The sequence below is a fragment of the Streptomyces sp. WAC 01529 genome (assembly GCF_003945545.1).
GTDB lineage: Bacteria > Actinomycetota > Actinomycetes > Streptomycetales > Streptomycetaceae > Streptomyces > Streptomyces anatolicus.
On record NZ_CP029617.1, the window covers coordinates 2,252,354 to 2,308,703 of the forward strand.

48 protein-coding genes and 1 pseudogene (2 of these 49 cut by a window edge) are annotated in these 56,350 nt (G+C 72.5%); 26 read left to right on the forward strand and 23 right to left on the reverse strand.

Going from position 1 to position 56,350, the window contains the following annotated elements:
* The 3 genes in view from DMA15_RS10160 to DMA15_RS10170 are tightly spaced (at most 41 nt apart) and all read right to left on the reverse strand, a layout consistent with a single transcriptional unit that may run on beyond the window.
* On the reverse strand, positions 1-562 hold the 5' portion of the coding sequence (locus tag DMA15_RS10160) for a geranyl diphosphate 2-C-methyltransferase (RefSeq protein WP_125512452.1). The gene continues 329 nt to the left of window position 1, outside the view; the window shows 562 of its 891 coding nt (coding positions 1-562); it begins with the start codon at positions 560-562; its stop codon lies off the left edge, out of view.
* Between the two features lie 31 nt (positions 563-593).
* The gene (locus tag DMA15_RS10165) at positions 594-1,922 is read right to left on the reverse strand and encodes a family 2 encapsulin nanocompartment cargo protein terpene cyclase (protein WP_125512453.1); all 1,329 of its coding nucleotides are present in this window, start codon (positions 1,920-1,922) and stop codon (positions 594-596) included.
* Positions 1,923-1,963: 41 nt separating this feature from the next.
* Positions 1,964-3,376, reverse strand: a complete 1,413-nt coding sequence (locus tag DMA15_RS10170; protein WP_125512454.1) for a family 2B encapsulin nanocompartment shell protein — start codon at positions 3,374-3,376, stop codon at positions 1,964-1,966.
* Positions 3,377-3,817: 441 nt separating this feature from the next.
* Here DMA15_RS10170 and DMA15_RS10175 point away from each other — a divergent pair, with 441 nt between their 5' ends.
* A complete protein-coding gene (locus DMA15_RS10175) occupies positions 3,818-5,191 on the forward strand; it encodes an FAD-dependent monooxygenase (protein ID WP_164551718.1) in 1,374 nt (457 codons plus the stop codon).
* Between the two features lie 54 nt (positions 5,192-5,245).
* On the opposite strand, the gene DMA15_RS10180 is transcribed toward DMA15_RS10175, so the two are convergent.
* Positions 5,246-5,560: a hypothetical protein gene (locus DMA15_RS10180; protein ID WP_125512456.1), complete on the reverse strand. Its 315-nt coding sequence runs from the start codon at positions 5,558-5,560 to the stop codon at positions 5,246-5,248.
* A gap of 108 nt (positions 5,561-5,668) precedes the next feature.
* Here DMA15_RS10180 and DMA15_RS10185 point away from each other — a divergent pair, with 108 nt between their 5' ends.
* The gene (locus DMA15_RS10185) at positions 5,669-6,472 is read left to right on the forward strand and encodes a site-2 protease family protein (protein ID WP_125512457.1); all 804 of its coding nucleotides are present in this window, start codon (positions 5,669-5,671) and stop codon (positions 6,470-6,472) included.
* Here DMA15_RS10185 and DMA15_RS10190 read toward each other — a convergent pair.
* The 3 genes from DMA15_RS10190 to DMA15_RS10200 form a co-directional block, all read right to left on the reverse strand.
* A complete protein-coding gene (locus DMA15_RS10190) occupies positions 6,462-6,659 on the reverse strand; it encodes a hypothetical protein (RefSeq protein ID WP_125512458.1) in 198 nt (65 codons plus the stop codon). The genes DMA15_RS10185 and DMA15_RS10190 overlap by 11 nt on opposite strands.
* Positions 6,660-6,756: 97 nt before the next feature.
* Positions 6,757-7,485 (reverse strand): NADPH-dependent F420 reductase, encoded by a 729-nt coding sequence (gene npdG, locus DMA15_RS10195; protein ID WP_125512459.1) that lies wholly within the window; start codon positions 7,483-7,485, stop codon positions 6,757-6,759.
* Between the two features lie 29 nt (positions 7,486-7,514).
* Positions 7,515-8,624 (reverse strand): sialidase family protein, encoded by a 1,110-nt coding sequence (locus DMA15_RS10200; RefSeq protein WP_125512460.1) that lies wholly within the window; start codon positions 8,622-8,624, stop codon positions 7,515-7,517.
* Positions 8,625-8,703: 79 nt separating this feature from the next.
* On the opposite strand from DMA15_RS10200, the gene DMA15_RS10205 reads away from it, so the two are divergent.
* Entirely contained in the window at positions 8,704-9,396 is a 693-nt protein-coding gene (locus DMA15_RS10205) for a hypothetical protein (RefSeq protein ID WP_125512461.1), read from the forward strand.
* Between the two features lie 92 nt (positions 9,397-9,488).
* The gene (locus DMA15_RS10210; RefSeq protein WP_125512462.1) at positions 9,489-10,766 is read left to right on the forward strand and encodes an MFS transporter; all 1,278 of its coding nucleotides are present in this window, start codon (positions 9,489-9,491) and stop codon (positions 10,764-10,766) included.
* 90 nt (positions 10,767-10,856) lie between these two features.
* Here DMA15_RS10210 and DMA15_RS10215 read toward each other — a convergent pair whose 3' ends face one another.
* Together DMA15_RS10215 and DMA15_RS10220 are read right to left on the reverse strand one after the other, a co-directional pair.
* A complete protein-coding gene (locus DMA15_RS10215) occupies positions 10,857-11,906 on the reverse strand; it encodes an RICIN domain-containing protein (RefSeq protein WP_125512463.1) in 1,050 nt (349 codons plus the stop codon).
* Positions 11,907-12,092: 186 nt separating this feature from the next.
* Entirely contained in the window at positions 12,093-12,320 is a 228-nt protein-coding gene (locus tag DMA15_RS10220) for a hypothetical protein (protein ID WP_125512464.1), read from the reverse strand.
* A gap of 61 nt (positions 12,321-12,381) precedes the next feature.
* Between DMA15_RS10220 and map the strand changes: the two genes are divergently transcribed.
* Both map and DMA15_RS10230 read left to right on the forward strand, forming a co-directional pair.
* Positions 12,382-13,239 carry a type I methionyl aminopeptidase gene (gene map / locus DMA15_RS10225; RefSeq protein ID WP_125512465.1) on the forward strand — a complete coding sequence of 286 codons (858 nt, stop codon included), beginning with the start codon at positions 12,382-12,384 and terminating at the stop codon, positions 13,237-13,239.
* A gap of 144 nt (positions 13,240-13,383) precedes the next feature.
* Positions 13,384-14,052 carry a biliverdin-producing heme oxygenase gene (locus DMA15_RS10230; RefSeq protein ID WP_125512466.1) on the forward strand — a complete coding sequence of 223 codons (669 nt, stop codon included), beginning with the start codon at positions 13,384-13,386 and terminating at the stop codon, positions 14,050-14,052.
* Between the two features lie 67 nt (positions 14,053-14,119).
* Here the strand turns inward: DMA15_RS10230 and DMA15_RS10235 are convergent, their stop codons facing one another.
* The 3 genes from DMA15_RS10235 to DMA15_RS10245 are packed head-to-tail and all read right to left on the reverse strand — an operon-like array spanning position 14,120 to position 17,816.
* The gene (locus DMA15_RS10235) at positions 14,120-14,776 is read right to left on the reverse strand and encodes a PhzF family phenazine biosynthesis protein (RefSeq protein ID WP_125512467.1); all 657 of its coding nucleotides are present in this window, start codon (positions 14,774-14,776) and stop codon (positions 14,120-14,122) included.
* 15 nt (positions 14,777-14,791) lie between these two features.
* Entirely contained in the window at positions 14,792-16,270 is a 1,479-nt protein-coding gene (locus DMA15_RS10240; protein ID WP_125512468.1) for an HtaA domain-containing protein, read from the reverse strand.
* Positions 16,271-16,322: 52 nt separating this feature from the next.
* Complete coding sequence (locus tag DMA15_RS10245; RefSeq protein WP_125512469.1) at positions 16,323-17,816, reverse strand: HtaA domain-containing protein; 1,494 nt, start codon at positions 17,814-17,816, stop codon at positions 16,323-16,325.
* Positions 17,817-17,907: 91 nt separating this feature from the next.
* Between DMA15_RS10245 and DMA15_RS10250 the strand changes: the two genes are divergently transcribed.
* From DMA15_RS10250 to DMA15_RS10280, 7 genes are all read left to right on the forward strand, one after another.
* Entirely contained in the window at positions 17,908-18,921 is a 1,014-nt protein-coding gene (locus tag DMA15_RS10250; protein ID WP_125512470.1) for an ABC transporter substrate-binding protein, read from the forward strand.
* A 5-nt stretch (positions 18,922-18,926) separates the two neighbouring features.
* Positions 18,927-20,012, forward strand: a complete 1,086-nt coding sequence (locus tag DMA15_RS10255; RefSeq protein WP_240660190.1) for an iron ABC transporter permease — start codon at positions 18,927-18,929, stop codon at positions 20,010-20,012.
* A 44-nt stretch (positions 20,013-20,056) separates the two neighbouring features.
* Positions 20,057-20,866: a heme ABC transporter ATP-binding protein gene (locus DMA15_RS10260; RefSeq protein WP_240660191.1), complete on the forward strand. Its 810-nt coding sequence runs from the start codon at positions 20,057-20,059 to the stop codon at positions 20,864-20,866.
* 209 nt (positions 20,867-21,075) lie between these two features.
* Complete coding sequence (gene efeO / locus DMA15_RS10265) at positions 21,076-22,239, forward strand: iron uptake system protein EfeO (protein WP_125517558.1); 1,164 nt, start codon at positions 21,076-21,078, stop codon at positions 22,237-22,239.
* A 16-nt stretch (positions 22,240-22,255) separates the two neighbouring features.
* Positions 22,256-23,503 carry an iron uptake transporter deferrochelatase/peroxidase subunit gene (gene efeB, locus DMA15_RS10270; protein WP_125512472.1) on the forward strand — a complete coding sequence of 416 codons (1,248 nt, stop codon included), beginning with the start codon at positions 22,256-22,258 and terminating at the stop codon, positions 23,501-23,503.
* 4 nt (positions 23,504-23,507) lie between these two features.
* Positions 23,508-24,362, forward strand: coding sequence for an iron uptake transporter permease EfeU (efeU, locus tag DMA15_RS10275; RefSeq protein WP_125512473.1), 855 nt, complete (start codon positions 23,508-23,510; stop codon positions 24,360-24,362).
* 109 nt (positions 24,363-24,471) lie between these two features.
* Positions 24,472-25,461 carry a hypothetical protein gene (locus DMA15_RS10280; protein WP_125512474.1) on the forward strand — a complete coding sequence of 330 codons (990 nt, stop codon included), beginning with the start codon at positions 24,472-24,474 and terminating at the stop codon, positions 25,459-25,461.
* A gap of 30 nt (positions 25,462-25,491) precedes the next feature.
* Here DMA15_RS10280 and DMA15_RS10285 read toward each other — a convergent pair whose 3' ends face one another.
* On the reverse strand, positions 25,492-26,217 hold the full coding sequence (locus DMA15_RS10285) for a bifunctional DNA primase/polymerase (protein ID WP_125512475.1): 726 nt from the start codon (positions 26,215-26,217) through the stop codon (positions 25,492-25,494).
* 176 nt (positions 26,218-26,393) lie between these two features.
* Here DMA15_RS10285 and DMA15_RS10290 point away from each other — a divergent pair, with 176 nt between their 5' ends.
* Positions 26,394-27,242: a glycerophosphodiester phosphodiesterase gene (locus tag DMA15_RS10290; protein ID WP_125512476.1), complete on the forward strand. Its 849-nt coding sequence runs from the start codon at positions 26,394-26,396 to the stop codon at positions 27,240-27,242.
* A gap of 19 nt (positions 27,243-27,261) precedes the next feature.
* On the opposite strand, the gene DMA15_RS10295 is transcribed toward DMA15_RS10290, so the two are convergent.
* Positions 27,262-27,906: a TetR/AcrR family transcriptional regulator gene (locus DMA15_RS10295; RefSeq protein ID WP_125512477.1), complete on the reverse strand. Its 645-nt coding sequence runs from the start codon at positions 27,904-27,906 to the stop codon at positions 27,262-27,264.
* Positions 27,907-28,036: 130 nt separating this feature from the next.
* Between DMA15_RS10295 and DMA15_RS10300 the strand changes: the two genes are divergently transcribed.
* Both DMA15_RS10300 and ddaH read left to right on the forward strand, forming a co-directional pair.
* On the forward strand, positions 28,037-28,222 hold the full coding sequence (locus DMA15_RS10300) for a DUF6243 family protein (RefSeq protein ID WP_125512478.1): 186 nt from the start codon (positions 28,037-28,039) through the stop codon (positions 28,220-28,222).
* Between the two features lie 220 nt (positions 28,223-28,442).
* Entirely contained in the window at positions 28,443-29,276 is an 834-nt protein-coding gene (gene ddaH, locus DMA15_RS10305; protein WP_346428907.1) for a dimethylargininase, read from the forward strand.
* Here ddaH and DMA15_RS10310 read toward each other — a convergent pair.
* Positions 29,273-31,303: a glycoside hydrolase gene (locus DMA15_RS10310; RefSeq protein WP_125512479.1), complete on the reverse strand. Its 2,031-nt coding sequence runs from the start codon at positions 31,301-31,303 to the stop codon at positions 29,273-29,275. The genes ddaH and DMA15_RS10310 overlap by 4 nt on opposite strands.
* Positions 31,304-31,493: 190 nt before the next feature.
* Here DMA15_RS10310 and DMA15_RS10315 point away from each other — a divergent pair, with 190 nt between their 5' ends.
* Entirely contained in the window at positions 31,494-32,000 is a 507-nt protein-coding gene (locus tag DMA15_RS10315) for a hypothetical protein (RefSeq protein ID WP_240659735.1), read from the forward strand.
* A 1-nt stretch (position 32,001) separates the two neighbouring features.
* Here the strand turns inward: DMA15_RS10315 and DMA15_RS10320 are convergent, their stop codons facing one another.
* The 3 genes from DMA15_RS10320 to DMA15_RS10330 form a co-directional block, all read right to left on the reverse strand.
* Positions 32,002-33,000: a small ribosomal subunit Rsm22 family protein gene (locus DMA15_RS10320; protein WP_125512481.1), complete on the reverse strand. Its 999-nt coding sequence runs from the start codon at positions 32,998-33,000 to the stop codon at positions 32,002-32,004.
* A gap of 286 nt (positions 33,001-33,286) precedes the next feature.
* Positions 33,287-34,462, reverse strand: coding sequence for a serine hydrolase domain-containing protein (locus tag DMA15_RS10325; protein WP_125512482.1), 1,176 nt, complete (start codon positions 34,460-34,462; stop codon positions 33,287-33,289).
* The gene (locus DMA15_RS10330; RefSeq protein ID WP_125512483.1) at positions 34,417-35,706 is read right to left on the reverse strand and encodes a multidrug effflux MFS transporter; all 1,290 of its coding nucleotides are present in this window, start codon (positions 35,704-35,706) and stop codon (positions 34,417-34,419) included. The genes DMA15_RS10325 and DMA15_RS10330 overlap by 46 nt, the downstream gene beginning before the upstream one ends.
* Before the next feature lie 124 nt (positions 35,707-35,830).
* Here DMA15_RS10330 and DMA15_RS10335 point away from each other — a divergent pair, with 124 nt between their 5' ends.
* Both DMA15_RS10335 and DMA15_RS37405 read left to right on the forward strand, forming a co-directional pair.
* Positions 35,831-37,207, forward strand: a complete 1,377-nt coding sequence (locus DMA15_RS10335) for a ricin-type beta-trefoil lectin domain protein (RefSeq protein ID WP_164551719.1) — start codon at positions 35,831-35,833, stop codon at positions 37,205-37,207.
* A gap of 141 nt (positions 37,208-37,348) precedes the next feature.
* Positions 37,349-38,449, forward strand: a pseudogene (locus DMA15_RS37405) (glycosyltransferase family 4 protein); the annotation flags it as partial.
* Between the two features lie 1,037 nt (positions 38,450-39,486).
* On the opposite strand, the gene DMA15_RS10345 reads toward DMA15_RS37405, so the two are convergent.
* A complete protein-coding gene (locus DMA15_RS10345) occupies positions 39,487-41,121 on the reverse strand; it encodes an alkaline phosphatase D family protein (RefSeq protein WP_125512485.1) in 1,635 nt (544 codons plus the stop codon).
* A gap of 298 nt (positions 41,122-41,419) precedes the next feature.
* On the opposite strand from DMA15_RS10345, the gene DMA15_RS10350 reads away from it, so the two are divergent.
* Complete coding sequence (locus DMA15_RS10350; RefSeq protein ID WP_125517564.1) at positions 41,420-42,217, forward strand: SDR family oxidoreductase; 798 nt, start codon at positions 41,420-41,422, stop codon at positions 42,215-42,217.
* 138 nt (positions 42,218-42,355) lie between these two features.
* Positions 42,356-42,826 carry a lamin tail domain-containing protein gene (locus DMA15_RS10355; protein ID WP_125512486.1) on the forward strand — a complete coding sequence of 157 codons (471 nt, stop codon included), beginning with the start codon at positions 42,356-42,358 and terminating at the stop codon, positions 42,824-42,826.
* Between the two features lie 43 nt (positions 42,827-42,869).
* On the opposite strand, the gene DMA15_RS10360 is transcribed toward DMA15_RS10355, so the two are convergent.
* Positions 42,870-43,196 (reverse strand): nuclear transport factor 2 family protein, encoded by a 327-nt coding sequence (locus tag DMA15_RS10360; RefSeq protein ID WP_125512487.1) that lies wholly within the window; start codon positions 43,194-43,196, stop codon positions 42,870-42,872.
* 155 nt (positions 43,197-43,351) lie between these two features.
* Here DMA15_RS10360 and DMA15_RS10365 point away from each other — a divergent pair, with 155 nt between their 5' ends.
* The 3 genes from DMA15_RS10365 to DMA15_RS10375 all read left to right on the forward strand — a co-directional run bounded on the left by DMA15_RS10365 (position 43,352) and on the right by DMA15_RS10375 (position 45,386).
* Complete coding sequence (locus tag DMA15_RS10365; protein ID WP_125512488.1) at positions 43,352-43,876, forward strand: DoxX family membrane protein; 525 nt, start codon at positions 43,352-43,354, stop codon at positions 43,874-43,876.
* A 180-nt stretch (positions 43,877-44,056) separates the two neighbouring features.
* Positions 44,057-44,824, forward strand: a complete 768-nt coding sequence (locus tag DMA15_RS10370) for a class I SAM-dependent methyltransferase (RefSeq protein WP_125512489.1) — start codon at positions 44,057-44,059, stop codon at positions 44,822-44,824.
* Positions 44,825-44,843: 19 nt separating this feature from the next.
* Entirely contained in the window at positions 44,844-45,386 is a 543-nt protein-coding gene (locus DMA15_RS10375) for an MOSC domain-containing protein (protein WP_125512490.1), read from the forward strand.
* Between the two features lie 32 nt (positions 45,387-45,418).
* Here DMA15_RS10375 and DMA15_RS10380 read toward each other — a convergent pair whose 3' ends face one another.
* Positions 45,419-45,925, reverse strand: coding sequence for a MarR family transcriptional regulator (locus tag DMA15_RS10380; protein ID WP_125512491.1), 507 nt, complete (start codon positions 45,923-45,925; stop codon positions 45,419-45,421).
* 156 nt (positions 45,926-46,081) lie between these two features.
* Between DMA15_RS10380 and DMA15_RS10385 the strand changes: the two genes are divergently transcribed.
* A complete protein-coding gene (locus DMA15_RS10385; RefSeq protein WP_125512492.1) occupies positions 46,082-46,675 on the forward strand; it encodes a malonic semialdehyde reductase in 594 nt (197 codons plus the stop codon).
* Positions 46,676-46,717: 42 nt separating this feature from the next.
* Positions 46,718-47,971, forward strand: coding sequence for an MFS transporter (locus DMA15_RS10390; protein WP_125512493.1), 1,254 nt, complete (start codon positions 46,718-46,720; stop codon positions 47,969-47,971).
* 37 nt (positions 47,972-48,008) lie between these two features.
* Here DMA15_RS10390 and DMA15_RS10395 read toward each other — a convergent pair whose 3' ends face one another.
* Both DMA15_RS10395 and DMA15_RS10400 read right to left on the reverse strand, forming a co-directional pair.
* On the reverse strand, positions 48,009-55,367 hold the full coding sequence (locus DMA15_RS10395) for a non-ribosomal peptide synthetase (RefSeq protein ID WP_125512494.1): 7,359 nt from the start codon (positions 55,365-55,367) through the stop codon (positions 48,009-48,011).
* On the reverse strand, positions 55,364-56,350 hold the final stretch of the coding sequence (locus tag DMA15_RS10400; RefSeq protein WP_206302704.1) for a type I polyketide synthase. Its footprint extends 2,751 nt past the window's final position; only the last 987 of its 3,738 coding nucleotides appear in the window; the start codon falls outside the window, past its right edge — the gene reads right to left on this strand; the stop codon is at positions 55,364-55,366. Before DMA15_RS10400 ends, DMA15_RS10395 begins: the two co-directional genes overlap by 4 nt.

Below are 56,350 nucleotides of genomic sequence, written 5' to 3' on the forward strand. Positions count from 1 at the left end.
AGAGGTCGTGCAGGTCGACGTACATGCTCGATTCGTTGTTCCACGAGCCCGCCACCTGCCCTGTCCCGAAGGGCATGTCGAGCATGTTGCACACCCGGGCGCGGACGTGGTCGGGAATGCGCAGTTCCTGGGCGCGCCGGTTGGCGAAGTCGGCCTGCTTGGCCGAGAGGGTGACGCCCTCGACCTTGCATCCGAAGCGCTGGTGGGCCATGACCATGGAACCGCCCCGGCCGCAGCCGGCGTCCACGAGCGTGTCGTCGCGCCCGATGTCGCCGAGGTGATCCAGGAGCACCTCGGTCTGCGCCGACTCCAGGCGGTGGAGTTCGGCGATCAGCTTCTTCTCGTGCTCGGAGTCGTCGGCTTCGCCCAGGGCGGCGTGGTCGACGTCGCCGATGCCGTAGTGGTGGTGGTAGAGGCCGTCGACGTCGCCGAGGCGCAGGTTGACGGGCCTGGCCTCCCCGTCCCAGTAGCGGGCGATGTCGCCCTGGTAGGGCGTCGCCGGGCCGGGGATGCGCGGGCGGGTGTCGGCGGAGGTGGCGCTGAGCCGGGTGCTGCTGGTCACAGATGAGTCCGTTCTCTTGCCGCGAGTTCTCTTACCAGAAGTCGGGCAGGCTGTATCGGTAGGTGTTGGTCCGGTGCCAGTAGTGGTTGCCGTCGACCCATGCGGCCACGCCCTTCAGGAAGCGCGGCACGCTCGGGACGGGGCACGCGGCGGCCAGGGCCGCGGCCTCGGCCTCGAATTCGTTCATGAGGTCGTTGTGGACCTCGACGGCCTTCAGGTAGGCGTCCCGCTCGGAGAGGCCCTCGCGGTCGGCGAGCACGGTGGGCAGGTTCAAGTGCCTTCCGGGGGCGTCGAGTTCCTTGGTGTACGAGTACAGGTCGTTCACGATGGTCGTCGCGTTGCCGGCGAGCGCGATGACCTTCTGCATGTCGGGCCGGGCGTGCAGGTCCGCCGGCAGTTCGTAGCCGCCGACGGTGTCGGTGATGGTCGGGCAGGGGCGGAAGTTGTTGAACTGGCGCATCGCCAGGTACTCCCACACCTCGGGTACGTACTCCGTCTGGGCCCAGGCGGCCTCGGCGAGGTATCCCATGTGCAGTCGGGCCATGTCGTGCCGGTACCGGTCGGCCTGGGCGGGGCTGGCCGTACCGACGAAGTACTCCATGGCGGAGCGGTAGGCACGCCGAGGGGCGTCCGCGTGCAGCGACTGTGCCCACCGCGGCTGGTACTCCCGCGTCGTGTACAGGGGGTCGAGGGCGGTGTGCGCGAGGAGGAGGCGCCCTCCGAGGCCGATGGGTGAGCCTCCGTGGTCCTCGCAGTAGCAGTCGTCCACCGCGTTCTCGGCGACCATCAGCCGGGTGGCGACCATCAGGTGGTCGATGCTCGGGGCGTCCGGGTGGCAGGCCACCATGTAGCGGCCCACGGAGAAGCCGTCGAACTGCTCCTCCCAGTCATCGGGATACAGGGTTACCTCGTCCAGCGCCCAGGATTTGATCCTGCGGCTGACCTCCTCGACCTTCGCCGGGTCGGGCTCGGGCACCGGGTGGTGGTAGAGACCCGGAACGGCCGGGCCCTGCGCCGGGGCCGCCGACGGTTCCGAAGGCGGCGCCGGCTCCTCGCGCCGGAACAGGCGCAGGCCCGCCGTCCCCAGACCGCTGGGTCCGCGCAGGGCCCGCTCCAGGGCGGCTCCCGGCGCCGGCACGTCGGCCACCGGAGCACTGGGGGGAGCATCGAGCGCAGGCGGGGCCGGGGGGGCCGGCGGGGAGATCGGGGGCGGGCCGGGCGAGGAGGACGCACGAGTCGGGCCGCCGACAGCGGCCTTGATGTCGTGGGCTCGGGCCGCGGCGTCAGCGAGGACGTGCGCCCCGAAGGGCGCGGCCTCCGGCAGGCCGGACCGCGGAGGTGTCAGCTCGGGCGCGGGCATCCATGGCTCCTTGTGGGGTGGGCGGCTGGCCGGGTCCGGCCCTAGCTGGGCCAGTGGGCGATCTGTACGTTCTCCAGTACGCCGACCGCGTCCGGTACGAGGATGGCGGCGGAGTAGTAGGCGCTGACGAGGTATGAGGTGATCGCCTTCTCGTCGAGACCCATGAAGCGGACCGACAGACCCGGTTCGAACTCCTCCGGCAGGCCGGTCTGGTGCAGCCCGATGACTCCCTGGTTCTCCTCTCCGGTACGCATGCAGAGGATCGAGCTGGTCCGCTCCTCGGTGATGGGGATCTTGTTGCAGGGGAGGATCGGGACCCCTCGCCAGGCCGGGACCTGCTGACCGCCGAGGTCGACGTGGTCCGGGTAGAGCCCGCGCGCGTTGAACTCACGTCCGATCGCCGCGATCGTCCTGGGGTGCGCCAGGAAGAACTTCGACCCGCGGCGGCGGCAGAGCAGATCGTCGAGGTCGTCCGGGGTCGGCGGGCCGGAGTGCGGCTGGATCCGCTGCTTGAAGTCGGCGTTGTGGAGCAGCCCGAACTCCCGGTTGTTGATCAGCTCGTGCTCCTGGCGCTCGCGCAACGCCTCGATGGTGAGCCTGAGTTGCTCCTCCGTCTGGTTCATCGGCCCGTTGTAGAGGTCGGCGACCCGCGTGTGGACGCGCAGAATGGTCTGCGCGACGGAGAGTTCGTACTCGCGCGGCTTCAGTTCGTAGTCGACGAAGGCGCCGGGCAACTCGTGCTCGCCGGTGTGCCCGGCCGACATCGCGATCTCCGCCTCACCGCGATGGTTCTGCCGCCGGCGGGAGCGCGACTTGAACTCTTCGAGGTGGTCCCGCAGGCTCGGCGCCGTGGACAGCACGGCCGCGAGGTCGGCGCGTGACAGGGTCAGCAGCGTGCCGGGCGTCTCGGCGGTCGCGGTCTGCTCCCACCTGGCGTCCTCGTCCAGCAGAGCGTGCGCTCCGAAGTGGTCGCCGTCGGCGAGTACGTCGAGGGCGACCTCGCCGCCGTAGTTGCCGACGGTGGTCTGGCCGATGCGGCCGTGGGCGATCAGGTACAGCTCGCCCGCGGGCCTGCCGCGCTCCACCAGCCTCTCACCGCTGCGGAAGTCGCGTTGGACGCACCGGTCGGCGAGGGCGGTCAGCACCTCCACGTCGTCGAAGCCGCGCAGCGGCGCCAGTTCACCCAGTTCGCGGGGGATCACCCGGACGTCGGCGCCGTCCTGGACGAACTCCACGGACCCGTCGCCGACGGTGTAGCTCAGACGCCGGTTGACGCGGTAGGCGCCGCCCTTGGTCTCCACCCAGGGGAGCATCCGCAGCAGCCAGCGGGAGGTGATCTCCTGCATCTGCGGGGCGGACTTGGTCGTGGTGGTGAGGTTGCGGGCAGCGGCCGTGCCCAGGCTGGACTGCCGGGGCAGCTCCAGCCGCGTATCCGGGCTCGAGTCAACAGTCATCGGGCGAGGTCTCCTTGGTCAGGGGTGTGACGCGCGTACGCGGGCAGGGCCGGGCACCAGAGGGAAGGAGGAAAGGGGCAAGGGAAATAGAAGGGGATATATGGGCGGGAGCCCGCCCGGATCCAGAAGAACGCTAAAGGCCGCCTCGCCCGCCGCACCAAGGAAAGTCGGGGAGTTAGCTCGATGCGATGATCCGGCCCGCGCGATGTTTGCCCGGGTACCGGCGGGATTCAGCCGTAGTTGGCGGCGCGCCCCGGCGAGCGACGAGTTGGCTCTCGCGGTGCGGGACCGCGGGTTGAGGGCCCGGCGGAGGCGCCGTACGCGGCGGCCGATCTCATGGCGTGGGGTCGGAAACACGACTGGGCCCGGTCGGGCTCCGTCACGGCTGCGGCGATACTCCGGTGCGGACTCGCGGACTCGGGACTAGGGAACGGGACCTCCATGGCCAAGAATCAGCACAACTCGTCGCCCCGCGCCCGCTGGGAGCGGGCCGTCGTCATCGGTGGCGGCTACGCCGGGCTCGTGACCGCGCGGGTCCTGGCCGATCACTTCGACGAGGTACTCGTCCTGGAGCGCGATCCGCTGCGCTCGGACACGGGTGTGCACCCCCACGTCCCCCAGGGCTACCACGCGCACGCGTTGCTCGCGCGGGGCGGCGACGCGCTGGAGGGTCTCTTTCCCGGACTGCGGGAGGAACTGGCGGACGTGGGAGCGCCCGTGTTCGACTACGGCGAGCGGATCAGCTTCCTGCTGCCGACCGGCTACGCGCCGACCGACCCGGTGGGCGTACCGGTCCAGAGCTTCACGCGCGACGAACTCGAACGCCGCCTGCGGCAAAGGGTGTCGGCCCTCGCGGCGGTGCGGCTGCTCGCGGCGACCCACTGCGAGACGGTGACGGCGAGCGCCCCCGGCCGCCTGGACCGGGTCCGCTACCGCGCCCATGGCGCCGACGAGTCCACCGAAGTCACCGCTGATCTGGTCGTGGACGCCTCGGGCCGCTCCACGTCCGTCGACCGGTGGCTCGCCGACGCGAAGCTGCCGGTCTCCGCCAGGACCGTCGTCCGAGCGAAGATCACCTACACCTCGGCGTGCTACGTACGCCCACCGCAGGACCAGCAGGACTTCGACGTCGCGTACCAGATGACCTTCGCGCCCGGCGTTCCGCGCGGCGGGGTGGTGCTGGCCGTGGAGCACCATCGCTGGATGTACTCACTGTTCGGCTTCGATCAGCAGGTGCCGCCCACCGACGACGAGGGGTACCTCGACTTCGCCCACAGCCTCGGCAATCCCCGTCTCGCCGAACAGATCAAGCGCGGTACCCGGCAGGGAGAGATCCACCGCTACACCAACCCCGGCAACGAGTGGCGCCTCCACCACAAGAACCCCCGCTGGCCCGAACGCCTGATCGCGGTCGGCGACTCGCTCTGCGTCTTCAACCCGGTCTACGGACAAGGGCTCACGGTCGCCGCGCTCGAAGCGGAGCTGCTCGGCCGTCTGCTGCGCCGCCGCACGGCCGGCGCGTCCGGCCTCGACGGCCTCAGCCGCGCCTACCACCGTGCCGCGGCCCGTGTCGTCCATGTCCCATGGACCATGGCCACCAGCTCCGACCTCATGTGGGCCCCCACCGGGCAACCCATACCCGCACGCTTCGCCCACTGGTACAACCAGCAGATCTTCGCGCTCGCCGTGCACGACCCGGGCATATGGGCGCGGTTCGTCCGCGTGCTGAACATGACGGCCGCGCCCTCGCTGCTGTTCCGTCCGGCCGTGCTCGCCAAGGTGCTGCGCCGCGCACTCACGCGCCGCGCGAGCTGAGGCGGCGACGCCCCTCGGATCCTGACATGTGCGGCGCCCCGGGCCACGGGTTGCTCAGTCCGCCTCCAGTCGGCGCAGGCAGTCATCCGCACGCGCGCGCCGTTCGGCGAGGGGCAGCTCCCACCACGCCGTGCCGCGTTCCCCCAGCCCCGTCTTCGCGAGCTGCACGCGGGATCGGGCCGCCTTGCGCGCGGCTTCGTCGTCGCGAGCGGCGGCGACCGCCCGGCGGGCCGCCATCAGATGGTGGACAAGCCGCTCCTTCACGTCCTCGGCGAGGCCGGGGTCCGTGGCCCGCCAGCGCCGCCCCTTGACGATGATGAAGTGACCGTCCTCGGTGTGTTCAACGCTCTCCGCGTTCTCTGCCGCCACGCGGGCATCATGCCCCGTCGGGCCGGGCCACGCGAGCGAGACGTGTTGGGCATACGAGCGCTACGGTCGGGCACGTTTCCCGTACCAGGACCACAGGAGCCCCGCCCCATGACCACCGCCCCACTCCGCAGCAGCGACCGGCGGATCAGTCCCGTCTTTCTCGGGATCGCCGCCGTCACGGCGGTATCCGGCTGGGCCGCCTGGACCGGCTTCGCGAGCAATCCCGGGCTCGCCGTCTTCCTGTTCGTGACGGCCGCCTGGATCGTCTCGCTCTGCCTGCACGAGTACGCGCACGCGCGCACCGCCCTGCACAGCGGCGACATCTCGATCGGCGCGAAGGGCTATCTGACGCTGAACCCGCTCAAGTACACGCACGCCCTGCTCAGCGTCGTGCTGCCCGTGCTCTTCGTGATCATGGGCGGCATCGGCCTGCCCGGCGGCGCGGTCTTCATCGAGCGGGGGCGGATCCGGGGCCGCTGGCGGCACAGCCTGATCTCGGCGGCGGGCCCGCTGACGAACGTACTGTTCGCGCTGGTCTGCACGGCGCCTTTCTGGCTGGACGCCCTGGACGGCGTGCCGGACGCGTTCCGCTACGCGCTCGCCTTCCTCGCCCTGCTCCAGGTGACGGCGGCGATCCTGAACTCCCTGCCCATCCCGGGCCTGGACGGTTACGGCGTGATCGAGCCCTGGCTCTCGCACGGGATCCGCCGCCAGGTGGAGCCGTTCGCGCCGTTCGGGCTGCTCGCCGTCTTCGCCGTGCTGTGGATCCCGGAGGTCAACCACGCGTTCTTCGACGCGATCGACGCGATCCTGCGCGGCCTCGGCGTCAGCGACTGGGACAGCTACTGGGGCCAGGAGCTGTACCGCTTCTGGGAGGGCTCCGGGGAGGTCCCGCCCGCGATCAGTTCGTAGGGCCGGTCGGGACCGCCGCGTCCCGCTGGAGCTTGGCGCGGCGCAGGTAGAACCAGGCCATGTTCGACGAGAGCCCCGCGAGCAGCACCCAGACGACGCCGAGCCAGCTGCCCTGCGCGAAGGAGAGCACGGCGGCGACGACGGCGAGCGCGCAGACCACGAGGGCGTAGAGAGCGAGGCGGGGCATGGGGGTCGGCTCCTGTCGGATGAAGCGGGGGACGCCCGGGGGCGTGCGGTCGTACCCGTCCAGTCTCCCCCATGTGTCCCCCATGCCCGCCCGCGCCCTACACGTCGGTGACCCGCAGCCCCGCGTGCGCCTTGTAGCGGCGGTTGACGGAGATCAGGTTGGCGACCAGGGACTCGACCTGGTGGGCGTTGCGCAGGCGCCCGGCGAAGACGCCGCGCATGCCGGGGATGCGGGCGGCGAGCGCCTGCACCACGTCGGTGTCCGCGCGGCTCTCGCCGAGGACCATGACGTCCGTGTCGATCTCCTCGATGGCGGGGTCCTGGAGCAGCACGGCCGACAGGTGGTGGAAGGCGGCGGTGACGCGGGAGTCCGGCAGCAGGGCGGCGGCCTGCTCGGCGGCGCTGCCCTCCTCGGGCTTGAGGGCGTAGGCGCCCTTCTTGTCGAAGCCGAGCGGGTTGACGCAGTCGACGACGAGCTTGCCGCGCAGCTCCTCGCGCAGGGCTTCAAGGGTCTTGCCGTGGCCGTCCCACGGCACGGCGACGATGACGATGTCGCTGCGCCGCGCGCACTCCGCGTTCTCGGCGCCCTCGACGCCGTGGCCCAGCTCCTCGGCGGCCGTCCGCGCCCGCTCCGCCGCGCGGGAGCCGATGATCACCTTCTGTCCGGCGCGGGCCAGGCGGTAGGCGAGGCCGCGCCCCTGGTCGCCGGTGCCGCCGAGGACTCCGACGACGAGCCCGGACACGTCGGGCAGCTCCCAGGGGTCCTTGGCCGGGGCCTTGGCGGGGGTCTCGGCGGGGGCGTTCTGCGCACTGTCTGTAGAGGTCATGGGGCGACCCTACTCACCGGTCACAGGGCTTACGCGCCTTCCCGGGTGTTCACCAGTTCGGCCACCGGGATCCGCCGGAACGTGATCGTCTCGTACGCGCTGAAGTCCCCCGTCTCGTAGAGCAGCCCGACGGTCTCCTCGTCGAGGCGTACGAGGTCGGAGTAGGCCGCCGGGAGACCGTCGACGGTGTGGGCGGGTTCCCAGGTGGTGCCGCAGTCGAGGGAGCGGCGCACGGTCATCAGGGCGCGGAAGCCGGGGTCGGCGGGGCCGGAGAAGAGGAGCACGTCGGGGTCGCGCAGCTGGAGGACGCTGCCCTCGACGACGGGACCGGTGAGGGACGCCTGGGGGCGGAAGGGTTTGACGAGGCTCCGGCCGCCGTCGCGGGAGTGGGCGTCGGCGCGGTTGCCCGGTGCCGGGGAGTCGTTGCGGGTGTTGAAGTACAGGCGGCCGTCGGGGAGTTCGGCGGCGGTGGTCTCGTTCACGTTGATGTAGCCGTTGGTGTTGTCGTCGATGTAGCCGATGCGCCAGGTGGCGCCGGAGTCGTCGCTGAGCAGGCAGTGGCCGCCGTTGTACTTGCCCTCGGTGCCGTTGTCCGTGCCGGTCGGGGGCAGCGAGTGGTTGGCGGGGACGACGATCCGGCCGCCGGTCAGCTGGATGGCGTGCCCGGGGGTGGTCGCGTACCACCGCCAGTGCGCCTTCTTCACCTGCGCGGTGATCTCGCGCGGCGCGGACCAGGTGAGGCCGGCGTCGTCGCTGTGCTGCACCCAGACGCGCCGCCCGGCGGCCGCGGAGACCTTGCCGCGGCGGATGGCGTCCTCGGTGGCCGCGGCGGCGTTCCTGACGTGGACGAGCAGGATCCGGCCGGTGCCGAGGACGACGGGGGCGGGGTTGCCCGCGAGGTCGGTGCCGTTCTTGGCGACGACCTGGAGCGGGCCCCACGTGCGGCCGCCGTCGGCGGAGCGCTTGAGGACGATGTCGATGTCGCCGAAGTCCTCCTGGGAGCCGACGCGGCCCTCGCAGAACGCGAGGACGCTGCCGGGGGCGGTGGTGCCCGGGGCGGTGGTGACGACGGCCGGTATGCGGAAGCTCGCGTATCCCTCGCGCCCCGCGCGGAAGGGAACAGACGTCTCATATGTCATCCCCCGCCCTTCCCCACCGCGGGGGAATTCCGGGTGAACTTCCGGTCACGACTGGCCCGTTCGGGCAGGATGCGACGCCATGGACGCCGTACGGGTCGCGCTGCTGCGCGAAGTGCTCGCTGGGACCGAGTGGCTCGGGGCCACGCGCCGCTTCGCGGGGACGCTGCGCTCGTCCGTGGTGCCGCACGGCGGCGGGCTGCTCCTGGTGGGCACGCGGGCGTACGAACCGTGGCACCTGGCCGCCCACCTGGTGGACGAGGCGGCCTGGTCGGGCACGCCGGAGCTGACTCCGACACTCGTACGCCACCGGGTCCTCGCCTCCGATCCGGCACATCTGTCGACCGGGCTCGGCCGGATCGAGGCCGCGCGGCGCGGCGAGACGCTGCTGGTCGTGGCGCCGGACGCGCCGGACGCGGAGCTGCTGACGCGCGTGCACGACGCGAGGCGGGCCGGGGCGACCGTCCTCGCGCTCGGCTCCGGGGACCGGGACCTGAGCGCGCTGTCGCACGAGGCGCTCGCGGTGCCGCGGGGGCCGGACGGACCGGACGGACCGGACGCGCCGGACTCGTCGGACTCGTCGGACTCGTCGGACTCGTCGGACTCGTCGGACGGTTCCACGGGTGCCGACCTCGATCTGGACACCGTGCAGCACCTGGTGAGCGCGGCCGCCGGTGAGAACGCGCTCCCCGTGGCGCGGGGCCGCCGACGCTTCCGTGACCGGCTCTCGCGCCTCGCCGACCAGCTGACGTCGCCGCCGACGGCGCGGTGGTGAGCGCGGCCGGTCCCGGCGCCGGTGAGGTCGCGAGAAGGGCGCGCGGTAAATCGTTTGCCCGAGGCACCGGTCGCCGCTGAGCATGGTTTCCCGTGCCTCTCTCCGCGATACTGCCCGACCTCTCCCCCTGGCGCTCCACCCGGGATTTCCGGCTGCTGTGGGTGCAGGGGCTCGTCACGAACTTCGGCGGTTTCATGGCGCTCGTCGCCCTGCCGCTGCAGATCAAGGAGTTGACGGACTCACCGGTCGCGGTCGGCGCGATGGGCGCCGTCGAGCTGGTGCCGCTGATCGTCTTCGGGCTGTACGGCGGCGCGCTCGCCGACGCCGTCGACCGGCGCAAGGTGATCCTCCTGAGCGAGGCGGGCCTCGGCCTGCTGGCCGTGCTCCTCCTGGTGAACGCGCTGCTTCCGTCGCCGCTGCTGTGGCCCTTGTACGTCGTCGCGGCCGGTGTCTCCGCGCTGGCCGGGCTGCAACGGCCCGCGCTCGACTCGCTGATGGCCCGGATCGTGCCGCACGACCAGCTGACGGCCGCCGCCGCGCTGAACTCGTTCCGCTGGAACGTGGGCGCGATCGCGGGGCCGTCGCTCGCGGGCCTGGTCGTCGCCTACGCCGGGCACGCGGCCGCGTACGCGGTGACGATTCTCGGCTTCGCCGCCTCGGTCCTGCTGTGCACCCGGCTCTCGCCCGCGCCCGCCGCGCACGACGCGGAGAAGCCGTCGCTGCGGGGCCTCGCGGAGGGCGCGCGGTACGCGTGGTCGCGGCCGGTGCTCCTGGGTACGTACGCGATCGACATGGCGGCGATGTTCTTCGCCTTCCCGAACACGATCTTCCCGTTCCTCGCGGACGAGCTGGACGCCCAGTGGTCGCTCGGCCTGATGTACGCGGCCGGGGCGGTCGGCTCGCTGCTGCTCAGCCTCACCAGCGGGTGGACGTCCCGGGTGCGGCGGCACGGGCTGCTCGTGGTGTTCGGCGCGGCGGGGTGGGGGCTCGCGATCACGGCGGCGGGCTGGTTCGCGAACGTATGGGTGGTGCTCGGGTGTCTGGCGCTCGCGGGCGCGGGGGACATGCTGAGCGGGCTCGGGCGCTCGACCATCTGGAACCAGACGATCCCCGACGAGCTGCGGGGGCGGCTCGCGGGGATCGAGGTGCTGTCCTACAGCGTCGGGCCGCAGCTGGGGCAGGTCCGCGCGGGTGCGGCGGCGGGCTGGACCGGGACGCGGTCGGCCATCTGGTCCGGCGGCCTGGCCTGCGTGGCCTCGGTCGCCGTCCTCACGGCGGTGCTGCCGCGGCTCGTCTCGTACGACGCCCGGACGGACGCGGACGCGAAGCTTCGCCGTGAGCGGGGCCTCACGGAGCCGTCCACCCCGTGAGCTCGGGCCGGCGCCCGGTGCCCTTGCCTCTGGGCGCCGCTTCGCGGCGGTCTCCCACCCACCCACCCGTTACCCAGCACTCGGTTCCTGTTACTCCGCGTCTATGAAAAAGACCTGGTCCGTGCGGTCTGCCGTGCACGGCTCCTGTCTGGCCGTGGCGCCCTCCGTCGTGGCGCTGTTGGTGATGCCCACGCAGAACTTCCGCTCGGGGGTGTGGAGCGTGTAGATGCGGTAGGTGTTGGGCACCGGCGTGTCGACCGCCTCGATGTAGAAGACGTTGGCGCTCGCGCAGTCGCTCGTGGTCTCCAGCAGATCGGGCACCGTACTGACCGGGAACACCATGAGGCAGCGGACGCCCGCCTGCGCGCTGTGCCACTGGAGCTTGAACAGGCCGTTGCCCTGCGGCGCCAGATAGGTGCGCGGCGACGTGGCCTGCGCGCACGAGCGCTGCACGGCGACCGGGACGCTGAGGATCCCGGCGCGCCCCTCGGTCAGGCACTTGCCGGGCGCGCTGCCCGGGCGAAGCTTGATCCAGCCCTCCTTGAGGCCCCGGAAGTTGCCCTGGGTGAAGTCGGCGCCCGGCTGGTTGTCGCAGGTCCACTGGCGCAGCGCCGTACCGTCCGCGGTGGCGGAGGCGGTGACCTCCAGGCACTTGCGCGGGCTCGCCGTCATCGGCTGGATCAGCGCGGCGTCCCCGTGGCTCTCGAAGAGGAAGCTCATGCCGGGCCGGTCGCCGCACTCCGCCTGCACGAGGGCCGCGCCGTTGTCGGCGCTGGAGTTCTCCACCGCCATGCACTTGCCGCTGAGGGCGCTGACGATCTGCACCGCCCCGCTGTGGACCGCGGACACCTTCAGGTACCAGAGCGCCCCTTCCCGCCCGGCGCAGCGCCGCTGCCTGACGGGTTCGCCGGTCTCCTGCCTGGCTACCTCCAGGCACATGCCGGTGTGGGTCGCGGCGATGTTGATCTGCTGGCCGGAGGCGGTGGCCGCCTGCCGGCCCGACGCGGTGGCCGCGGCCTCGGCCGTCCCGCCGCCGACCGGCAGCAGGGCCGAGGCCAGCGCCAGCACGAGGGCCAGGAGGAAGGTCGGGGCGAGGCCCGGGTCGGCCGCGCGCGGACGGGGTGAACGGAACCTCAGCATGGGGAGCTCTCCATCCCTGGGGGATCGAGCCCGCGCGGTGGGCCGGGCCCCCGGGGGCCCGGCCGCCGCGGACGCGGGCGTGGCGGCCGCCCGATGCTGCCCGGCCCCGCTGATGCCGGGCTGACGCGGCCCGCGCCGCAGCCCGTTCCCGAAGCCCGGAAGGCAGGCCCAAGGGGCCGAGGAGGTCTACTCCTCGTCGCTCCGGGTGACCGAGTCGTGCCAGCGCGGATCGTTCTCCCACTGGAGATTGCGCTCCGCGGCCGTCCGCATCGCCTGCTCCGCGTCCCCACGCGTGGCGTAGGGACCCATCCGGTCCTTGCCGGGGCAGTCGGGGCCCTCCTCCACCTTCCGGTGCTCCAGGCAGTAGTACCACTCCCCCGGCTTGCCGACCGTCCGCTTCTTGAACAGTGCCATGTCCCGCTCCTCTCGTTCCTGACGCCATCGTGCCCCGAGACCCCTGGCTAGACTCGCTGGCATGTCTGGCCAGTCACTGCTCGTCCCAGGGGAGCTCTCCCCCATCCGTTCCGTACCGGGCAACATCAGGCGCCCGGAGTACGTGGGGAAACCCGCCCCCACCCCGTATACGGGGCCGGAGGTGCAGACCCCCGAGACCATCGAGCTGATGCGCACCGCGGGCCGCATCGCCGCCCGCGCCATGGAAGAGGCCGCGAAGCACATCGCCCCCGGCGTCACCACCGATGAGCTGGACCGCGTCGCGCACGAGTACATGTGCGACCACGGCGCCTACCCCTCCACGCTCGGCTACCGCGGCTTCCCGAAGTCGCTGTGCAGCTCGATCAACGAGGTCATCTGCCACGGAATCCCGGACTCCACCGTCCTGAACGACGGCGACATCATCAACCTCGACGTCACGGCGTACATCGGCGGCGTACACGGCGACAACAACGCCACCTACCTCGTCGGCAACGTCGACGAGGAGTCCAAGCTGCTCGTCGAGCGCACCCGCGAGTCCCTCAACCGCGCCATCAAGGCCGTCAAGCCCGGCCGCCAGATCAACATCATCGGCCGCGTCATCGAGTCGTACGCCAAGCGCTTCGGCTACGGCGTCGTACGTGACTTCACCGGGCACGGCATCAACTCGTCCTTCCACTCCGGCCTGGTCGTCCCGCACTACGACAGCCCGCACGCGACGACCACCATCAAGCCCGGCATGACGTTCACGATCGAGCCGATGCTGACGCTCGGCACGCACGAGTACGACATGTGGGAGGACGGCTGGACCGTCGTCACCAAGGACCGCAAGCGGACCGCGCAGTTCGAGCACACGCTGGTGGTGACGGAGACGGGGGCGGAGATCCTCACGCTGCCCTGAGTGGTTCCCCGGGACGGGAGTGGGTAGCTTTTTTACCGACAGGGCGTCGGGAACCAGTTGACTTAGGTAAGCCTAACTTGCCATGATCTCCACACGGTCGCTGGTTCCCGCCACTCCGTCCCCCGGCTCCCCTGGAGGCCCCTCATGGACACGCCGCGCACGCCGTTCTCGACGGTCATCCGCACCGCCTCGCACGAGCAGCACACCGAGGCCGAGACCTCGACCTTCATGAGCGACCTGCTCGGCGGCAAGCTCGGCGTCGACGCCTACGCGCGCTATACGGAACAGCTCTGGTTCGTCTACCGCGCCCTGGAGGACGGGGCCGAGGCCCTGGCCGACGATCCCGTCGCGGGGCCGTTCATACGGCCCGAGCTGGCGCGCGTACGCGAACTGGAGCGCGACCTCGCGCATCTGCGGGGCGCCGACTGGCGCGCGGGCCTCGCCCCGCTGCCCGCCACGGCGGCGTACGCGGCCCGGGTCGCGGAGTGCGCGCGCACCTGGCCCGGCGGCTATGTCGCCCACCACTACACCCGCTACCTCGGCGACCTCTCCGGCGGGCAGATCATCCGCGGCAAGGCCGAGCAGACCTGGGGCTTCGCGCGCAAGGGCGACGGTGTGCGGTTCTATGTGTTCGAGGGGATCCCCAACCCGGCCGCGTTCAAGCGGGGGTACCGGGAGCTGCTCGACGGGATCGACTCGGTCGTCACGGACGAGCTGGAGAGGAAGCGGATCGTCGACGAGTGCCGGCGCGCGTTCGCTTTCAATACGGCGGTTTTCCGGGAGTTGGGGCAGGAGTTTCCGCTGAGCGCGTGAGGGGCTGAGCGACTCGGGGGCTCTGCCCCCGGACCCCCGCTCCTCAAACGCCGGAGGGGCTGGAGTGTCAGTCGGTGGGGCTGGGGTGCCAGCCCCGTACCCTTCCGCCCACCTCGATCTCACCGTCCGGGCCCGGGGCCGTCAGGATCTGGGAGCCGCGGCCCTGGGTGATGTTGAGGGCGCGGCCCAGTTCGTGGGTGAGCAGGAGCGCCGCCGCGCCCGTCGCCTCGTCCTCCGTGATGCCGTCGTCCCTGCCGGGGAACGCCCTGGCGCGGACCCGCCCGGCCGCCTCGTCCTCCCACGCCCAGGCGTAGATCCACTCCCCGGGCGGCGGCACGTCGAGCGCGTCCACCTCCGCCGCCGTCCCGTACCGCCGCAGCGTCCTCGGCGGCGCCCACCGCGCGTATGCCGTGATCCAGCTGAACTCGCCGTCCTGGCGGGCCTGCACCACGCCCGCGGGGGTGACCAGTTCCGGCACGTCGAGCAGCCAGGCCGTGCCGACGCAGGGGTGGCCCGCGAAGGGCAGGCGCAGGGTCGGGGTGTAGATGTCGATGACGCCCCGCTCGGGGTCGTCGACGAACACCGTCTCGCTGAAGCCGAGTTTCGCCGCGAACGCCTGCCGGTCCTCCTGGGCGGGCGTACGGGCCCCGTCGCGCACGACACCGAGTTCGTTGCCGTGCCGACCGTCGGGCCCGCAGAAGACGCGCAGTACGTCAAAGGTCACCCCGGCATTGAAGCATCACAGCGCTTCGGTGCCCCGCGTACGCCGTGCCGCGTACACCGCGCCCGCGCCCGCCGCCACGGCCGCGCCCGCCACGCCGAGCAGCGCGGCCGAGGGGGCGTCGGCGCCGGTGGCCGCCAGCGAGTCGGCGTCGCCGAGCGCACCGCCGACCGAGCCGCCGCCGCCCACGGAACCGGACCCTGCGGCACCGGTGCCGCCCCCGGCCTCACCGCCGAACTGGGCGCCTCCGGAGGGGAGTTCCGCACCCTCGGAGAGGGAGAGGGCGACCGTCACCGGGTCCAGCTTCTGGCCCGGCTTGTAGATGGAGCCGACCGCGCCGTTGGCGAACTGCTTCGCACCGGCCGCCGTGAAGGCCGCGGGGACCTTGTCGAGGCGTACGACATCACCCTTCGCCTTGTACGAGGCCTTGGAGAGGTCGAGGGTCGCGAACTTCACGTTGTTGTTGGTGCCCTTGGGCGTGGTGACGTCGACGAGAAGGGTGCCCTTGGCGCCGTTCGCCCGCACCTTGAAGTCGCTGAACTTCATGTCGATGCCGTGTGCCTTGTACGCGAAGCGGACGCTGCCGCCGAAGGAGGCGTCGATCTTCTTGGCGCCTGAGTCCACGTCCGCCTTGGCGTGGGGGAAGGTGTAGCCGCCGGTGATCTTCTTGGCGCCGCCCTCGACGGTCACCTTGCCGCCGCTGGAGATATAGGCGCGGAAGCTCTTCTTCAGCCCCCAGGAGAGCCTGCCGTCGACGGCTTCCCCCGGACCGGGCGTGCCCGGCGTGCCGGTGGGCGTGGCGGTCGGCTTCGGGGTCCCGGTGGGCTTCTCGGTCGGCTTGTCGGTGGGCTTGTCCGTCGGCTTGTCGGGGAGCGGGGCGCCCGCCTTCACCGTGAGCGTGGCCGGGTCGAGCTTCTCGCCCTCCTTGTACATGTCGTTGAACGCCTTGGCGCCGGCCGCCGTCAGCGTCGCCGGGATGTCCTTGAGGACCATCGCGCCGCCCTCGCCCTGACCGGGCCTGATCCCGGTCATGTCGAGGCGGGCGAGGTCGATGTCGTTCTGGGTGGCGCCGTTGAGCGTGACGTCGGCCTGGATGGCGCCGGCGTTGCCCCCGGTGCGCACCTTCACGTCGGCGATCCTGATGTCGAAGCGGTGGGCGGTGGAGACGAAGCGGACGGCTCCTTTGAAGGCGGTCTCGGTGGCGTGCGTGCCGGTGTCGTAGGCCCCCGTGCCGCCGGTGAAGGTGAACACCCCGTTGTCCGGCGCCTGCTTGGCGCCGTCCGTCGCCTCGATCTTGCCCATGGCGATGCCCGTGACGTACTTGCGGAAGGTCTCCTTCACGCCCCAGTCCAGCGTGCCGTCCTTCAGCTCCAGCCTGGGCGGTGCGGCCGCGCCACTGTCGGCGGCCGTCGCCGGGAGGGCGAGGGCGGTCGCGCCGAGCGTGACGACGGTGGCGACGGCTGCCGCGAGGGTTATGGGGCGAGGGGTAGCGGCCATGATCAGGCTTCTCCTTGGGAGAGGGGGTGTGAGGGGTGAGGGAGGAAAAACGTCAGGAGTCCGAGGCGTCGGAGGCGTCCGCCCCCCGCCTCTTGCGTACGACGCCGAAGGCGACCGCCGCCGCGAGCAGCACCGCCACGCCCGCGCCCACGCCGATCGGCACGGCGTTCGAGGAGTCGGAAGAGGCCGGGGGGGCGTCCGCCGCCTTCTCCGTCTTCCGCTCGGAGCGCGCGGTGTCCTCGGACCGCTCGGCCCTCGCGGAGCGCGGGGCGGGCGATGAGCCGAGGTCCGGCAGCGCGGGCAGCTTCGCGTCGGCGTCGACTGCCACGGCCAGGGAGAGCGGGTCCATGGCGGAGCCCGCCTTGTACATGCCGCCGAAGGCCCTGGCCCCGTCGGCGGTGAGCTTCGAAGGCACCTCGGTGAGCGAGACGAGACCGCCCTTCGGCTTCAACTGCCCCTCGGGCGCGGCGAACGTGACCAGCGGGGCGTTCCGCAGGGTGACGCCCCGGTCGCCCTTGCTGTCGACGTCCGCCGAGAGCGTGCCCTTGCCGTCCTTCACCTCCACGGCCACCTTGCTCAGCGCGAGGTCGAGGCCGTGCTTCCCGGTGAAGCGGACCGCCCCGGCGAAGTCCGCGTCCAGCTTGCGCTTCTTCGCGTCGTACGAGCCCTCGCCCCTGGGGAAGCGGAAGAGCGCGCCCCCGTCCTCGGCGCCGCCGGTCAGCTTCCAGCGGCCCTTGGCGATGGGACCGGTCACGTACTCGCGGAAGGTGCGGCGCACGCCCCAGTCGACGGCGGCGTCCTCGATGCGGCCCGCCTTCGCCCTCCCACCGGACGGCTCCGGCCGCTCCGAGCGCTTCGGCGAAGGCTCGCCCGATCCTCCGGACTTCGTGGCAAGGTCCGTCGACAGGCTCACCGGGTCGAGCGCGGTACCCGCCGCGTAGTACCCGGCGAAGGCCTTCGCGCCCTGCGAAGTGAGCTTGGCGGGGAGGTTGTTGAGGGCGATGGGGCCGGTGCCGCCCGTCATGTCGATGCCGCTGACATCGAGCGAGGCGAGCGGCACCCGCGCGGCCGATGTGACCTTGCCGCTGCCCTTCCGCTTGCTGACCATGTCGGCGTAGAGCGTGCCGGAACCGCCCGCGACCCGCACCGTGGGGTTACTGATCGTCAGGTCCAGTTCGTACACCCCGCCCTTCTTGTGCCCGGTGAACCGCACGCCCCCGGAGAACCCGGCGCTGAACTTCCCGCTTTCCGGGTCGTACGCGCCCTTCGCCGAGTGGAAGCGGAACTGGCTGCCGCCGACCGTGGCCGCCCCGCCCTGGAGGGTCGATCCGCCCCGGGCGATGGGTCCGGTGACGTAGCTCTGGAAGGAGGACTTGATGCCCCAGTCGAGCCGTCCGCCCCGGACCGCGCGGTCCTCGGCGTGCGCGGCGGCCGCCGGGAGCAGCGCCCCGGTGAGCGCGGTGAGTACGGCCACGGCTCCGGCGCGGGTGGCGACACCACGCGCCCGCCCCGACGATGACGACCACCGCGTACACGACGACGGCATGGGAGACCCCCTCCAGCTCTAGCTAATAAGGTAAGGCTAACCTAAACTACGAACCCTCAACAGCTCGACAGGACGGTGGATTTCGGTGCGAATGCCGCGCTCACTCCGCATCACCGGCGCCTGGGCCGCCGCGCTCGCCCTCGGCCTGACCGGATGCGGGACGTCCGACGGCGGCACCGGCGCGCAGCCGCGGAAGGCGCCGACGCACGCCGCCGCGCCCGACCGCGTGGAGCCGCTGAAGGCGCCTCCCGAGGCGAGACTCCCCGCCACCGTCACCTCGGCCGACGGCCACAAGGTGACGGTGAAGGACACCAGCCGCATCGTGCCGCTCACCGGCAGCCTCAACGAGATCGTCTTCACTCTCGGCCTCGGCGAGCACGTCGTCGCCCGAGACATCACCGCCACCTTCGAACAGGCCGAGAAGCTGCCGGTGGTGACACGTGCCCACGACGTCTCGGCGGAGAGCGTGCTCTCGCTCAGGCCGACCGTCGTCCTCGCCGACACCACCACCGGCCCCGCCGAGGCCATCGACCAGATCCGCGACGCGGGCGTCCCCCTCGTCGTGTTCGACCCGGCGAAGGGCCTGGCTGACGTGAGCCCCCGGATCGAGGCGGTGGCCAAGGCGCTGGGGGCCGAGAAGGCGGGCGCCGAGCTGACGGAACGTACGGAGAAGCGGATAGCGGCGGTCCGCAAAACCATCCCCGCCGGGGCTCGCGCGAAGAAGCCGCGCGTCGCCTTCCTCTACCTGCGCGGCTCCGCCTCCGTCTATCTGCTCGGCGGCCGTGACTCCGGGGCCAGTTCGCTCCTGGAGGCGGCGGGCGCGGTCGACGCGGGCAAGGAGTCGGGGCTGACGAAGGACTTCACGGCGATCACCAGCGAGGCGCTCGCCAAGGCCGCGCCCGACGCGATCCTCGTGATGACGAAGGGCCTGGAGTCGGTGGACGGCGTCGACGGACTGCTGAAGGTCCCGGGCGTCGCCGAGACCCCGGCCGGTCTGGACCGCCGCGTCGTCTCCGTCGACGACGGGGTGCTCCTCAACTACGGGCCGCGCACCGACCAGGTGCTCAAGTCCCTGGTGGAGCAGCTCTACGGGGACACCGAGTGAGCCTGCTGACCGAACCCGGGGGCCGGACCGCTCCCACGGCCCGCGAAGAGGCGCCCCGGACCCGCCGTGGCGCGGCCCTCCCCCTGACCGCCGGGCTCGTCGCCGTACTCGTACTGCTCTGCCTGCTCTCGGCGGGCATCGGCGCGTACGGCATTCCCCTCGGGGACGTCATCGCCTCGGTCCAGCACCGCATCGGGCTCGGCGGGGCCCCGCTCGACCGGGTCGGCGAGAGCGTGCTGTGGAACGTGCGGCTGCCGCGCGTGGTGCTCGCGCTGCTCGTCGGCGCCTCGCTGGGGTGCGCGGGCGCTCTGATGCAGGGCGTGTTCGGCAATCCGCTCGCCGAGCCCGGCGTCATCGGGATCTCCTCGGGCGCGGCGGTCGGCGCGGTCGCCTCCATCGCGCTCGGCCTGAGCTTCCTCGGGAACTGGACCGTCACCGTCTGCGCGTTCGTCGCCGGGCTGGCGACCGTCCTGCTCGTGTACGTGATGTCGCGCGAGGGCGGCCGTACGGAGGTCGTCACGCTGATCCTCACCGGCATCGCCGTGAACGCCTTCGCGGGGGCGCTGATCGGCCTGTGCCTCTTCTTCGCCGACAACGCGCAGCTCAGCCAGATCACCTTCTGGCAGCTGGGCTCGCTCGCGCAGGCGACCTGGCCGAAGGTGCTCGCCGTGCTGCCGTGCGCGCTGCTCGGCCTCGCCGTCGCGCCCCTCTCCGCGCGGAAGCTGGACCTGCTCGCGCTCGGCGAGCGGCCCGCCCGGCATCTGGGCGTGGACGTGGAGCGGCTGCGGCTCGTGCTGGTGCTGGTGGTGGCGCTGCTGACGGCGGCCGCCGTTGCCGTCGCCGGGATCGTCACCTTCGTGGGACTCCTCGTGCCGCATCTGCTGCGGATGGCCGCGGGTCCCGGGCACCGCTTCCTGGTCCCCGGCAGCGCGCTCGGCGGGGCGCTCGTGATGGTGGCGGCCGATCTGGCGGCGCGCACGGTGGCCGCGCCCGCCGAGCTGCCGCTGGGCGTGCTCACCGCGCTCTTCGGCAGCCCGTTCTTCTTCTGGCTGTTGCGCAGGACCCGGCGCAGGCAAGGGGGTTGGGCGTGATCGGGCGGCTGGGCAGGAGGCTCTTCGCGGGCCGCGAGCGTGCGCTGCCGGAGCCGGGCGCGGCCGGTGACGTGCTCGCCGAGGCCGAGGGGCTGCGGGTGCGGCTCGGCGGGCGCGAGGTGCTCGCCGGGGTGTCGGTGGCCGCCCGCGCGGGCGAGGTGCTGGCGCTGGTGGGGCCCAACGGAGCGGGGAAGTCGACGCTGCTCGCCGCGCTCGCCGCGGATCTGCCCGCCGACGCGGGAATCGTGCGCGTCTGCGGGCGCCCGGCGGCCGACTGGTCCGCTCCCGAACTGGCCCTGCGCCGGGCGGTGCTGCCGCAGTCCGCCGCGCTGTCCTTCCCCTTCGCGGTGGAGGACGTCGTACGGATGGGCCGGGCGCCGTGGGCCGGGACGCGTGCGGCGGACGACGACGACCGGGCGGTGCGCGAGGCGATGGCGGCCACCGAGGTGGGCGAGTTCGCCCGGCGGCCCTTCTCGGCGCTCAGCGGCGGCGAGCGGGCGCGGGTCGCGCTGGCCCGCGTCCTCGCCCAGCGCGCCCCGCTGCTCCTGCTCGACGAGCCGACCGCCGCGCTCGACCTGCGCCACCAGGAGCTGGTCCTCGGCATCTGCCGGGAGCGGGCCGCCGCCGGTGACGCGGTCGTGGTGGTGCTGCACGACCTGGGGCTCGCGGCGGCGTACGCGGACCGGGTCGCGGTGCTGCGGGGCGGGGTCCTCGCGGCGGAGGGCGCCCCCGGTGACGTATTCGAGGAGGAGCTGCTGTCGCGGGTGTACCGGCAGCCGGTGGAGGTCTTCCCGCATCCGCGCACCGGCGCCCCGGTGGTCACTCCCCGCAGGAGCCCGGCCACCCCGGCTTGACCTGCGCTTTACCCGGCCATGGGCCGTCCATCAGCCGCCCGTGATCGGCCCGTGAGCGGTGGCCCCGCTTGAGAGCTGAATCACGGAACGGGCGGGTATCACCGAGGTAAGGGTCGGTTAAGTTAGGTCCGCCTCACCGGTATGCGGTGGGGTTCGTCCGTCTCTGATCCCGTTGTCCGTGATCCGTCTGGGAGTCCTCTATGCGACCCGTGCGACCCGCCCGCCTGTCCGTCGTCACCGCCGTCGCCACCGCGGCGGCCCTGACCGCCGTCACGGGCTGCACGGAGAAGAGCGACGCCAAGGGCGGCGCGAACAGCGTGAGCGTGACCGCCACCGACGACTCGTGCCAGGTCTCCAAGAAGGAGCTGTCCGCCGGACACGTCGAGCTGGCCATCGAGAACAAGGGCTCCAAGGTCACCGAGGTCTACATCCTCTTCCCCGACGACCGCATCGTCAGCGAGCGCGAGAACATCGGCCCGGGCACGAAGCAGAAGCTCACCGCCGAGGTGAAGGCCGGTGCGTACGAAATCGCCTGCAAGCCCGGCATGAAGGGCGACGGCATCCGCCAGAAGATCACCGTCACCGGCGGCGGCAAGGCCGCCAAGCGCGACCCCCGCCTGGACAAGGCCGTCGCCGCCTACCGCGAGTACGCGCAGGAGCAGGCCGACGCGACGCTGCCGAAGACGAAGGTCTTCACCGACGCCGTGCGCAAGGGCGACCTGGCGGCCGCGAAGAAGGCGTACGCCGACTCCCGCATCGGCTGGGAGCGCACCGAGCCGGTCGCCGAGTCCTTCGGCGACATCGACCCGAAGGTCGACCTCCGCGAGGACGGCCTCGAAGACGGCCAGGACCTGGAGAAGGACTGGACGGGCTGGCACCGTCTGGAGCGAGCCCTGTGGCAGGACAAGAAGATCGGCAAGCGCGAGAAGGAGCTGGCCACCCTCCTCGACAAGGACCTGCTGGACTGGCAGAAGCGGGTCGGCAAGGCAGTGATCACCCCGACCTCCATGGCCAACGGCGCCAAGGAACTCCTCGACGAGGTCGCCACCGGCAAGGTCACGGGCGAGGAGGAGCGTTACTCCCACACCGACCTGGTCGACTTCAAGGCGAACGTGGAGGGCGCCGAGAAGTCGTACGAGCTGCTGAAGCCCGTGGCCGCCGAGAACGACCCGAAGCTCGCCGAGGAGCTGGACAAGCAGTTCGCGGCCCTGGACAAGCTCCTGGAGAAGTACCGCGAGGGCGGCAAGGACTCCTACGACTTCGTCTCGTACGACAAGGTCGGCAAGGCGGACCGCAAGGAGCTGCAGGACGGCGTGAACGCGCTCGCGGAGCCGCTGTCGAAGCTGGCCGCGGCCGTCGTGAAGTCCAAGTAGCGGCTGGGGGGAACCGATGCCTGAGGACAACACCCGCGCCCCGTCGCGGCGTTCGCTGATCGGCTGGGGCGGCGCCGGGCTCGCGCTCGGCGCGGCCGCGGCCGGCGGCGCGGTGGCGATGACCCGCTCCGGCGACGAGGTGGCGCCCGCCGGGGACGCGGGCGCGGCCGTCCCCTTCCACGGCGCGCACCAGGCGGGCATCGCGACCGCCGTCCAGGACCGGCTGCACTTCGCGGCGTTCGACGTGCGGACGGACGACCGCGCGGAGTTCGTGCGGCTCCTCAAGGACTGGACGCGGGCGGCCGCGCGGATGACCGCGGGGCACACGGTCGGCGAGGGCGCCTACGGCGGGCTCGCCGAGGCGCCGCCGGACGACACCGGTGAGGCGCTCGGGCTCAAGCCGTGCCGGCTGACGCTGACGATCGGCTTCGGCCCCTCGCTCTTCGACAGGTTCGGCCTCTCCGGCCGGCGCCCGGAGGCGCTCGTCGACCTCCCCAAGTTCCCCGGCGACAACCTCGACAAGGCCCGCAGCGGCGGCGACCTGTGCGTGCAGGCCTGCGCCGACGACCCGCAGGTGGCGGTGCACGCCATCCGCAACCTCGCCCGCATCGGCTTCGGCAAGGTCGCCGTGCGCTGGTCGCAGCTCGGCTTCGGCAAGACCTCCTCCACGACGCCGGACGCGCAGACGCCCCGCAACCTCTTCGGTTTCAAGGACGGCACGCGCAACGTCTCCGGGCAGGACGGCTCGGCGCTCGCCAAGCACGTGTGGGTGGGCGAGAAGGACGGGCCGGACTGGATGGCGGGCGGCTCCTACCTCGTGGCGCGGCGCATCCGCATGAACATCGAGACGTGGGACCGCACCTCGCTCGGCGAGCAGGAGGACGTGTTCGGGCGCGACAAGGGTGAGGGCGCCCCGGTCGGCAAGGCCAAGGAGCACGACGAGCCGTTCCTGAAGGCGATGAAGCCCGACGCGCACGTGCGGCTCGCACACCCCGACGCCAACGACGGGGCGACGCTCCTGCGCCGCGGCTACTCCTTCACCGACGGCACCGACGGGCTCGGCCGGCTGGACGCCGGTCTGTTCTTCCTCGCCTACCAGCGGGACGTGCGCACCGGTTTCATCCCGGTCCAGCGCAATCTGGCGCGCTCCGACGCGCTCAACGAATACATCCAGCACGTGGGTTCCGCGGTCTTCGCGGTCCCGCCGGGCGTCCGGGACAAGGACGACTGGTGGGGCAGGGGCCTGTTCACCGGGGAGGCGTGAGCCGATGTTCGGCAACTATCTGATCGGCCTGCGCGAGGGGCTCGAGGCCAGCCTCGTCGTCTGCATCCTCATCGCCTACCTGGTGAAGACCGGGCGGCGGGACGCGCTGGCGCCGATCTGGAGCGGCATCGGTGTCGCGGTGGCGCTCGCGCTCGGCTTCGGCTGCGCGCTCACCTTCGGTTCGCAGGAGCTGACGTTCCAGGCGCAGGAGGCGCTCGGCGGCTCACTGTCGATCATCGCCGTGGCCCTGGTGACGTGGATGGTCTTCTGGATGCGGCGCACGGCGCGGCACCTGAAGGCCGAGCTGCACGGGAAGCTGGACTCGGCGCTCCAGATGGGGACGGCCGCGCTGGTGGCGACGGCGTTCCTCGCGGTGGGCCGGGAGGGCCTGGAGACGGCCCTGTTCGTGTGGGCGTCGGTGCGGGCCTCCAGCGACGGTTCGCACGGGCCGCTGCTCGGCGTGGCCCTCGGGCTGCTGACGGCGGTCGTGCTCGGCTGGCTGTTCTACAAGGGCGCGGTCCGCATCAACCTCTCGAAGTTCTTCACCTGGACCGGCGCGATGCTGGTCGTCGTGGCGGCGGGCGTCCTCGCGTACGGCGTGCACGACCTCCAGGAGGCGGAGTTCGTCGGCGGGCTCCAGGACAAGGCGTTCGACATCAGCACGACGATCCCGCCGGACAGCTGGTACGGCACGCTCCTGAAGGGCGTCTTCAACTTCCAGCCCGACCCGACGGTGCTCCAGGTCGTGGTCTGGCTGCTGTATCTGGTGCCGACGCTGGTGTTCTTCTTCGCGCCGGGGCGGAGCGCGGCCGTGAAGCCCGCGGCGGCGACCGAGGCGGCCGTCGCCGAGAAGAGCTGAGCCAACCCCGGCCCGGGGACCCGCGAACCCGCCGCTGACGCCCGGAACGGTCCCGGTAGGGTTCGGGCCCGGGAACGGCGTTGGTGAAGGGCCTAGGTGAAGGGACCCCATGAGTAAGGCGCGCAGGCTTCGCGGTCTTTGCCGTCCGGTCGCGGTGGCGGCGACGGTGACCGCCCTGTCGGTGACGGCGACCGGTTGCGTGACGGTGCACGGCGAGCGGGAGGTCCTTCCCACGGCGACGAAGGCCGAGGCCGCGAAGGCGCTGAAGGACTTCCTCACCGCGTACAACAAGGCGGACAAGGCCTACGACCCGGCCCTGGACGCCGCCCGCATCACCGGCCCGCTGGGCGCCATCAACCAGGGTGGCCTGAAGGCGCGTCACGCGCAGTACCCCGAGGGCAACCCCAAGCACGTGCCGCTGGTGCTCACGGACGTGAAGTACTCGATCCCGAAGAAGGCCGGCTGGCCCCGCTGGTTCATGGCCGACACCAAGGCCAGCCGCCGCTCGGACCTGCGCTGGCTGTGGGTCTTCACCAAGAGCGGCCCCGACGCGCTGTGGCGGGCCACTTATCTGAACCTGGTGGCGCCGCAGAAGGTGCCACGGCTGAAGAAGGACAAGGACGGCTGGGCCGAGCCGGTGGGCGTGGGCGCGGAGGATCTCGCGATAGCCCCCTCGGATCTCGGCGAGAGGTACACGTCCTTCCTGAAGGCGGGCGGCAAGGGCTTCGCGCCGGGCGACCACACGACGCGCTGGAAGGCCCTCCGCGACAAGAACTCCAAGCGGGCCGGTCTGGTGGTGCAGTACATCGACGAGCCGCGGAACGGCGGCCCGTTCGCGCCGCTGGGTCTGCGCACCGAGGACGGCGGCGCGCTGGTGTTCTTCTCCACGCACCACTACGAGAAGCAGACCGCTGCCAAGGGCCTCAGCCCGAGGGTCGACGCGAACGCGAAGGCCCTGCTCAAGGGCGAGGTGCGGCAGTCACTGCTACTGACCCGTGCCGGCAACCAGGTGGCCGTCGACCCGAAGAAGTCCGGCGGCGACAGGGTCACCGTCCTCGGCCGCATGCAGGGGCTCACGGGCGCCAAGGGCGACCAGTAGGGCCGTCCCGCACCGGAGCGCGGGCGGCCGTCAGCCCCGCAGGGGCCAGGCGGCGGTGTCCTGCTGGGGCTCCCCCGCGACCCGCGCGCACTCGTCGGTGAGCGTCTCCAGGAGCGTCAGCGGGTCCGGCAGCGGATGCTCGGGGCCGCGCACCCAGCGCACGTCCAGGTCGCCGGGGAGCTTGGCGGGCGGCACCAGGACGTACGAACCGCGGCAGTGCCAGCGCAGGCCGGGGTGCTCGTCCATCGTCTCGGGGTGGCAGTCCAGCTCGCAGGGCCACCACTCGTCCTCGTCCTCGGGGGTGCCGCGGGTGGCGGTGTAGAAGAGCATCCGGTCGTCGCCCGACTCGGCGACGGGGCCCACCTCGATGCCGGCCGCGAGCAGCCGCCGCAGCGCCTCGCGCCCGGCGTCCAGGGGCACGTCGAGCACGTCGTGGACCATGCCGGTCGCGGTGATGAAGTTGGCCTGCGGCTGGTGGCGGGCCCAGCGCTCGATCTGGCCGCGGTCGGTCGTGGACTGCGTCTGCCAGGCGAAGGAGACGGGGTGCCGGGCCGGGGTGGGGCAGCCGATGCGGTCGCACGAACATCGGTACGCCGAGGGATACGCGGCCGGGGCGAGCGGCAGACCGGCGCCCGCCGCGGCCAGCAGCAGGTCCTCCCGGGCCCGGTCATCGGCCGTCGTGTCCTTGGGACGACGGCGCAGCCACTGGGAAATCCTGCCCTGCCCGCCGGACCGGCTGCCGAACTCCGCGCCCATCTAGCCCCTCACCTCGCCGTTGTGCCGAAAGCATGACCCATGGTCCCACCATCCTGCGCCTCCGGGGGCCGGAGCCCACATCCGGGGTACCCGGGGTGATGCCAGCCGCCGGATGACATCACGCCCCATCGCGGACTAAGTGGTGAATTGCCCTTTACCCCCCTACGGTGTCGCCCATGGTCATTACGACTGCGCTGACAGGCCTCACGGCGCTGACCCTCACGGCTCCGAGCGGCTTCCTCGCCCCGATCGAGTGGGGCCGCGGGCCCCTGACCCTGGACGCGCTCCCCCGCGTCGTCTACACCGCGCACCGCGGCGGGGCCCTGGAGGTCCCGGAGAACAGCATGGCGGGGCTCCTGACGGCGTACGAGCGCGGCACCGCCCAGGTCATCGACTTCGATACGCGGATACTGCGCGACGGCACGCTGGTGGTCATGCACGACAAGACCCTGGACCGCACCACGTACGCGACGGGCCCGGTGCGGCTGCTCGACCGGATCCAGTGGCACGGCGTCCTGGTGCGGCCCGACAGCTCGCTGCCCGGCCGGTGGCGTCCGGAGCGGGCGCCGACCGTCGAGGAGGTCCTCGACCGGTTCGGCGGGCGGATCATGCTGATGCTGGAGGCCAAGGATCCACGGAGCGTGGGGAAGCTCGCCGCGATGATCCGCGCCCGCGGCCTGACCCGCTCGGTCTTCGTGAACACCAACAGGCCCGCGGTCGCGCGCCGCGCCCACGAGCTGGGCCTGCTGGCGCAGCTGTGGCGCTCCAAGGTCCAGATGCGCACCGACCGGCCCGAGCGCTGGGCGTCGTACGTGGACGTCCTGGACGTGGACTACAAGGCGCGCGACAGCGATCTGCGGCGCGCGGTGAACTCGGGCGTGCCGCGGGTGTGGGCGCACACGGTGACGACGGCGAAGCAGCGCGACCGGGTGCTGCGGCTCGGCTGCAACGGCGTCATCACGGACGCCCCGGGCCTTCTGTCGCGTACGCCGATCGAGCCCGCGAGGGCCGCCGGGCGGGTGTGAGCGGCGCGGCCGGGGCGGGTCAGGACGCCGCGGGGCGCGGGGTGATGCCGTAGAGGGCGTACTCGACGAGCTTGTCCGCGTAGGCGTGGGTCAGGGGGCCCGAGCGCATCAGCCAGCGCTGGGCAAGGGGGCTCGCCCACAGCTCCAGGGCGATACGGGGGTCGACGTCGGGCAGGACGTGCCCGGCGTCCTGGGCGCGGCGCACCCGGTTCACGAAGAGCTGGAGCTGCGGTTCGAGGAGCTTGGCCACGAACTCCTCGCCCAGCTCGGGGTTGAGCAGGCCCTCGGCGGCGAGCGCGCGGTAGGGGGCGTCGTACTTGGAGTCGTTGAACTCGTCGACGGTGGCCCGCATCACGAACTTGAGGTCGGCCTCCAGGTCCCCGGAGTCGGTGATCTCGGTCTGGACGGCGTCCTGTCCCGCGTTCTCGCTCGCGGCCCGGGAGGCCTGCTCGGCGAGGTCGAGGAAGGCGTCGAGCAGGACGGCGCCCTTCGACGGCCACCAGCGGTAGATCGTCTGCTTGCCGACGCCGGCGCGGGCCGCGATGGCCTCGATCGTCAGCTTGGCGTACCCGGCCTCGGTGACGAGGGCGAGGGCGGCGTCGTAGATCGCGCGGCGCGAGCGTTCGCTGCGGCGCGTGGAGTCGGGGGCGGTCTTCTGAGACATGCCGTCGAATGTAGCAGCGCCGAACCGAGACGTACCGTCTTGACAAGACGCGGCGTCTCGCTCAAAGTGGAGTCCTCGGCGAGACGATCCGTCTCGTCGGTTCGGCGGAATTCGATGGAGGTGGGCACACATGACCCGAGGCGGATCCGGAAACATGCTGGGCGTCGGCGGCACCCGCAGCAACCTTCCCCGCAAGGCCCTGCGCGGCGCGGGCCGCGGTGGACGCGTCGGCGGCGGGCTGAGCCCCCAGGAGCAGAAGCGCGAACTGCTGCGCAAACTGCGGGAGGGGCGCGAGTCGGGCGGCGGCCGGGCGTGAACCGCGCGGGGCCGTGAGCGCGGAAGGCCGTGTCCCGCGATGGGCCGTGAGCACGGCTGCCCGGCGTCGGCAACCACCCGTTCGGTGCACAGCGCGAAGGCTCCTCACACCGCACTATGGGCAGCAACTGCCCCACGGGGGGCGGCAACTGCCGCACCATGGGCAGCAGCCCGCCCACACCGGGCGGCATCTGACCCCTGCGGTACGTGAGGAGCCTTCGTTGTCCCGTTTTCCTCGCTCTCCTCGGCGCGCCACACCCCGGCGCTATCTGATGTGCCCACCGGCACACTTCAAGGTCACGTACTCCATCAACCCCTGGATGGACCCCGCCAAGCCGGTCGACGTCCCGCTCGCCGTCGCCCAGTGGGAGGACCTGCGTGACCGCTACCGCTCGCTCGGCCACACCGTCGAGGAGCTGACCCCCCGCCCCGGCCTGCCGGACATGGTCTTCGCCGCGAACGGCGCGACCGTCGTGGAGGGACGCGTGCTCGGCGCGCGCTTCGCCTACCGCGAGCGCGAGGAGGAGGCGGCGGCCCACCTGGAGTGGTTCCGCGCGCACGGCTTCACCGAGATCCACGAGCCCACCCACATCAACGAGGGCGAGGGCGACTTCGCCGTCACCTCCTCCTACGTCCTCGCCGGGCGCGGCTTCCGGGCCAGCCCGCTCTCGCACGGCGAGGCACAGGAGTTCTTCGGCCGCCCGGTGATCGGGCTCGACCTCATCGACCCCCGCTACTACCACCTGGACACCGCGCTCGCCGTCCTGGACGACGCGGCGGACGAGGTCATGTACTACCCGCCCGCCTTCTCGCCCGGCAGCCAGGCGGTCCTGCGGAGCCTGTTCCCCGACGCGGTGATCGCCGAGGAGCCCGACGCCGAGGCGCTCGGGCTCAACGCCGTCTCCGACGGGCTCCATGTGCTGCTCCCCCAGGCCGCTCTCGGGCTCTTCGAGCCGCTGCGGGCGCGCGGCTACGAACCCATCGGGATGGACCTGAGCGAGCTGCTCAAGGGCGGCGGCAGCGTGAAGTGCTGCACGCAGGAGCTGCGGGGCTAGCCCTTTCGCAGCTCAGCCGGGCAGAGCCGGCGCGGCTTGTCGTCGCCCTTGAGGCGGGCGTCGGCACAGCCGCCCGGCAGTCCCCCGTACGCCTTGGTGCCGAAGTTGGCCGTCACCGTCAGCGCGCCCTTGCCGAAGACCGTGCGCTGGACGGTGCGGCCCTTGGTCAACTGCCGGAAGGAGGTGAGCTGTTCGGTGCCCGCGGCCTTGTGCAGGGGCGAGAAGTACTTCTGGAGGGCGGCCAGTTCGGCGCCGTGCTTCTTCAGCGAGGGGCCGTCCAGGACGTAGTTGAGGGGGGTGTTGTAGAGCATGGCGAGCAGAGCGCGGGTGGTCTTCTGGGCGGGCAGCTTCTCGTACGAGAGTTCCCAACGCTCGGTGTTGACCAGCGAGCCGTGCAGCGCCGTCTCGTAGAGCGGGGCGCGGTAGCGGGGGTCGTACATCGCCTTGGCCAGGTCGGCGGGGAGGTCGACCGGCTTGAAGAAGACGCCGGGCGCGCCCTCGGGGTAGTAACCACCCCACTTCTCGCGGTCCTTCTGGAGCTTCCACATGCCGTCGGCGACCGGTGTCGCGCCGCCGTGGTCGAAGGCGAGCGTCTTGTTCGCCCAGGCCTGCGCGGTCTCCGAGCCGAGGACGAGGCCCCGGTCCGCGATGCGCCGCATGCGCGCGAGGCGGTGCTCGCGGTCCTCGGCCTTGGTCATCCGGTGGCCCTTGCCGTGGTCGCGGAAGAGTTCGCCGGTGGCGTCGACGTCGAGGAAGTAGCTGTCGGCGCCGTTCGCGACCATCCGGCGGGTGCGGTCGGCGAGGTAGTGGTGCGTCTTCTCCGCCTTCTCGAAGGCGCGCGAGCTGAGGTAGCAGCCGCGGCCGCCGAAGCCCGTCACCGGCTCGCCCTCGGCGTCACGGACGCAGAAGTCCGGGTAGACGGTGCCGGGCCAGACGGAGTTCGGGGCGTCGGCGGTCTCGGGGTCCTGGCCGTTGGCGAAGGAGTCGTAGGGGCCGATGAGGTACCCGGCCTTCTTCGCGGCGCGCACCGCCGCCTTGTCGGGGTGCGGCTCCCCGTCGTAGCCGAGCCACATGCGGTCGACGCCCAGCTCGCGCAGCTCCTCGATCCCGGCGCTCTTGCGGGCGTCGCCCCAGGTGTAGGCGTGGAAGGCGCCGAGGAGGCGGGCGGTGGCGGGGTTCTTCGCGATCTTCCGCTTGAGGCTGCCGAGCTGCCCGCGCTCGGTGAGGTAGGAGCGGTAGTCGGCGGCGGGCGCGACCGGGTTGCCGTCGGTCAGGGCGAAGGTGACGGAGTAGTCGCGGGTCTTGTCGCCGCCGTCGAAGGTGTGGTCGGCGGTGGCGCGCAGCCGGCCGCCGGGGGCGGTGAAGCCGAGGGTCGTGCCGATGTCGGTCGGGGTGAGGTAGCTGACGCCCGTGCGCCTGCCGAGGGAGTAGCCCCACAGCGGCAGGGTCAGATCGGCGCCGACGTCGACGCTGCTGCCCGCGAGGGCGCCCTTGCCGGTGGTCCAGAAGGCGTCCGTGACGGGGATGTCCAGGCCTTCCCCGCGCGGGAGTTGGAGGGCCGACGCGGCGGCGTCGGTGCCGGTGACGGGCCAGCTGACGGAGGTGTCGCGGTGCGCCCTCAGCGTCAGCGAGAGGCGGCCGTGGTCGGTGCGGGCGGTGACGTCGATGCCGCGCTCGGGGTAGCTCCAGCGGGCCCGCCCCTCGCCGGTACGCGTCACGGGGCCGGGCCTGCCGAGGTCGGTGTCGGAGGCGTCGGAGAGGGTGAGGGCGCGGCCGTCGCGGGTGTGGGCGCGTACGGCGAGGGAGGCGGTGTCGACGACGGCCGTACCGCCGTCGACGGCCAGTTCGACCTGCTTGCCGTGGGCGGGCCCGGCCCCGGCGGTGAAGGCGTAGGTGGTCGCTCCGGCCGCGGTGAGGGCCAGGGCGGCGGAGAGGGCGAGGAAGCGGCCCCGGGACCGCCTGCGGGCGTGAGCGCGGGCGCCGCCGGGCCGGCCGCCGCCCGCGGGTGAACTGATCTTGGTTGTCATGGAGATGTGAATAGTCACAGCGTCTAAGAGGTTTATAAGGGGCGCGTCAACTCCACTCCACGCGCCTCCTCGTGGTACCAATACGGGCGCGCGGGAACAGACAGACGATTCCCGTGCGACGCACCACGACAACCAAACAGTCGGGCCCGTCCGGGCCCAGGGGGAAGAAGAGGTAAGCGCAGTGAACCGCATGCGCACGTCCGTCGCAGTCCTGGCCACCGCAGGGGCACTCACCGCAGCCCAGCTCGGCACCGCGGGGGCCGCGTCCGCGTCGGCCAAGCCGGAGCCGAAGCCGCGCGCCGCGTCGGCCGCTCCGAGCGCCGCTCCGCGCAGCTCCGGCTGCCCGATCGACATCGTCTACACCTCCCGTTTCCAGATCGACCGGAACGGCTGGGTGACCAACGGCGGTCTGTACTTCGGGCTGAAGAACAAGAGCAGCAAGAGCTTCAAGAAGGTCAGCTTCACGGTGACCAACGTCAAGAACATCCGCTTCGGCAAGGCCACGCCGAAGGGCGGCAAGGTCACCCGCAAGACGTCGAAGACCGTCACGGTGTACGACAAGAGCCTCGCGGGCAAGGCCAAGCTCGGCGTCAAGGTGCGCACGCACCTGCTGAACACCAGGTCCTACAAGGTGAAGTTCTCCGTGCGCGGCAACGGCTGGAACTGCTCCGTGGACCAGGGCACCTGGGGCGCCTGAGTCACTGCTCGGACGGGGGCGGCCACGCGTCGCCCCAGTCCGTGTCGCGCGCCGCGCGGTAGAGGGGGCCGTGGCGCTTGGTCACGGTCTCCCTGCGCAGCTGCTCCTCGGCCCCGCACAGGTCGAGGAGCACCTGGCCCTTGCGGATCTGGGGGCGGCGCACCACCCGGTTCGGCGGCGGGAGCGGGTCGAAGCGGGTCGCCGCGACGTAACTGAACTTCTCGTCCTCGTACGCCAGTGAGCCGCCCTTGACCTGGCGGTGCAGGGACGATCTGCTGACCCGCGCCGCGAAGTGGCACCAGTCTGTGCCGGGTTCGATGGGGCAGGCCGCGCTGTGCGGGCAGGGCGCGGCGACCTGGTATCCGGCGGCGATGAGCTGCTCGCGTGCCTCGATGACGCGCGTGTAGCCGTCCGGGGTGCCCGGTTCGACGATGACGACGGCCTGCGTGGCCGCGTGCGCCGCCGCGTCGACGACCGAGCGGCGGTCGGCGTCGGTCAGCTCCTTGAGGACGTACGAGATGGTGACCAGCTCGGCGCTTTCGACGGTGAGCGAGGCGCCGATGCGTTCGCGCTGCCAGCGGGTGGCGGCCAACCGGGGTTCCGCCGCCGCCAGTTCCCGTCCCAGTGCGAGGGCGGGCTCGGCCCAGTCGAGGACCGTGACGGGACGCTCGCCCAGCCAGGTCGCGGCGGCCGCCCAGACGGCGGCGCCGGTCCCGCCGCCGACGTCCACGTGGCTGCCGGGCGCCCAGCCCTCGGGGGCCGCGTCCGCGAGGGCCTCCAGCGCGGAGCGCGCCGCCTCGAAGGTGGCGGGCATGCGGTAGGCCGCGTAGGCGGCGACGTCGGCGCGATCCCGCAGGATCGGGGCGGCGGTCGGGGTCCGCCCCCGGTAGTTCTCGATCAGCCGCGCCACGGCCTGCGAGGCCTGCGAGGGCGGCACGCCGTCCAGCGCCCTCGCGAGGGCGCCGCTCAGCTTTTCCACCGGGGAGTTCAGGTCGTTCACCCGCTGATCCTACGGGGGTACGGGGGCGGCGGTCTCGTCTGCCCACTGCCGCCGTCCGGCGGGTGCGGGCCGTCTCGGGCTGGTCGCGCAGTTCCCCGCGCCCCTACGGGGCGCGACCCCGGCCGAGCCCCGTCAGGGGCGCGGGGAACGGCGCGAGCAACCACGACGCACCCGCTGGGCAACCCGCCACGCGACCGCGTCTGCCTACTGCCGCCGTCCGGCGAGTGCGAATCGTCTTCGGCTGAGCGCGCAGTTCCCCGCGCCCCTTCGGGGCGCTTTCGCGAGGTCAGCTGTCGCGGGCCGCCCTGGCCAGCCTCGTGGCGGCGGAGGCCCGAGGGGTGCTGTCACCCGGACGGCGCCGGGGATGCACCGCGTTGGCCAGCAGGATCAGGAACGTATCCGTGGCGCGGTCGAGGACGAGGGACGTTCCCGTGAAGCCCGTGTGGCCCGCCGCGCCGCGCCCCGCCAGTTCGCCCATGAACCACGGCTGGTCGATGCCGAAGCCGAGGCCGGAGCCGGTGAGCATCAGCTCGACGTGGTCGGGGCCGAGGATGCGGGCCCGGCCGTACGAGCCCCCGCACAGCAGGGTGCGGCAGAACACCGCCAGGTCACGGGCGGTGGAGAAGAGCCCCGCGTGCCCGGCCACACCCCCCAGCGCCCAGGCGTTCTCGTCGTGGACGACCCCCCGCAGCATCCCCCGGTCCACCTTCGCCCAGGGCCTGCGCTGGTCCTCCGTCGCGGCGGCGTCCGCCCGCGGCCCGAAGCCGGTGTCGTCCATGCCGAGCGGCCCCGTGATGCCCTCGCGGACGAGGGCGTCGAGGCGGCGCCCGGTGAGCCGCTCCAGGATGTGCTGGAGGAGCAGCATGTTCAGGTCGGAGTAGACGTACGAGCCCGGCTCGGTGACCGGCGACTCGGCGCGCAGGGCGGCGAGCCGGGAGGCGTCGTCGGGGCAGTCGTACAAGGGGAGTTCGGGCCGCAGCCCCGAGGTGTGCGTGAGGAGCTGCCGCACCGTGACGCCGTGCTCGGCGGCGCCCCGGAACTCGGGGACGTACGCACCGACGGGCGCGTCGATGCCGAGCGTGCCGCGCTCCAGCTGCTGCACGGCGGCGACGGTCGTGAAGAGCTTGGTGAGCGAGGCCAGGTCGAAGGGCGTGTCCGTGCGCATCGGCACCTGCCACTCGCGGGGCAGCTCGACGCCCGTTTCGGCCTCCGGGTCGTACGAGGCGTAGCGGACCGCCCACCCCGCGGCGGCCTCGGCCGCGATGACCGGGCCACGGCCCACGGCCACCACCGCACCCGCGCACCAGGGCCGCGGCCCGCGCGGCAGCTCGCGCACGTCGGCGACGAGGCGGTCGATCTCGTCCGGGTCGAGGCCCGCCCGGGCCGGGGTGCCGGTGCGCAGGAGCCGGGGTGCGCTCAGTGGTCCGCCTCCTCCGTGGGCGCGTGCCGCCAGGGTCGGCACAGTCCCACGAAGCAGGTGAGGGCCGCCAGCGCGCAGACCAGTTGGACGACGGCCATCGGGACGGCCGTGTCCTCGCCCGCGATGCCGACGAGCGGCGAGGCGATCGCGCCGATGAGGAAGGAGGAGGTGCCGAGCAGCGCGGAAGCGGAACCGGCGGCGTGCGGGGTGCGGGTGAGGGCGAGGGACTGGGTGTTGGGCATGGCGAGGCCCATCGCCGACATCAGGACGAAGAGCCCGGCGGCGACGGGGAGGAGACCCACATCGCCGAAGACGCCGGCCGTCATGAGCAGGAGCGCCGTCGCGGCGACGGTGATGGCCGTCAGTCCGAAGGCGAGCGCCTTGTTGAGGCTGACGCGGCCGACGAGGATCTTGCCGTTGATCTGGCCGACGGCGATCAGGCCGACGGAGTTGACGCCGAAGAGGAGGCTGAAGGTCTGCGGGGAGGCGCCGTAGATCTCCTGGATCACGAAGGGCGAGGCGGAGATGTACGCGAAGAGCGCGGCGAACGCGAAACCGCCCGTGATCATGTAGCCGGTGAAGACGCGGTCGGCGAGGAGCGCGCGCATGGTCCGCAGCGCCTCCAGCGTGCCGCCGCCGTGCCGCTTCTCCGGCGCGAGAGTCTCGGGCAGGCGCCGCCACACCAGGAGGGTCAGCGCGATGCCGACGCCGGTGAGGACGGCGAAGATGCCGCGCCAGTCGGTGAAGCGCAGGACCTGGCCGCCGATGAGGGGCGCGACGACGGGGGCGACGCCGGAGATCAGCATCAGGGTGGAGAAGAAGCGGGCCATCTCCACGCCGTCGTACAGGTCGCGGACGACCGCGCGGGCGATGACGATGCCCGCCGCGCCCGCGAGGCCCTGGAGCAGGCGGAAGCCGATGAGGAGTTCCGCGGTGGGGGCGAAGGCGCAGGTCGCGGTGGCGAGGACGTAGACGAGCAGGCCGATGAGGAGCGGGCGGCGCCGTCCCCACTTGTCGCTCATCGGGCCGACGACGAGCTGGCCGAGGGCCATGCCGAGCAGGCAGGCCGTCAGGGTCAGCTGCACGGTCGCGGCGGGCGCGTGCAGGGCGTCGGTGACCTCCGGCAGCGCCGGCAGGTACATGTCCATGGAGAGCGGGGGGACGGCCGTGAGGCCGCCGAGCACGAGGGTGACGAGGGCCCCGGTGCGGCGGAGGGCGGCGGGGCTCGCGGGGCCCGCCGCCTTCGGTATGTGGTGCTCTTCCGTTGTCCGCCCGCGCTCAGGCATGCCGCCCCTTCCGTGGATCGATGCGCCGTCCATGGTCGCAGGTCGAGTGACGGCCCGGGGCCTCACTCGTTTGGCTCATCGCCGGGCAGATCTTACGGGCCCCGGCTTCGCGCGAGAAGCGGAGTTGCGTGCCATCGCGGAGATACGTGTCATTCACACCTACAAGTTCGTGCTGTCCGTCCTCATCGGGCTCGCCACGCTGGCATTCACCGTGCCCGCGCCGGACGATTCACCGGTCGGCGCGGAGTGCCGTGACACGACGCTGGTCGGTGTGGCGCACCAGGATGACGACCTCTTGTTCATCAATCCGGCGATCGCCGAGGACTTCGGGAAAGGGAAGTGCCTCCGCGTCGTGTACGTGACCGCGGGCGACGCCCATCTGGAATGGTCGGGCGGGTATGCCGTCCGCCGCGAATGGGGCGTACAGCAGGCGTACAGCGCTCTCGCCGGTATGCCGATGCGGCCGGGCGCGCCCAGCCCTTGGGAGTACGCGCCCGTGAAGGCGGGCGGGCGGACCCTGCACGGTGTGCGTCTGGACACCGGACCGCCGGGGCCCGACATCCGGCTGCTCTTCCTGCGGCTGCCCGACGGGGGCTGGAGCCAGGAATCGTCGCGGCGCCACAGCCTGCTCGCCCTCTTCCGGTCGAGGGTCCATTCGCTCGGCGCGGTGGACGGCTCCGCGCGTTACACGGAATCGGATCTGGTCGCCACCCTGGCCGCCCTCATCAGGCGTTTTCGGCCCGACACCGTCCGCACCCTGGACTTCGCCAACACCACGCTGAAGTCCTCCGGCGAGGAATGGGCCGACCACAGCGATCACGCGATCACCGCGCGCTATTTCCGTCTCGCGACCCTCCGCGCCCGAATGGAATCAGACCCTCCTCGACTGACCGGATACGAGGGATATGGGAATGCGCTGCGTCCGCCCAATCTCAGTGCCGCCCGAACCGCCCACAAAAGGGCCATTTTCGAGCATTACTACATTCATGACGAGAGGCTGGTGAACCGCTGCCCCGGACATTACTGCGCGCCCACCAGAAAGGCGGCAGATCATTACATCCGGTGGCTCGAAAGGAATTATCCGCGCCGCACACCCGTCGCCCGCCCCGGCACCATCGTCTCCTGGATCGGCTCCACGGATTCCGGATTCACCGAGGCCGACCTCTGTCTGACCGGGGACGGCGGTGAGCACGGCGGCGAGATCCGCACCGCCCCTTGCACCGGTGCGCCCCAGCAACGGTGGCGCCTCGCGGACGGCCTGCTGCGGGCCGGGAGCGCGGGCGGCGGTCACCGATGCGTACGGGCCGAGGGCTCGGCCGTCGTCCTCGCGCCCTGCACCGGCGCACCTGCCGCCTGGTGGCTGGTCACGCGGTGGGGGCAGCTGCGTACCGCGGGCCGCTGCCTGACCCAGGACGATCCGCTGCGGCCGCACCCCCGGTTGCGGCTGGCCGCCTGCACCACGAAAGACCCCGGGCAGCGCTGGTTCACGCAATTCCCTTGACGCCGGGGCGAGTCAACGCGGCGACCGCCCGTTCACCGTACGGAGTGGCCATCACGCCCCCACGCGTGTGCTCACCGGAAAATCCGCCAAGACATGGAAAAGTGGGCTTCCCAGACAAATTGCCGATCCGGACAAGGCACGATGAAAATCTCCTTTCTGCTGCAGAACGCATATGGAATCGGTGGCACCGTCCGCGCCACCTTCAATTCCGCCGGTGCCCTCGCCGAGCGCCATGACGTTGAAATTGTCAGCGTCTGGCGGACGCACGACAGGCCCAGTCTGCCGCTCAGCGGAAAGGTCCGGCTGCGGCCGCTGATCGACAAGCGCCCGCACGCGCCGCGCAACGACCTCGGCAGCGCACTCCTTGGCGGGCCGACGGCGTGCGTCCCGCGCGTCGAGGCGCACGGCGCCGGTTTCGACGCGCTCACCGACCGGCGGGTGGCCCGTTTCCTCGGCCGTACGGACGCCGACGTGGTGGTGGCCACCAGGCCGGGCCTGGTGGTCTACCTCGCGGAGTTCGGCCGCGGCCACTATCTGCGGATCGGCCAGGAGCACCGCGTCTACGGCACCCACGAGCCCGGCATCCGCGCCGCGCAGGACGCGGCCATCGCCTCGCTGGACGCGCACACCACCGTCACGGAGGCGGACGCCGTCACGCACCGCCGGGAACTGGCCGCCACGGGCACCCCGATCGTGTCCATCCCCAACTCCTCGCCGCCACCCGGCACCACCGCGTCGGACGGCACGGCCCCGCTGGTCATCGCCGGTGGACGCCTCATCCCGGTGAAGCGGTACGGCCTGCTCGTGGACGCCTTCGCCACCGTGGCCGCCGCGCACCCGCACTGGAAGCTGCGGATCTACGGACGCGGCCCCAAGCACTCCGCGCTGCGCGCCCGCATCGACGAACTGGGGCTGAGCGACCACGTGTTCCTGATGGGCGCCACCCCCTCCCTCGCCACCGAGTGGGCCAAGGGGGCGATCGCCGCCGTCACCTCCCGCGAGGAGTCGTTCGGCATGACCATCGTGGAGGCCATGCAGTGCGGCACGCCCGTCGTCGCCACCGACTGCCCCCACGGGCCCGCCGAGATCATCCGGGACGGCGAGGACGGGCTGCTCGTCCGCTCGGGCGACAGCGCCGCCGTCGCCCGAGGGCTCCTCACGCTCATCGAGGACGCGGACCTGCGCCGCGCCATGGGCAGCGCCGCCCGCCGCAGCGCCGAGCGGTACGCGCCGGACCACATCGCCCGCCGCTACGAGGAGCTGATCGCCGACCTGCGCGCCGCCTCCCCGCCCGCCCCGGCCCCTCTCGACCTGCGCGTGGCCGCCGGTGTCAGGCGCGCCGGAGCCGCCACGCGCCGGGCGCTCGGGCGGACCGTGCGCAAGGTGGGGCGCGGGCGCGCGGCGCGGCTCGGCCCGCTGCGGCCGAGGTCGGCCTGTTCCGTGAACGCCGCCGGCGATGTCGTCGTACGGCTGGAGCGCGCCGGGATGCGGGGCAGCGCGTTCACGCTGACCGCGACGCGGCGCGGCACCGAAGGCCGGGGCGAGGATCTGCTCGCGGTTCCCCTGCGCGGGCCCGAGACCGACGGGGCCCCGTGGACGGCCGTGCTGGAACGCCGTGCCCACCGGCTCGCCGAGGGCCGCTGGGACTTCCATGTCGTCCGGTCGGACGACGGCGTACGGCGCCGCGTGGCGTGCACGACCGTCGAACAGCGCGACCTGCTGGGCCTCGCGGCCCTGCCGGGGACGCCGTTCGGCTGGTGGATCCCCTATCCGACCGTCAAGAACAACCTCTCCCTGCGCACATGGCACCGCCCCGCGCACGCCGAGGCCCACACGCTGACGGCCGACGCGGCGTCGTGCGCGGTGGAAGGCACGCTGTACGGCGCGGAGTTCGCCCACGAGGAGCGCCCCCGCCTCCTCGCCGTACCGCGCCGGAATCCCGCCTCCGCCTTCGAGACCGACGTGACGACGTGCGGGCCCGACCGCTTCCGCTTCCGCGTGCCCTACACCCGGCTCCTTGACGCCGGTGACGGAGAGCCGGAGACCTGGGAGCTGGCCCTGCGGCTCTCCCCCGGTGCCGAGCCGGTGCGGGTGGCGCGCGTCATCGGCGATGTCGTCGACCGCAAGCGGACGGACGTGTATCCGGCCGCCGAGTACCCGTATCCGGCTGCCGGGACGCCCGGCGGCCGGGCCGGTGCCACCGCCTCCGTGCGTCCCTTCTTCACCGCGGACAACGATCTGGCGCTGGCTCTCAGGACGCCGGAGGCCGCCGACGGCGGCTACGCGGGCCGCAGCCCCGGGTCGCCCGACTCGGTCACGAAGGACGCCGCGGTCTTGATGGGGGCACCCGGCGTCGTGACCGCCGAGACCGTCTTGAAGTCGGCGCGCGCCTCGTCCCGGCCGAGGCCGACCGTCACGTAGCCCCGCCGCCCGTTGTAGAACTTCAGGTGCGGGTTGGCCTTGGTGTACGTGTCCCAGTTGGCCGGCTTGTCCGCGCCGTCCTTGCCGCTCGCGATGGACGTCGCGACGATCTCCGTGCCCACGGTCCTCGACGAGGGGTCGTCGAAGTCGGCCTTGATGTCGAAGGCGTAGCCGACGTGCACGTCTCCGGTGAGGACCATGAGGTTGTCGAGGCCGGCCGCCTTCGCGCCCGCGAGGACCCGCTTGCGGGAGGCGCGGTAGCCGTCCCAGGCGTCCATGGAGAGCTTGGCCTGCGCGGTGAGGTCCAGCTTGCGCTGGGAGAAGGTGACCTGCTGCGGGACCACGTTCCACAGCGCGCGCGAGCGGCGCCAGCCGTCGAGGAGCCAGCGCTCCTGGGTGGCGCCGGTGATGGTGCGCCTCGGGTCGTCCGACTCGGGTCCCGGGGCGTGCGCCTTGTCGCCGTACGCCTGGTCGGAGCGGTACTGGCGGGTGTCGAGGATGTCGAACTGGGCGAGGCGGCCCCAGACCAGGCGCCGGTAGAGCTGCGCGTCGGGGCCCTTGGGCAGCTGCGGGCGGCGCAGCGGGAGGTTCTCCCAGTACGCGCGGTAGGCGGAGGCGCGGCGCAGCAGGAACTCGGCGGGCGGGTTGCCGTTCTCGTCGATGTCGTCGGCGTAGTTGTTCTCGGTCTCGTGGTCGTCCCAGGTGACGACGAAGGGGTGCGCGGCGTGGGCGGCGCGCAGGTCGGGGTCGGACTTGTAGAGGGCGTACCGCAGGCGGTAGTCCTCCAGGGTCTGGGTCTCCTTGTTGTAGTGGGCGGGCAGCGTCCGGTCGGTGTAGTTGCGTGCGCCGCCGGTCGCGTTGACCGCGTACTCGTAGAGGTAGTCGCCGAGGTGGAAGACGACGTCGACGTCATCCTGCGCGAGGTGCTTGTACGCGGTGAAGTAGCCGTCGTGGTACGCCTGGCAGGAGACCGCGGCGAGGGTCAGGGACCCGGGGCGGCTGCCCGGCGCGGGGGCGGTGCGGGTGCGGCCGGTGGCGCTGGTCCACTGACCCGCGCGGAAGCGGAAGTAGTAGCGGCGGCCCGCGTCCAGGTGGTCGACCTCGACGTGCACGGTGTGGTTGTACTCGGGGTGCGCGGTGGTGACGCCGCGTCTGGCGACGCGCCGGAAGCGGGCGTCGTGGGCGAGTTCCCAGTGGACGGTGACGCGCTCCTTGGGCAGGCCGCCGCCGGGCTCGTAGGGGGCGGGGGCGAGGCGGGTCCACAGCAGGACCGAGGAGGGCAGCGGGTCCCCGGAGGCGACGCCGAGGGTGAAGGGGTTCTCCTTGATGCGGCGGGCGTCCAGCTCGGCGGCGCCCGCGACGCCCGCGGTCGGCAGGTTGGTGGCGAAGGCGAGCGTGGCGGCGGCACCGGTGACGGTGAGGAAACGGCGGCGCCCCAGGTGCTGGGCGGCGGCCCGGAGTTCGGGTGCGTGCTGCTGGGCTGCGGGTGTCATGTGGCCCTCCCCTGACGATTGGTGTCAGGGGCATGTAAGTGGCGGGGGACGTCCTGCGCCTGTCACGTACACAACAGCCATATGGCGGTCGGATGATGTCCACGTGCCCGCGCCTCCCGTACGCTGCGGGGCCATGAACGCTGAGCGAACTGCCTCATCGAACGCGGCCGGGACCGAGGGGGAGACGGCGGTGAGGACCGTCGGGGACGGTTCCGTCGGCAGCACCGTGGAGGCCGACCCGGAGGGGGTCACGGCGGGGGTGGCGAGGACCGCCGTGGTCGCCGCCGCGGAGAGCGTCGTGGAGACCGCCGCGGAGCACCTCGCCGAGCCCGCCGCGCCGGACTCCCCCAGGGTCGCCCTGGTGACCGGGGCCGGTTCCGGGATCGGCCGTGCCGTCACCCTCGAACTGCTCGCCGCCGGCTGGTCGGTGGCGCTCGCGGGCCGCCGCCTGGAGACCCTGGAGGAGACGGCCTCCCTCGCCCCCCTCAAGGGCGAGGCCCCCCTGTGCGTACGGACCGACGTGTCGAACCCGGAGGACGTGGCGGCGCTCTTCGGCGCCGTGCGCGAGCGGTTCGGACGCCTCGACCTGCTCTTCAACAACGCCGGCACGTTCGGCCCGGGCGGCGTCCCCGTCGAGGACCTTCCCTACGACGCCTGGCGCCACGTCGTCGACGTCAACCTCAACGGCGCCTTCCTGTGCGCGCAGGCCGCCTTCCGGCAGATGAAGGAGCAGGACCCGCGGGGCGGACGGATCATCAACAACGGCTCGATCGCGGCACACACGCCGCGTCCCAACTCGGTCGCGTACACGGCCACGAAGCACGCGCTGACCGGCCTGACCAAGTCACTCTCCCTGGACGGGCGCCCCTACCGGATCGCCGTCGGGCAGATCGACATCGGCAACGCCGCGACCGACATGACCGAGCGCATGCAGTCCGGCATCCTCCAGGCCAACGGCCAGTTGGCGAGCGAGCCGGTGATGGACGTGGCCGACGTGGCGCGGACGGTGCGGCACATGGCGGAGCTGCCGCTGGAGGCGAACGTGCAGTTCGCGACCGTGCTCGCGACCAACATGCCGTACATCGGGCGGGGTTGAGACCTGCGGAGTGCCAGGGCGGGATCAGGGCGGGGCCGGGATCTCCCCAAGTGGAATCGGAGGTACCGCCTCAAGGCGGGCGCAGGCGCCCCGTATGCTCAGCTCCTCTCCACGAGAACTTCACACTGGGAGCACTCCTTGCGCATACGCACCATGGCCCCCGCGGCGCTCGCCGCCACCGCCCTCTCGGCCTCCCTGCTCGCCGCGTCGCCCGCCTCCGCGGCGACCGCGCGCCACCAGGGCGGGCTGCACCTCGGCACCATCCAGTACGACAGCCCGGGCCGGGACACCCGCTCGAACTCCTCGCTGAACGCGGAGTGGGTGAACATCCACAACAGCACGCGGTCCGCGATCCAGCTCAAGGGCTACAAGCTCAAGGACGAGACCGGCTACACGTACACCTTCGGCAGCTACAACATCGGCGCGGGCAAGACCGTCAAGGTCCGCACGGGCCAGGGCACCAACGCCTCGGGCGTGCGCTACTGGGGCCAGAGCAACTACGTCTGGAACAACACCAGCGACAAGGCGCGCCTGCTCAAGCCGAGCGGTTCGCTCCAGGACTCCTGCTCGTGGACGACGAGCGACGACGGGACCAAGAGCTGCCACTGACCGGCGCCGGCCGCCTCCGAGGGTGCTTCGGGGCCTGGAGGCGTCAGGCCTGGCCCGTTTCGAAGCGGGTGATCCGGCCCGCGTCGTCGACGGTGAAGCGCCACTTCGTGCGCATCTCGCCCCAGGTGTCGTTGCGGTAGCTGACGAGCAGCGTGCGGCCGCCGTCCGACTCCGACTCGACGTCCATGTGGCCGTTGGAGGAGAAGACCTCACGCTCGGTCCACTCGGCGATGTCCCGGTCGGAGCCGTCGTCGGACATGCTCGCGCCGGGGGCGAGCAGCGCCTCGAAGGCGGCCCGGTCGTGGGAGTTCACCGCGGTGACGAACGCGCGTACGGCGGGGTCGCCCAGCCGGTTTACCTGAATGCTCATGGGCCCACGCTCACATCGGGCCGTCCGGGCCGCCACCGGGCGGGGCGGGGCCCTCACCCGTACGGCCGCGCGGGCCGGGTGCCCGGCGCCGGTCCGTCGGACGGTGGGAGGGTCACCCCCTCGGCGAGAGCCGACCCATCGACCTGGGAGCCCCCATGACCTGTTCGTGCCCGGACCGACGTGACCTCGGGCTGCTGCTTCTGCGCGTGGGGACCGGGGGTGTGCTGGCCGCGCACGGCACGCAGAAGCTGTTCGGCTGGTTCGGCGGGGGCGGCCTCCAAGGTACGGGGGCCTGGATGGAGTCCATCGGATACGTGCCCGGCAAGATGAACGCCCTGGTCGCGGGGGTCGCCGAAGCGGGCGGCGGCACGCTGCTCGCGCTCGGCCTCGCGACTCCGGCGGCCGGTTCGGCCGCGGCGGGGGCGATGGCGGGCGCGTCGGCCGTACACGCCCCGAACGGCTTCTTCAGCCAGGGCGGCGGTTACGAGTACCCGGCGTTCCTCGGCATGGTCTCCGCGGCGCTCGCCGTCACGGGGCCCGGCCGCTACTCCGCGGACCATGCGCTCGGCCACTCCCTCAATCGCGCCTGGATGGTTCCGGCGGGGCTCGCGGGCGCGGCGGTGGGGGTGCTTGTGACTCTGGGAGCGCGGCGGAGGGCGCGGCGCTCGCCGGAGGCGTAGTCGGGCCGGGGGGCCTTGGGTGTGGGGTGCCTGCGGGTTCGTTGGGGCTGGGCGCGCAGTTCCCCGCGCCCCTTTGGGGCGCCTCGTGCGGGCCGCACCCCGCGCCCCCTTGGGGCGCCTCGTGCGGGCCCGTGAAAAGTGGTGGTCCGGGTGGGGAAGGGCGGGATAGCGTCCGGTCGTATGAGCCTTGACTCCGATCTTCCGCCGCGGCTTGGTCATCTCGCCTTTCACGGGCCCCTCTCCGACGCCCGCGCGCGGCGGCTCGTCGGGCGGCTCGCGGCCACCGGGCCCCGTACCGTTCTCGACATCGGGTGCGGCTGGGGCGAGTTGTTGCTCCGGGTGCTCGAAGCCGCCCCGGGAGCCACCGGCGTCGGCGTCGACATCGAGGCCGACGACCTGGCCCGCGGCCGCGCCCTCGCCAAGGAGCGCGGGCTCGACGAGCGGGTCGTCTTCGTCGAGGAGTCCGCGAGGGACACCACGCGCGACCCGGCGGACATCGTGCTCTGCCTCGGCGCGAGCCAGGCGCTCAGCGCCGCCGCGCCGCCCCTCGCGACGGTCGAGGCCCTGCGCGCCCTGCGCGGCCTGGTGACTTCCGGGGGCCGGGTGGTCCTCGGGGAGGGCTTCTGGCAGCGGACCCCCACCGAAGGCGAGCTCGCCGGGATGTGGCCGGGCGCCCGCGCGGACGAGCATCTGTCGCTCGGCGACCTGGTGGACGCGGCGATCGAGGCGGGGTTCCGCCCGCTGTGGGTGGAGACGGCGAGCGAGGAGGAGTGGGAGGAGTTCGAGTCGGGTTACCGCAGCGGCGTCGAGGAGTGGCTCGCCGCGCACCCGGACCACCCCTCGGCCGCCGAGACGCGCGCGAAGGTCGACGCCCAGCGCTCCACGTGGCTGCGCGGCTACCGCACCCTGCTCGGCCTCGCGTATCTGACCTTGGTGCCCGTCGGCTGAGGCGGGTTAGGGTCGTGCAATGGACGCGAGAGTCACGGCTGTCAGCGGCAACGCCGCGTACTCCTTCAGCAAGCCGAACCGCGAGAGCGTCACGCTGGTCGCCGGGTTCGGCGTCGAGGGGGACGTACACGCCGGTGAGAAGGTCAAGCACCGCTTCCGCGTACGGCAGAACCCCGACCAGCCGAACCTCCGCCAGGTCCACCTCATCCACGAGGAGCTCTTCGACGAGCTGGCGGCGGACGGCTTCACCGTGGCCCCCGGCGAGCTGGGCGAGAACATCACCACGTGCGGCGTCGACCTCCTCGGCCTGCCCACGGGGACACTGCTGCGCCTCGGCGGTTCCGCCGTCGTGGAGGTCACGGGTCTGCGCACCCCGTGCCGCCAGATCGACACATTCCGGGCGGGGCTCATGAAGAAGCTCGTCGGACGCGACGCCGACGGCGCCGTCGCCCACAAGGCGGGCATCATGAGCGTGGTCGTCCAGGGCGGCGAGATCCACCCCGGCGACCCGATCGAGGTCGTCCTGCCCGAGGGTCCGCACCGCCCGCTGAGAACCGTCTGAGGCATCCCCTGTAAGGGCCCTTGCGAGGGGCGTTACTTGATGGTGGTGTCGCCGAGGGCCTCAAGTACCCGCCGGAGACCGTCCCCCGCCGCATCGACCAGCTCGCGGTCCACGTCGGCGAGCAGCAGTTCGTAGTTGGCCAGGTGGTCGGCGAAGGCGGCCCGCACGACCTCGTGCCCGCGCTCGGTGAGGCGGATCTTGACGCTGCGCCGGTCCTCCGTGTCGCGTACGCGCTCCACCAGGCCCTTGGCCTCCATCTTGTCGACGCGGTTGGTGATGGTTCCGGACGACACCATGGACGCCTTGAGGAAGGTGCCGGCGGTCAGGGCGTAGGGCGGGCCGGAGCGCTGGAGCGTGGTGAGGACGTCGAACTCCCCGACGTCCAGGCCGTGTCGGCCCGCGATGGTCTTGACCGACTTGTCGACCACGAGGGCCAGCCGCTGGATGCGGCCGAAGAGCTGCACGGGCCACAGCTCCTCCTCCAGGTCGGGCCGCTCCTTGGCCCACTGACCGATGATCGCGTCCACGGCGTCACTCATCGCTGCCACTCCTCTCGATACGCGCTATCTCAGTAGAGACTCTATCAGTCCTGGTTCTCTTAGTTTCGAGATACTTGACTCTGGGATAGTCGAATGCTTTTATCTCACTACTGAGATTGTCGAGTCCGAGCGACAACCGAACGACAGGAGTACGTCATGTCCGAGCTGTCCCTCCACCCCGCCGCCCAGGACCTGCTCTTCCGCGAGGCGCGCACCGCGAACACCTTCACCGACGAGCCGGTCACCGAGGAGCAGGTCCAGGCCATCTACGACCTGGTGAAGTACGCCCCCACCGCCTACAACATGTCGCCGCTGCGGGTGGTCCTCGTCCGGTCCACCGACACCCGCGAGCGGCTCGGGGAGCTGATGGCCGAGGGCAACAGACAGAAGACGCTGGCCGCCCCGCTGGTCGCGATCCTCGCCACCGACAACGAGTTCCACGAGGAACTGCCCTCGCTGCTCCCGCACTTCCCGCAGGCCAAGGACCTCCTCTTCGCCGACCGCGCCGTCCGGGAGGAGTCCGCGCTGGTCAACGGCGTGCTCCAGGCCGCCTACTTCATACTCGGCGTGCGCGCGGCGGGGCTGGCCGCGGGGCCCATGACCGGCTTCGACTTCCCGGGCGTACGCAAGGAGTTCCTGGACGACGACCACACCCCGCTGATGGTCGTGAACATCGGCCGGCCGGGCCCGGACGCCTGGTTCCCGCGTTCACCGCGGCTCAGCTACGGCCAAGTCGTCACCTCCGTCTGAACCCCTCCGCCTGAACCCCCCGACCCGATCGGAGCCGCCAGCATGTCCGTGCTCACGCAGACCCGTCCCGGCCCCGCCCCGCAGGCGGCATCCGTCACCCCGCCCCCGGCCGCCGTACGCCCCACGCGCCAAGTCCCTGCCCTCTGGCTGGCGTTGCTGGCCACCCCGGTCGCCGCGAGCGCCAACAGTCCCGTGCTGATACTCCCCGACATGGCCGGCTCGCTCGGGGTCCGTACGGCCACCGCGACCTGGCTCGTCACCGTGTTCGCCTGGGCCATGGCCGTCGGCACCCCGCTGATGGCGGCACTGCTGCGCCGCCGCGGCCTCGGCACCACGCTCAAGCTGAGCGCCGCCCTGGTCGTGGCCGGCACCGCGGTCCTCGCCGCGGCGCCCTGGCTGCCGCTCGCCATGGCGGGGCGGGCCGCGCAGGCCGCGGGCGGCGCGGGCCTGGTGACCGCGGCGATGAGCCTGGCGGGCTCGGTCCGCCGGATGGGCGTGATCACCGCGGGCTTCGGCACGCTCGGGGCGGTCGGGCCGCTCCTCGGCTCGGCCGTCGCGGGCACCGCCTCCTGGCGGGTGTCCCTGGCCGTCGGCGCGGTCGCCCTCCTCGCCCTGCCCGCGGTCGTACGCCGCGCCGACCTGTCCGCACCGCGAGGGAGCACCCCGTTCGACGGCCGGGGCGCCGCCCTGCTGGTCCTGACGGCGACGGCCCTGGTGCTCATCCCGCGCTATCCGCTCCCGGCCCTGGCCGCCGCACTGGCGACGGCCGTACCGCTGGCCCTGCACATCCGCGCACACCCCACCGGTTTCGTGCCGACGGCCCTGCTGCGCACCCGCGCCTTCGTGCTCTCGGCCGCGCTCGCCTGCACCTTGGCGACCTCGTACTTCACCCTGCTCTTCACGGTCCCGCAGCTGCTGGGCGAGCGCACCGACTGGTCGGCCGCCACGATCGGCACCGGCCAGCTGGTGGCCCTCCTCGCCGGCTCCGCGCTCTCCATGGCGCTGGCCGCGGCCTCGGCCCGGATGACCCGGGCACGGGTCCTGACGATCCTGCTCACCGTCGGCGCGCTCGCACCGCTCACCGCCGCGCTGACCCCCTGGGCGCCGCTGCTCCTGCTGGTCGCGACGCTGGCCGTCTTCACGACCAGCGCCGGCCAGGCGACGCTCATGGTGTACGCGACCAAGGACGCGCCGGACGCCCAACGCCCCACCGGCATCGGCCTGTTCAACCTCTGCTACCAGCTCGGCGGCGCCTTCGGCCCGGCGATCGCGGCGGCCGTCGCACTGGGCGGCTGAGGCGGGGGGCCGGTGAGCGGCCGGTGAGCCCGGCCGCTCAGCCCTCCTCCCCCTCCCCCGCCCCGGGGGCAGTGACGGACTCCGCCAGGAGATCGACGTACGCGGTGGTCCACGCCTCGACCGTGGCGCGGTCCCACAGGTCGGTCGAGTACTCCAGGTAGCCGGAGAGGACATCGCCCGTGGGGATCAGGCCGAAGTTGAACTCCGAGCGCGCGCCGGGCACCGCGAGGTCCTCCACCGCCGTGGTCACGCCGGGCAGTTCGATGTCCGTCTCCAGCGAGCTCTGGTACTGGAAACCGAGCGGCAGCCGGTCGGGGACCTCGGTCCCCAGCGCCTCCCGCAGCTCCTCCGCCACCGCCCGAATCGGCGCGGCGTGGTCGATGGCCCCGACCACACCGCGCGCCACCTGGTCCACCAGCGCGCCGAACGTGTCGGCCTCGCCGCCGCGGACCCGGAGCGTGAAGGACGACACCGTGCAGGCCGCGAGGGCCTCGAACTCGCGCCGCTCGCGGTTGGCGTAGGAGATGCCGAGTACGACGTCCTGTTCGCCGGTCACCTTCGCGACCAGGCGGGCCAGGGCGGCCGCCGTCACCGCGAAGGGCGTCGTCCGGTGCCGCCGCGCCAGCGCCTCCACGCCGGCCCGCACCGCGCTCCCCACGGTGAACAGCACCACGTCGCCCTCCCCGCTCAGCTGCTCGGGGCGGGGCCGGTCCAGTGGCAGCGCCAGGTCGAAGGGGGCGCCTTTCAACTGCCGTGCCCAGTAGTCGACGAGGCGGCCCCTGTCCTGGGTGCGGCCGCGGTCCTGCTGCCAGCGCGCGTACTCGCTGGGCTGCGGCACGGTCTCCGGCAGGCCGTGGGGCTCTCCGGTGACCGCCGCCCGGTACAGCGCGGCCAGTTCGCGCAGCAGGACGCTGACCGACCAGCCGTCGCAGGCCGAGTGGTGCAGGACGAAGAGGAGCGCCCAGCGGTCGGCGCCGGTGCGCAGCAGCCGGAACACCGGGGCGAGTTCGGCCCGGATGTCGAACGGCTCGGCCGCCGTCTCCGCCGCCAGACGCTCGGCCTCCGCCTCCGTGTCGGCCACGTCCGCGGGGTCCGGGCACGCGACCAGATCCTCCTCGGGCAGCTCGACCGGCCGTGGGGCCAACGCCTCCTGCCACCACTCCCCCGTCCCCTCGTCCTGCACGAGGCGGGTGCGCAGCGCCTCGTGGCGGGCGACCAGTTGGGTCAGTGCGGCGCGCAGGGCGGGTACGTCGAGCGCGCCCGTGAAGGTGAGGCGCATCGCCACGTTGTAGATCTGGGGGCGGGGGTGGGTCAGGTGCCGGGTGATGAAGGCGCTCTGCTGGGCGGTGACGGGGGCGCGCCCGAGTACGTCGGCGGCCGTTCCGCTCCTGCTCCCGTTCTCGTCCTCTCCCTCGCCCTCGCCCTCGCCCTCACTCTCGCTTTCGGTTTCGCTCTCGTCGCCGTTCGCGGAGAGGTACTGCGCCATGGCGCCCAGCGTGGGCTGCTCGTAGAAGCGGGCAACGGGGTACTCGACGCCGAACTCCTCCCGCACGCTGTTGACGAGGCGGATGGCCGTGAGCGAGTGCCCGCCAAGCTCGAAGAACGATGCGTCGGCCCCGACCATGGCGGGATCGATCTCGAATTCGTCGGCCCACAGCCGCCGCACGCGCGCCTCCACGTTCTCGGGGGCCGGGCGGACGGGAGCGGCGGAGGGCGGGGTGTCGCCGGGTGCCATGGGGTTCGTCACCGTCGTGAGGGACGGGGCGGGCAGCGCCGTTCGGTCCAGCTTTCCGTTGGCGGAGAGGGGGAGCGCGGGCAGTACGGACCAGGCGCGCGGGACCAGGTGGTCGGGGAGGCGTGTCGCCAGTTCCGCCGTCAGGCGGGCGGCCAGTTCCTGGGGGCTCGACGTCGGCGTCGCGGGCACCACGTAGGCCGCGAGGCGGGCCTCCCCCCGGTGGTCCCGGTGCGACAGGACCACCGCCTCGGCGACCTCCGCGAGGCCGTTGAGGGCGTGCGAGACCTCTTCGGGCTCCACGCGGAACCCCCGTATCTTCACCTGGTCGTCCGACCTGCCCCGGAACTCCAGGGCCCCTGAAGCGTCCCAGCACACCAAGTCGCCCGTGCGGTACATCCGTTCCGTGCCGTCCGGGCCGTCCGGGCCGCCCGTGCGGGCCAGCGGGTCGCGGACGAAGCGTTCCGCGGTCAGGTCGGGCCTGCCCAGGTAGCCGGTGGCCACCCCGGGGCCGCCCACGTACAGCTCCCCCACCTCCCCGGCGGGCACCTCGCGGCCCTCCGCGTCGAGCACCCGCAGCGTGACGTTGTCGACCGGGCGCCCGACCGGGATCGGGGCCGGGGCCTCGGAGGGGGCGGGGGCGGGCTCCACCGTGTGGACCGTGCAGAGCACCGTCGCCTCCGTGGGGCCGTACACGTTCACCGTCTCGTACGGCGCGCCCGGGCGCGGCCTGGTGCGCAGTACGTCGCCGCCGAGCAGCAGGTGCCGCAGCGGGGGCTGCCGGTCGTCGGGCAGGGCGAGGACGGCCTCGCCGAGGGCGGTCGGCAGGATGGTGAAGGTGACGGCGTGCTCCGCGTACCAGCGGGCCAGCGCGGCCGGGTCCTTGCGGACCGTGTCGTCGGCGACGACGACCGTGGCGCCCGCCGTCAGCGCGGGCCAGATCTCCAGGACGGCCGCGTCGAAGCTCTGCCCGCACACGGCGGCGCTGCGGTCGTCCGCCGTGAAGCCGAAGCGCTCGTGGTGCCACTGGCACAGGTCCACGACCGCCCGGTGCGGGATGGCCACGCCCTTGGGAGCGCCCGTGCTGCCCGAGGTGTAGATCGCCATGCACAGGGACTCGGGGTCGGGAGCGGATCCCGGCGGCGCGTCCGTGGACGCGAGTGGCGCGGCGTCGACCTCCACCACGGCGGTCCCGGACGGCGGTGTCGGCCTCCCCTCGGCCTCCCCGTCCACCACGAGCGTCCGCGCCCCGCTCTCGGCGAGGATCGCCTCGGCCCTCGCCCGGCCCTGTCCGGGGTCCAGCGGCACATAGCCGTGGCCCGACTTGAGCGCCGCCAGCATGGTGACGACGAGGTCGATGCCGCGCGGCAGCCACAGGGCGACCGGCCCGTCACCCCGGCCCCGCTCGCGCAGGACGGCCGCGAGCCGCTCGGCGCGCTCGTCCAGCTCCCGGTAGGTCAGCGTCTGTTCGCCGCTGATCACGGCGGTGCGGCCGGGGGCCGCCTCGGCCCACCGTGACGCGAGGGCGTGGACGGTGCTCCGGGTCCGCTGCCGGGCCCGCCCGCGCCGCCACGCCTCGGGCACCGCGCCCGGTCCCGGGGCGCCCACCGCTTCCGTGAGGACGTCACGGAAGGTCCCGAAGAGCGCGTCGACGGTCGCCTCGTCGAACAGGTCGGTGTTGTACTCCAGATGGCAGCGGACGCCGTCCGGCTGATCGGTGAAGTACACGCTGAGGTCGGTCAGCGCCTTGTCGGGCCCCGAGTCGAGCGGTGTCGCCCGCACCCCGGGCAGGTCGAAGCGGAAGGGGTCGCCGGTCTCGTACTCGGCGAGCGTCTGGAAGACGGGCGTCCTGTCGAGTGCCCGCGCGGGGGCCAGCTCCCGGACGACGGCCTCGAAGGGCACGTCCGCGTGGTCGTACGCGTCCAGGGCGACCGCGCGCACCCGGTCGAGAAGGGTGCCGAAGTCCGGGTCGCCGGAGAGGTCGAGGCGCAGCGCGAGGGTGTTCACGAAGAAGCCGACGACATCCTCGTACGGGGGCCTGCGGTCGGACATCGGGGTGCCGATGACGAGGTCGTCCTGGCCGGTGACGCGGCGCAGGGCCGCCGCGTATCCGGCGAGCAGCGTCATGAAGAGCGTACTGCGCCGCTCGCGGCTGAACTTGCGTACGGCGTCGGAGAGTTCGGGGGTGAGCGTGCGGAACAGGGCGCGGCCGTTCGACGTCATCACGGCGGGCCTCGGCCGGTCCGTGGGCAGGTCGAGGACGGGCAGGTCGCCGTCGAGCGCCTTCTTCCAGTACGCGAGGTCCTCCGCCGCCTTCGCGTCGCCGAGGGAGTCGAGCTGGCGGCGGGCGTGGTCGGCGTAGGTGTGGGTGAGGGCGGGCAGTCCGGCGGCGGCCGGGGCGCCCGCGGGCTCGCCCGTGGTCTCGCCCGCGCTCTCCGCGCGGTAGAGGGCGGACACGTCGCGGGCGAGGACGGCGGCCGACGCCGCGTCCATCACGATGTGGTGCAGGGAGAGGACGAGGACGTGCCGCTCGGCGCCGAGGCGGACCAGGCGCGTGACGAACAGGGGGCCGTTCGCGAGGTCGAAGCGGCGCTCGCTCTCCGCCTTGAGGGTGTCGGCGACCGCGTCACGCCCGGGGGCCGTCCCGTCGACGACCTCGAAGTCCACCCCACTGGCCTCTTGGGCGAACTGCCGCGCCTCGCCCGCCACTTCGCGGAAGACCGTGCGCAGCTGCTCGTGCCGGGCGACGAGCGCGCGCAGGGAGTTCCGCAGCGCGTCGACGTCCAGCGGGCCGTCGAGGTCGATGGCCTTGACCTCGTTGTACGCGGTGCGGCCCGGCAGCATCCGCTCCAGGAACCAGATCCGCTGCTGGCCCGGCGAGAGGGGCGCTCCGGAGGCGGGCGGCACGGTGGCGGGTGGCGCGGTGGCGGCCGGCGCGGCGGTGGGCGTCGTGCAGGAGCGGCGCAGCGCGTCGAGGTGGACCAGACCGGCGCGCATCGCGGCCGGCTCCACGCCGAAGTCGACCAGCGCGACGACCTCGTCGGCGCCCGCGGCCCGCACCTCGTCCACGACGAGCCGCACGCTCTCGGGGCTGCCGATGAGGGCGCGCTGGTCGCAGTAGCGGTCGTAGGCGCGGCGGAACACGACGTCCAGGTCGTCCTCCGTCATCGCCGACAGGTCGACCTGGTGGCCCAGGCTGTTGGCGACGCCGCCGAACAGGGACAGGGACGCCCGCATGTACCGGGACAGCGGCTCGCGGGCCTCGGCGCGGGCCGCCGCGTGGTCCTCGGCGAGGTAGGTGTGCAGGAGCACGGCGACGTGCCCCGCGTCCGGGTCGAGGCCGTGCTCGGCGCGCGTACGGCGGTAGAGCGCGATGTTCTCGCGGAGCTGGTCGACGCCCTGGGTCATGAGGTTGGTGACGATGCCGAGGTCGTGGCGTGCGGCCTGTTCGTACGAGGCCGGGTTGCCGACCACGGCCGTATACATGGGCGGGGCGTCCTGCACCGGGCGCGGGAAGAGGCACAGGGCCTTCTCGCCGTCGCCGGTGGTGCGGCGCACGGGGTCGCCGCGCCACAACTGCCGCACCTGCGCCACCTGTTCGTACATCGTCTCCTTGTGGGTGCCGAAGCGCTCGGGGAAGAAGACGAAGTCGTTGGCGTGCCAGCCGCTGGCGCAGCCGATGCCGACGCGGCCCCCGGAGAGGTTGTCGACCATCGACCACTCTTCGGCGACGCGGATCGGATCGTGCAGCGGCAGGACGACGGAGCCCGCGTTGATGCGGATGCGGTCGGTCTCGCGGGCGAGCGCGGCGGCGAGTACCACCGGGTTCGGGAAGAGGCCGCCGAAGGAGTGGAAGTGCCGCTCGGGGATCCACAGGGAGTGGAAGCCGTTGCGGTCGGCGAAGCGGGCGGTCTCCAGGAGGTGGTCGTACTTGCCGTGCCGGGGCGCCTGCTCGTCCTGCGGGTAGTCGCCGAAGAAGTAGACGCCGAAGTCGAGGGGGCGGGTGCGCGCCGCTGCGGCTCGGGGGGCGGGCACGGCAGCGGCCGCGGCGGCGTTCCAGGCCATGGCCTGCGGCTTCGCCTTCGGCTTCGGTTTCGGTGTGGGCTTAGGCGTCGCCTTCGCCTTCGCCTTCGTACGGAAGAAGCCCGCAGCGCGCAGCTCCCGCAAGGAGCCCTTCACCGCGTCGACGATGAACTCGACGTCGCTGTCGGAGTGTTCGGTGGAGAGGAAGAAGTTGCGCCACTCCCACACGTGGACGCCGCGCAACATCAGGTGGTGGTAGAGCAGCTCCATGTCCGCGCGGTGCTCGAACCGGAACATCGAGCCGAAGTGGCTCATGCTCAGGGCGAACTCCTCCGCCTCGAAGAAGGAGTTGAGCGCGCCCGCCAGCTCGTCGGTGCGGGCGTTCAGCCGCTCCTGGAGGCGCGGGCTGTGCTCCTTGAGGTGGGTGAGCACGGCGCGGGCCGCGACCATCGACACGGGGTGCTGGATGTACGTACCGCCGAAGAAGGTCGTGTCGGCCGCCGGGTAGCTGTCGTCCCCGTAGCTCCAGTATCCGCCGTCGATGCCGTCCATGATGTCGGCGCGGCCCGCGATGGCCCCGATGGGGAAGCCGCCGCCGAGCAGTTTGCCGTAGGTGGCGAGGTCGGGGGTGACGCCGTAGAGGTCCTGGGCGCCGCGCGGCGCGGGGCGGAAACCGGTCAGCATCTCGTCGAAGAGCAGCACGATGCCGTGGCGCGCGGTCAGCTCGCGCAGCCGTCGCACGAAGGCCGCGGGCTGGAGCGCCGGGTGGCGGCTCTGCACCGGCTCGACGACGACCGCCGCGATGTCGCCCGCCTGCGCCTCGATGACGGCGAGGCTCTCCTCGCTGCCGTAGGGGAGGACGAGCAGATCGGCGACGGCGTTCTGCGGGACGCCCGCGGACATGGGGACCGTGGTCAGGCCCTCGCCGCCGGTGCGCGGGGAGCGGCCGAGGACGTTGTCGTTGTGGCCGTGGTAGGCGCCCTCGAAGGTGATGATGCGGGAGCGGCCGGTGGCGGCGCGGGCGAGGCGGATGGCGGCGGAGTTCGCCTCGGTGCCGGAGTTGGCGAAGGCGACGCGCTCCATGCCGGTCAGCTCGGCGAGGAGTTCGGCGGCCTCGCCGGTCTCGACGTTGCGGGGGCCGAGCTGGATGCCGCGCGAGAGGTGCTCGCGGACCGCTTCGGAGACGAAGGCGGGCTCGTGGCCGAAGAGCAGCACGCCGAAGCCCATGGTGATGTCGACGTAACGGTTGCCGTCGACGTCCTCCAGCCAGGAGCCGTGCGCCCTGCGCCCCGCGATGGGGTACAGCATCTCCTTCGTGCCGCTGCGGAACCCGACCGCGGCCCGGCTGTCGGCGAGCACCCGGCGGTAGCGCTGGGTTATCCGCTTCGAGGTGGGCGTCTTGGCGGTGTAACGGCGTACGAGGTCGTCGAGGTGGGCCCGCTGCGACTCCGGGGAGCCGCCGCGGACCATCCCGGAGGCGCGGGACACCTCCAGGCGGGGCCCGTGCTGGGCGGGGCGGGCCGCGGGCGGCGCCTCTCCCGCCGGGGCCCCCAGCTGCTGGGAGATGCGCTGGGACAGCTCGGCCATCGCGGCGAGGTCCTGGTCGACGGCCGCGGAGAGGGAGTCCTGGGGCGCGCTCATCGGTCTGTCCGGGTGGCCGGGGCGGCGGCGTGAGCGGTCTGACCCGCCTGGGCCGCGAGGAGCTGGGAGAGCTGTCCCATCAGCTGGAGCTGCATCTGGGAGAGCTGGTGGACCTGACGCACCAGCTCCTCGACTTCGCGGCGGGTGGCGTACTCGGGTGGGGTGGCGGGGGCGATAGGGGCGGGGGTGGTTGGGGTTGCCGGGGCGGTCGGGGCGGTCGGGGTGGCTGGCTCGGGTTCGCGGTACGTCGGGGTGGGCTCGCGGTATGTCGGCACGGGCTCCCGGTACGACGGAGCCGGTTCCCGGTACGTGGGCGCGGGCTCCGCGTACGCCGGAACGGGCTCGCGGTAGGTGGGCGCGGGCTCACGGCCTGTCGGAGCCGATTCCCCCCTGTACGCCGACGCGGGCTCGCGGTACGCAGGCGCCGGTTCTCGGTACGTGGGCGCGGGCTCCTGATACGTCGGAGCCGACTCCCGGTACGTGGGCGCGGGCTCCCGGTGCGTCGGCGCGGGCTCCCGGTACAGCGGCGCCGCGGACCCGTACCGCGAGGCGGACTCAGGCGTGGCGAGCGGGGCGCTGGGGGCGCTCGGGGCGCTCGGGGCACCGGAGCCCCCCGCCCCCATCTTGCCCACGATGATCCGCGCGAGCCCCTTCGCCGAGCCCGCCTCCTCGAACAGCTCCCGCATCGACACCTTGACGCGGTGCTCCTCCTCCAACTCCCGCAGCACGCCGATCATCTGCAGCGAGTCCGCACCGAGGTCGAAGAAGGAGGCGTCCTCCGCTATCTCGCTCGTTTCGTAGCTGAGATGCTCCGCGGTGACCTTGATGATGTGCTGGAGCACCCGCTCGACCACTGCCTCGTCCTGTGCCACTTCGGCCCCATCCCTTGCCGGTTGTGCGGGCCGGGGAAGGTGGTTCTCCGGCCCTGTCCAGTAGTCCTTGTGCTGGAAGCGGTAGCCGGGCAGGGGGATCCTGCGGCCCGC

What these genes read in the sequence shown, in the direction of transcription:
- DMA15_RS10345 (WP_125512485.1), bottom strand. Translation starts at nt 41,121, where the DNA reads ATGACACCCGCAGCCCAGCAGCACGCACCCGAACTCCGGGCCGCCGCC.
- npdG (WP_125512459.1), bottom strand. Translation starts at nt 7,485, where the DNA reads ATGACCTCTACAGACAGTGCGCAGAACGCCCCCGCCGAGACCCCCGCC.
- DMA15_RS10330 (WP_125512483.1), bottom strand. Translation starts at nt 35,706, where the DNA reads ATGCCTGAGCGCGGGCGGACAACGGAAGAGCACCACATACCGAAGGCG.
- DMA15_RS10385 (WP_125512492.1), top strand. Translation starts at nt 46,082, where the DNA reads ATGTCCGAGCTGTCCCTCCACCCCGCCGCCCAGGACCTGCTCTTCCGC.
- DMA15_RS10280 (WP_125512474.1), top strand. Translation starts at nt 24,472, where the DNA reads ATGAGTAAGGCGCGCAGGCTTCGCGGTCTTTGCCGTCCGGTCGCGGTG.
- DMA15_RS10175 (WP_164551718.1), top strand. Translation starts at nt 3,818, where the DNA reads ATGGCCAAGAATCAGCACAACTCGTCGCCCCGCGCCCGCTGGGAGCGG.
- DMA15_RS10240 (WP_125512468.1), bottom strand. Translation starts at nt 16,270, where the DNA reads ATGGCCGCTACCCCTCGCCCCATAACCCTCGCGGCAGCCGTCGCCACC.
- DMA15_RS10230 (WP_125512466.1), top strand. Translation starts at nt 13,384, where the DNA reads ATGGACACGCCGCGCACGCCGTTCTCGACGGTCATCCGCACCGCCTCG.
- DMA15_RS10250 (WP_125512470.1), top strand. Translation starts at nt 17,908, where the DNA reads ATGCCGCGCTCACTCCGCATCACCGGCGCCTGGGCCGCCGCGCTCGCC.
- DMA15_RS10185 (WP_125512457.1), top strand. Translation starts at nt 5,669, where the DNA reads ATGACCACCGCCCCACTCCGCAGCAGCGACCGGCGGATCAGTCCCGTC.
- efeB (WP_125512472.1), top strand. Translation starts at nt 22,256, where the DNA reads ATGCCTGAGGACAACACCCGCGCCCCGTCGCGGCGTTCGCTGATCGGC.
- DMA15_RS10245 (WP_125512469.1), bottom strand. Translation starts at nt 17,816, where the DNA reads ATGCCGTCGTCGTGTACGCGGTGGTCGTCATCGTCGGGGCGGGCGCGT.
- DMA15_RS10295 (WP_125512477.1), bottom strand. Translation starts at nt 27,906, where the DNA reads ATGTCTCAGAAGACCGCCCCCGACTCCACGCGCCGCAGCGAACGCTCG.
- DMA15_RS10285 (WP_125512475.1), bottom strand. Translation starts at nt 26,217, where the DNA reads ATGGGCGCGGAGTTCGGCAGCCGGTCCGGCGGGCAGGGCAGGATTTCC.
- DMA15_RS10315 (WP_240659735.1), top strand. Translation starts at nt 31,494, where the DNA reads ATGCGCACGTCCGTCGCAGTCCTGGCCACCGCAGGGGCACTCACCGCA.
- DMA15_RS10290 (WP_125512476.1), top strand. Translation starts at nt 26,394, where the DNA reads ATGGTCATTACGACTGCGCTGACAGGCCTCACGGCGCTGACCCTCACG.
- DMA15_RS10395 (WP_125512494.1), bottom strand. Translation starts at nt 55,367, where the DNA reads ATGAGCGCGCCCCAGGACTCCCTCTCCGCGGCCGTCGACCAGGACCTC.
- DMA15_RS10375 (WP_125512490.1), top strand. Translation starts at nt 44,844, where the DNA reads ATGGACGCGAGAGTCACGGCTGTCAGCGGCAACGCCGCGTACTCCTTC.
- map (WP_125512465.1), top strand. Translation starts at nt 12,382, where the DNA reads ATGTCTGGCCAGTCACTGCTCGTCCCAGGGGAGCTCTCCCCCATCCGT.
- DMA15_RS10170 (WP_125512454.1), bottom strand. Translation starts at nt 3,376, where the DNA reads ATGACTGTTGACTCGAGCCCGGATACGCGGCTGGAGCTGCCCCGGCAG.
- DMA15_RS10165 (WP_125512453.1), bottom strand. Translation starts at nt 1,922, where the DNA reads ATGCCCGCGCCCGAGCTGACACCTCCGCGGTCCGGCCTGCCGGAGGCC.
- DMA15_RS10380 (WP_125512491.1), bottom strand. Translation starts at nt 45,925, where the DNA reads ATGAGTGACGCCGTGGACGCGATCATCGGTCAGTGGGCCAAGGAGCGG.
- DMA15_RS10370 (WP_125512489.1), top strand. Translation starts at nt 44,057, where the DNA reads ATGAGCCTTGACTCCGATCTTCCGCCGCGGCTTGGTCATCTCGCCTTT.
- DMA15_RS10365 (WP_125512488.1), top strand. Translation starts at nt 43,352, where the DNA reads ATGACCTGTTCGTGCCCGGACCGACGTGACCTCGGGCTGCTGCTTCTG.
- DMA15_RS10215 (WP_125512463.1), bottom strand. Translation starts at nt 11,906, where the DNA reads ATGCTGAGGTTCCGTTCACCCCGTCCGCGCGCGGCCGACCCGGGCCTC.
- efeU (WP_125512473.1), top strand. Translation starts at nt 23,508, where the DNA reads ATGTTCGGCAACTATCTGATCGGCCTGCGCGAGGGGCTCGAGGCCAGC.
- DMA15_RS10310 (WP_125512479.1), bottom strand. Translation starts at nt 31,303, where the DNA reads ATGACAACCAAGATCAGTTCACCCGCGGGCGGCGGCCGGCCCGGCGGC.
- DMA15_RS10300 (WP_125512478.1), top strand. Translation starts at nt 28,037, where the DNA reads ATGACCCGAGGCGGATCCGGAAACATGCTGGGCGTCGGCGGCACCCGC.
- DMA15_RS10200 (WP_125512460.1), bottom strand. Translation starts at nt 8,624, where the DNA reads ATGACATATGAGACGTCTGTTCCCTTCCGCGCGGGGCGCGAGGGATAC.
- DMA15_RS10360 (WP_125512487.1), bottom strand. Translation starts at nt 43,196, where the DNA reads ATGAGCATTCAGGTAAACCGGCTGGGCGACCCCGCCGTACGCGCGTTC.
- DMA15_RS10390 (WP_125512493.1), top strand. Translation starts at nt 46,718, where the DNA reads ATGTCCGTGCTCACGCAGACCCGTCCCGGCCCCGCCCCGCAGGCGGCA.
- DMA15_RS10220 (WP_125512464.1), bottom strand. Translation starts at nt 12,320, where the DNA reads ATGGCACTGTTCAAGAAGCGGACGGTCGGCAAGCCGGGGGAGTGGTAC.
- DMA15_RS10205 (WP_125512461.1), top strand. Translation starts at nt 8,704, where the DNA reads ATGGACGCCGTACGGGTCGCGCTGCTGCGCGAAGTGCTCGCTGGGACC.
- DMA15_RS10190 (WP_125512458.1), bottom strand. Translation starts at nt 6,659, where the DNA reads ATGCCCCGCCTCGCTCTCTACGCCCTCGTGGTCTGCGCGCTCGCCGTC.